Source organism: Plesiomonas shigelloides (assembly GCF_900087055.1).
GTDB classification, from domain to species: domain Bacteria; phylum Pseudomonadota; class Gammaproteobacteria; order Enterobacterales; family CAMTGL01; genus Plesiomonas; species Plesiomonas shigelloides.
In genome coordinates this window covers 1,326,447-1,384,117 of sequence record NZ_LT575468.1, presented here as the reverse complement: position 1 = coordinate 1,384,117, position 57,671 = coordinate 1,326,447, and the positions used below count along the sequence as shown (strand labels likewise).

General features: G+C 50.5%; 45 protein-coding genes, 4 tRNA genes and 1 riboswitch (2 of these 50 cut by a window edge). Of the genes, 16 read left to right on the top strand and 33 right to left on the bottom strand.

Annotated elements, in window-relative coordinates:
• Nucleotides 1-1,634, bottom strand: partial view of a DNA internalization-related competence protein ComEC/Rec2 gene (locus NCTC9997_RS06030; protein WP_167550125.1) — the 5' portion only. Its footprint begins 709 nt before the window's first position; only the first 1,634 of its 2,343 coding nucleotides appear in the window; its start codon is at nucleotides 1,632-1,634; its stop codon lies beyond the left edge, outside the window.
• Nucleotides 1,635-1,646: 12 nt separating this feature from the next.
• Between NCTC9997_RS06030 and NCTC9997_RS06025 the strand changes: the two genes are divergently transcribed.
• On the top strand, nucleotides 1,647-2,168 hold the full coding sequence (locus tag NCTC9997_RS06025; RefSeq protein ID WP_010861839.1) for a DUF2062 domain-containing protein: 522 nt from the start codon (nucleotides 1,647-1,649) through the stop codon (nucleotides 2,166-2,168).
• A gap of 202 nt (nucleotides 2,169-2,370) precedes the next feature.
• Here the strand turns inward: NCTC9997_RS06025 and rmf are convergent, their stop codons facing one another.
• From rmf to NCTC9997_RS06000, 5 genes are all read right to left on the bottom strand, one after another.
• Nucleotides 2,371-2,544, bottom strand: coding sequence for a ribosome modulation factor (gene rmf, locus NCTC9997_RS06020; protein WP_010861840.1), 174 nt, complete (start codon nucleotides 2,542-2,544; stop codon nucleotides 2,371-2,373).
• Nucleotides 2,545-2,786: 242 nt separating this feature from the next.
• Nucleotides 2,787-4,712 (bottom strand): ABC transporter ATP-binding protein, encoded by a 1,926-nt coding sequence (locus NCTC9997_RS06015; protein ID WP_064977566.1) that lies wholly within the window; start codon nucleotides 4,710-4,712, stop codon nucleotides 2,787-2,789.
• Entirely contained in the window at nucleotides 4,699-4,935 is a 237-nt protein-coding gene (locus NCTC9997_RS06010) for a glutaredoxin family protein (RefSeq protein ID WP_036768499.1), read from the bottom strand. The genes NCTC9997_RS06015 and NCTC9997_RS06010 overlap by 14 nt, the downstream gene beginning before the upstream one ends.
• A 65-nt stretch (nucleotides 4,936-5,000) precedes the next feature.
• The gene (rlmKL, locus tag NCTC9997_RS06005; protein WP_010861843.1) at nucleotides 5,001-7,130 is read right to left on the bottom strand and encodes a bifunctional 23S rRNA (guanine(2069)-N(7))-methyltransferase RlmK/23S rRNA (guanine(2445)-N(2))-methyltransferase RlmL; all 2,130 of its coding nucleotides are present in this window, start codon (nucleotides 7,128-7,130) and stop codon (nucleotides 5,001-5,003) included.
• Between the two features lie 232 nt (nucleotides 7,131-7,362).
• Complete coding sequence (locus NCTC9997_RS06000) at nucleotides 7,363-8,286, bottom strand: hypothetical protein (RefSeq protein WP_197665246.1); 924 nt, start codon at nucleotides 8,284-8,286, stop codon at nucleotides 7,363-7,365.
• A gap of 843 nt (nucleotides 8,287-9,129) precedes the next feature.
• Between NCTC9997_RS06000 and cadB the strand changes: the two genes are divergently transcribed.
• The 3 genes from cadB (at nucleotide 9,130) to NCTC9997_RS05985 (ending at nucleotide 13,322) form a co-directional block, all read left to right on the top strand.
• Nucleotides 9,130-10,452 carry a cadaverine/lysine antiporter gene (gene cadB, locus NCTC9997_RS05995; RefSeq protein WP_010861845.1) on the top strand — a complete coding sequence of 441 codons (1,323 nt, stop codon included), beginning with the start codon at nucleotides 9,130-9,132 and terminating at the stop codon, nucleotides 10,450-10,452.
• A gap of 70 nt (nucleotides 10,453-10,522) precedes the next feature.
• Entirely contained in the window at nucleotides 10,523-12,658 is a 2,136-nt protein-coding gene (gene cadA / locus NCTC9997_RS05990; RefSeq protein WP_039045352.1) for a lysine decarboxylase, read from the top strand.
• 169 nt (nucleotides 12,659-12,827) lie between these two features.
• Nucleotides 12,828-13,322, top strand: coding sequence for a metal-dependent hydrolase (locus NCTC9997_RS05985; protein ID WP_064977564.1), 495 nt, complete (start codon nucleotides 12,828-12,830; stop codon nucleotides 13,320-13,322).
• A gap of 141 nt (nucleotides 13,323-13,463) precedes the next feature.
• Here NCTC9997_RS05985 and metE read toward each other — a convergent pair whose 3' ends face one another.
• Nucleotides 13,464-15,755: a 5-methyltetrahydropteroyltriglutamate--homocysteine S-methyltransferase gene (metE, locus tag NCTC9997_RS05980; RefSeq protein ID WP_064977563.1), complete on the bottom strand. Its 2,292-nt coding sequence runs from the start codon at nucleotides 15,753-15,755 to the stop codon at nucleotides 13,464-13,466.
• Nucleotides 15,756-15,893: 138 nt separating this feature from the next.
• On the opposite strand from metE, the gene NCTC9997_RS05975 reads away from it, so the two are divergent.
• The gene (locus tag NCTC9997_RS05975; protein ID WP_064977562.1) at nucleotides 15,894-16,802 is read left to right on the top strand and encodes a LysR substrate-binding domain-containing protein; all 909 of its coding nucleotides are present in this window, start codon (nucleotides 15,894-15,896) and stop codon (nucleotides 16,800-16,802) included.
• Between the two features lie 210 nt (nucleotides 16,803-17,012).
• On the opposite strand, the gene NCTC9997_RS05970 is transcribed toward NCTC9997_RS05975, so the two are convergent.
• The 3 genes from NCTC9997_RS05970 to NCTC9997_RS15385 all read right to left on the bottom strand — a co-directional run bounded on the left by NCTC9997_RS05970 (nucleotide 17,013) and on the right by NCTC9997_RS15385 (nucleotide 19,681).
• Nucleotides 17,013-17,879 (bottom strand): carboxylate/amino acid/amine transporter, encoded by an 867-nt coding sequence (locus NCTC9997_RS05970; RefSeq protein WP_047707698.1) that lies wholly within the window; start codon nucleotides 17,877-17,879, stop codon nucleotides 17,013-17,015.
• A 252-nt stretch (nucleotides 17,880-18,131) separates the two neighbouring features.
• Nucleotides 18,132-19,190 carry a 3-deoxy-7-phosphoheptulonate synthase AroG gene (gene aroG / locus NCTC9997_RS05965; protein WP_064977561.1) on the bottom strand — a complete coding sequence of 353 codons (1,059 nt, stop codon included), beginning with the start codon at nucleotides 19,188-19,190 and terminating at the stop codon, nucleotides 18,132-18,134.
• 356 nt (nucleotides 19,191-19,546) lie between these two features.
• Nucleotides 19,547-19,681 carry a hypothetical protein gene (locus tag NCTC9997_RS15385; RefSeq protein WP_255698230.1) on the bottom strand — a complete coding sequence of 45 codons (135 nt, stop codon included), beginning with the start codon at nucleotides 19,679-19,681 and terminating at the stop codon, nucleotides 19,547-19,549.
• 390 nt (nucleotides 19,682-20,071) lie between these two features.
• Here NCTC9997_RS15385 and mtr point away from each other — a divergent pair, with 390 nt between their 5' ends.
• Nucleotides 20,072-21,331: a tryptophan permease gene (mtr, locus tag NCTC9997_RS05960; protein WP_064977560.1), complete on the top strand. Its 1,260-nt coding sequence runs from the start codon at nucleotides 20,072-20,074 to the stop codon at nucleotides 21,329-21,331.
• Between the two features lie 317 nt (nucleotides 21,332-21,648).
• Complete coding sequence (locus tag NCTC9997_RS05955; protein ID WP_064977559.1) at nucleotides 21,649-22,629, top strand: CobW family GTP-binding protein; 981 nt, start codon at nucleotides 21,649-21,651, stop codon at nucleotides 22,627-22,629.
• Between the two features lie 122 nt (nucleotides 22,630-22,751).
• Here the strand turns inward: NCTC9997_RS05955 and NCTC9997_RS05950 are convergent, their stop codons facing one another.
• Entirely contained in the window at nucleotides 22,752-23,327 is a 576-nt protein-coding gene (locus NCTC9997_RS05950) for a lipid-binding SYLF domain-containing protein (RefSeq protein WP_010861854.1), read from the bottom strand.
• Between the two features lie 237 nt (nucleotides 23,328-23,564).
• A complete protein-coding gene (gene gntU, locus NCTC9997_RS05945) occupies nucleotides 23,565-24,902 on the bottom strand; it encodes a gluconate transporter (protein WP_010861855.1) in 1,338 nt (445 codons plus the stop codon).
• Nucleotides 24,903-25,033: 131 nt separating this feature from the next.
• On the opposite strand from gntU, the gene NCTC9997_RS05940 reads away from it, so the two are divergent.
• From NCTC9997_RS05940 to NCTC9997_RS05930, 3 genes are all read left to right on the top strand, one after another.
• A complete protein-coding gene (locus tag NCTC9997_RS05940; RefSeq protein WP_010861856.1) occupies nucleotides 25,034-25,549 on the top strand; it encodes a gluconokinase in 516 nt (171 codons plus the stop codon).
• Nucleotides 25,549-27,342 (top strand): phosphogluconate dehydratase, encoded by a 1,794-nt coding sequence (gene edd, locus NCTC9997_RS05935; RefSeq protein ID WP_197665245.1) that lies wholly within the window; start codon nucleotides 25,549-25,551, stop codon nucleotides 27,340-27,342. Before NCTC9997_RS05940 ends, edd begins: the two co-directional genes overlap by 1 nt.
• Before the next feature lie 88 nt (nucleotides 27,343-27,430).
• Nucleotides 27,431-28,072 carry a bifunctional 4-hydroxy-2-oxoglutarate aldolase/2-dehydro-3-deoxy-phosphogluconate aldolase gene (locus NCTC9997_RS05930; protein WP_047707696.1) on the top strand — a complete coding sequence of 214 codons (642 nt, stop codon included), beginning with the start codon at nucleotides 27,431-27,433 and terminating at the stop codon, nucleotides 28,070-28,072.
• Nucleotides 28,073-28,236: 164 nt separating this feature from the next.
• On the opposite strand, the gene gntR is transcribed toward NCTC9997_RS05930, so the two are convergent.
• Complete coding sequence (gene gntR / locus NCTC9997_RS05925; RefSeq protein WP_064977557.1) at nucleotides 28,237-29,232, bottom strand: gluconate operon transcriptional repressor GntR; 996 nt, start codon at nucleotides 29,230-29,232, stop codon at nucleotides 28,237-28,239.
• 509 nt (nucleotides 29,233-29,741) lie between these two features.
• On the opposite strand from gntR, the gene NCTC9997_RS05920 reads away from it, so the two are divergent.
• Nucleotides 29,742-30,071 carry a hypothetical protein gene (locus NCTC9997_RS05920; RefSeq protein ID WP_010861860.1) on the top strand — a complete coding sequence of 110 codons (330 nt, stop codon included), beginning with the start codon at nucleotides 29,742-29,744 and terminating at the stop codon, nucleotides 30,069-30,071.
• Between the two features lie 403 nt (nucleotides 30,072-30,474).
• Here NCTC9997_RS05920 and thiD read toward each other — a convergent pair whose 3' ends face one another.
• Nucleotides 30,475-31,341 (bottom strand): bifunctional hydroxymethylpyrimidine kinase/phosphomethylpyrimidine kinase, encoded by an 867-nt coding sequence (thiD, locus tag NCTC9997_RS05915; RefSeq protein ID WP_064977556.1) that lies wholly within the window; start codon nucleotides 31,339-31,341, stop codon nucleotides 30,475-30,477.
• Between the two features lie 273 nt (nucleotides 31,342-31,614).
• Nucleotides 31,615-31,749, bottom strand: a riboswitch (TPP riboswitch).
• A gap of 280 nt (nucleotides 31,750-32,029) precedes the next feature.
• Between thiD and NCTC9997_RS05910 the strand changes: the two genes are divergently transcribed.
• Nucleotides 32,030-33,676 carry a methyl-accepting chemotaxis protein gene (locus tag NCTC9997_RS05910; RefSeq protein ID WP_036768509.1) on the top strand — a complete coding sequence of 549 codons (1,647 nt, stop codon included), beginning with the start codon at nucleotides 32,030-32,032 and terminating at the stop codon, nucleotides 33,674-33,676.
• Between the two features lie 207 nt (nucleotides 33,677-33,883).
• Here NCTC9997_RS05910 and NCTC9997_RS05905 read toward each other — a convergent pair whose 3' ends face one another.
• Nucleotides 33,884-35,500 (bottom strand): NAD(P)/FAD-dependent oxidoreductase, encoded by a 1,617-nt coding sequence (locus NCTC9997_RS05905; protein ID WP_064977555.1) that lies wholly within the window; start codon nucleotides 35,498-35,500, stop codon nucleotides 33,884-33,886.
• Between the two features lie 269 nt (nucleotides 35,501-35,769).
• On the opposite strand from NCTC9997_RS05905, the gene fdxA reads away from it, so the two are divergent.
• Nucleotides 35,770-36,093, top strand: coding sequence for a ferredoxin FdxA (fdxA, locus tag NCTC9997_RS05900; protein ID WP_064978447.1), 324 nt, complete (start codon nucleotides 35,770-35,772; stop codon nucleotides 36,091-36,093).
• Nucleotides 36,094-36,149: 56 nt separating this feature from the next.
• On the opposite strand, the gene NCTC9997_RS05895 is transcribed toward fdxA, so the two are convergent.
• Nucleotides 36,150-36,884 (bottom strand): RNA methyltransferase, encoded by a 735-nt coding sequence (locus NCTC9997_RS05895; RefSeq protein ID WP_064977554.1) that lies wholly within the window; start codon nucleotides 36,882-36,884, stop codon nucleotides 36,150-36,152.
• Nucleotides 36,885-37,114: 230 nt separating this feature from the next.
• Here NCTC9997_RS05895 and NCTC9997_RS05890 point away from each other — a divergent pair, with 230 nt between their 5' ends.
• The gene (locus NCTC9997_RS05890; protein WP_064977553.1) at nucleotides 37,115-37,315 is read left to right on the top strand and encodes a hypothetical protein; all 201 of its coding nucleotides are present in this window, start codon (nucleotides 37,115-37,117) and stop codon (nucleotides 37,313-37,315) included.
• A gap of 555 nt (nucleotides 37,316-37,870) precedes the next feature.
• Here NCTC9997_RS05890 and NCTC9997_RS05885 read toward each other — a convergent pair.
• The 7 genes from NCTC9997_RS05885 to NCTC9997_RS05855 all read right to left on the bottom strand — a co-directional run bounded on the left by NCTC9997_RS05885 (nucleotide 37,871) and on the right by NCTC9997_RS05855 (nucleotide 42,364).
• Nucleotides 37,871-37,956 (bottom strand) — tRNA-Leu (locus tag NCTC9997_RS05885).
• Between the two features lie 25 nt (nucleotides 37,957-37,981).
• Nucleotides 37,982-38,055 (bottom strand) — tRNA-Cys (locus NCTC9997_RS05880).
• Nucleotides 38,056-38,096: 41 nt separating this feature from the next.
• Nucleotides 38,097-38,172, bottom strand: a tRNA-Gly gene (locus tag NCTC9997_RS05875).
• Nucleotides 38,173-38,580: 408 nt separating this feature from the next.
• Complete coding sequence (gene pgsA / locus NCTC9997_RS05870; protein ID WP_010861868.1) at nucleotides 38,581-39,126, bottom strand: CDP-diacylglycerol--glycerol-3-phosphate 3-phosphatidyltransferase; 546 nt, start codon at nucleotides 39,124-39,126, stop codon at nucleotides 38,581-38,583.
• Between the two features lie 58 nt (nucleotides 39,127-39,184).
• Entirely contained in the window at nucleotides 39,185-41,011 is a 1,827-nt protein-coding gene (gene uvrC, locus NCTC9997_RS05865; protein WP_370586008.1) for an excinuclease ABC subunit UvrC, read from the bottom strand.
• A 19-nt stretch (nucleotides 41,012-41,030) separates the two neighbouring features.
• Nucleotides 41,031-41,675 (bottom strand): UvrY/SirA/GacA family response regulator transcription factor, encoded by a 645-nt coding sequence (gene uvrY / locus NCTC9997_RS05860; RefSeq protein ID WP_010861870.1) that lies wholly within the window; start codon nucleotides 41,673-41,675, stop codon nucleotides 41,031-41,033.
• 251 nt (nucleotides 41,676-41,926) lie between these two features.
• Nucleotides 41,927-42,364 (bottom strand): ribosomal maturation YjgA family protein, encoded by a 438-nt coding sequence (locus NCTC9997_RS05855; RefSeq protein ID WP_152135912.1) that lies wholly within the window; start codon nucleotides 42,362-42,364, stop codon nucleotides 41,927-41,929.
• Between the two features lie 814 nt (nucleotides 42,365-43,178).
• Between NCTC9997_RS05855 and NCTC9997_RS05850 the strand changes: the two genes are divergently transcribed.
• Complete coding sequence (locus tag NCTC9997_RS05850; RefSeq protein ID WP_064978446.1) at nucleotides 43,179-45,464, top strand: FdhF/YdeP family oxidoreductase; 2,286 nt, start codon at nucleotides 43,179-43,181, stop codon at nucleotides 45,462-45,464.
• A gap of 310 nt (nucleotides 45,465-45,774) precedes the next feature.
• On the opposite strand, the gene NCTC9997_RS05845 is transcribed toward NCTC9997_RS05850, so the two are convergent.
• The 5 genes from NCTC9997_RS05845 to NCTC9997_RS05825 form a co-directional block, all read right to left on the bottom strand.
• A tRNA-Ser gene (locus tag NCTC9997_RS05845) sits at nucleotides 45,775-45,862 on the bottom strand.
• 241 nt (nucleotides 45,863-46,103) lie between these two features.
• Nucleotides 46,104-47,162, bottom strand: a complete 1,059-nt coding sequence (locus NCTC9997_RS05840; protein ID WP_010861873.1) for a porin — start codon at nucleotides 47,160-47,162, stop codon at nucleotides 46,104-46,106.
• Nucleotides 47,163-47,322: 160 nt separating this feature from the next.
• Complete coding sequence (locus tag NCTC9997_RS05835; protein WP_081995615.1) at nucleotides 47,323-48,345, bottom strand: LysR family transcriptional regulator; 1,023 nt, start codon at nucleotides 48,343-48,345, stop codon at nucleotides 47,323-47,325.
• A 320-nt stretch (nucleotides 48,346-48,665) separates the two neighbouring features.
• Entirely contained in the window at nucleotides 48,666-50,672 is a 2,007-nt protein-coding gene (locus tag NCTC9997_RS05830; protein ID WP_064977550.1) for an FUSC family protein, read from the bottom strand.
• A 49-nt stretch (nucleotides 50,673-50,721) separates the two neighbouring features.
• Entirely contained in the window at nucleotides 50,722-50,991 is a 270-nt protein-coding gene (locus tag NCTC9997_RS05825) for a hypothetical protein (protein WP_156669241.1), read from the bottom strand.
• Nucleotides 50,992-51,562: 571 nt separating this feature from the next.
• Between NCTC9997_RS05825 and NCTC9997_RS05820 the strand changes: the two genes are divergently transcribed.
• Nucleotides 51,563-51,886, top strand: coding sequence for an HI1450 family dsDNA-mimic protein (locus tag NCTC9997_RS05820; RefSeq protein ID WP_036768839.1), 324 nt, complete (start codon nucleotides 51,563-51,565; stop codon nucleotides 51,884-51,886).
• Between the two features lie 121 nt (nucleotides 51,887-52,007).
• On the opposite strand, the gene NCTC9997_RS05815 is transcribed toward NCTC9997_RS05820, so the two are convergent.
• The 5 genes from NCTC9997_RS05815 to NCTC9997_RS05795 form a co-directional block, all read right to left on the bottom strand.
• The gene (locus NCTC9997_RS05815) at nucleotides 52,008-53,147 is read right to left on the bottom strand and encodes an MFS transporter (protein ID WP_010861878.1); all 1,140 of its coding nucleotides are present in this window, start codon (nucleotides 53,145-53,147) and stop codon (nucleotides 52,008-52,010) included.
• Nucleotides 53,148-53,500: 353 nt separating this feature from the next.
• On the bottom strand, nucleotides 53,501-55,069 hold the full coding sequence (tyrR, locus tag NCTC9997_RS05810) for a transcriptional regulator TyrR (protein WP_010861879.1): 1,569 nt from the start codon (nucleotides 55,067-55,069) through the stop codon (nucleotides 53,501-53,503).
• Between the two features lie 301 nt (nucleotides 55,070-55,370).
• Entirely contained in the window at nucleotides 55,371-55,856 is a 486-nt protein-coding gene (locus tag NCTC9997_RS05805) for a glutathione peroxidase (RefSeq protein WP_010861880.1), read from the bottom strand.
• Between the two features lie 240 nt (nucleotides 55,857-56,096).
• Nucleotides 56,097-57,158, bottom strand: a complete 1,062-nt coding sequence (locus NCTC9997_RS05800) for a YcjF family protein (RefSeq protein ID WP_036768841.1) — start codon at nucleotides 57,156-57,158, stop codon at nucleotides 56,097-56,099.
• A gap of 38 nt (nucleotides 57,159-57,196) precedes the next feature.
• A protein-coding gene (locus NCTC9997_RS05795; RefSeq protein ID WP_039046213.1) for a YcjX family GTP-binding protein crosses the window boundary here: on the bottom strand, nucleotides 57,197-57,671 show its 3' portion. It continues 938 nt past the right edge of the window; the window shows 475 of its 1,413 coding nt (coding positions 939-1,413); its start codon lies off the right edge, out of view; the stop codon is at nucleotides 57,197-57,199.

The window sequence follows — 57,671 nt, the reverse complement described above, 5'->3', positions numbered from 1 at the left end:
ACAATCGCATGCCCATTGCGGCTCAGCACCATCGCTAGCCCTTGGCCAATATCCAACATATCCACGCGCCATAAGGGTTCACGCCGAGCCAGCGGCAACAGCAGTAGCACCACCAGCAACACGCTGGCGACTGGCGCGCTGCGGTGTAATCCCAAACGCCAGAGCATTACGCCCGCTAACAACGCCAAACTTAACGGTACGCTGAGCGCCGGTAACCATTGCCACTGCTCGGCCAGTGGCGTAACGACCGGCCACAGCGCTCGAATACTGATATCCGCCAATAACCAGCAGACACTTGCCACCACCGGCAATGCACTGATGAGTAACGCCAGTAACAAAAGTGGAACCGTCACAAAGGTGATCAGGGGAATAGCCAGCACATTGGCTAACAAGCTTTGCAACGGTAGCCCATGAAACATCGCCAATTGCACCGGCGCCAATAACAGAGTCAACCCCAGTTGAATATGCAACCATTCGGCGGGTACGCGCAGCCAGCGATGGTGCTTAAGGGATGGCGGCAACGGAAAGAAATGCCCCAATACCAGCAACACGCTCACCGCCAAACAGGAAAGCCAAAAGCTATCCGATAACACAGTGAGTGGGTCAATCAGCAGCAAGAGAGCCATCACCACCAGCAGTAACGTCACTGGCCGCCATTGCCAACGTAAACAGCGCGCCGCTAATACGAGTATCAGGGCAAACAGAGTGCGCTGTGCCGGTAAATTACCACCGGCCAGCCACACGTAGATGCCTGCCGCCAGCGCTGAGCCAAGTAACGGAAACAAGGGCGTCATCCAACGCATCGGCAGACACCACTGCGCCAAACGACACAGAATAAAGCCGCACAAACCGGCAAACAGCACATGTAATCCGGAAATTGCCATCAAATGTGCAATGCCGCTGTACTGAAACACTTGCCAACGCACATCAGATATCATGCTGCGCTCACCGAAAGCCAGCGCCAGCAGTACATCCTGATTGGGTAAATCGGCCATCTGTTGCAGGCTAAGACTGATCAAGCGCTGGCGTAAATCGGGCTCACCACCGATACGTTTCCCCTGCTTGATTAAGCCGGTCGCTAAGATATGCTCGGAAATCATCCAACGCTGCGCATCAAACCCGCCTTCATTCTCTCGCCCAGAAAGCGGACGCAACTTAACCTGTAATTGCCAACGCTCACCGGCTTGCATCGGTAATGGCTGTAATACGCTCAATCGCGCCAAAAAAGGCTTTGCTAAACCTGTGCCCGAGAGGACTTCCACCAAAATCGGACGCTCTTTAGGCTCGGTTAACGACGCCGTACTCGGTGCGCGCGGTGGATTTTTTGCTCGACTGTCATTTCGTTTAAGGAGGGGACTTTTAATCTGTGCAATGATGGTAATATAACCGGCGTCAGATTTTAGCTGCTGACTCTCATTCAAGAATTGACGCGCCTCGGTTATTGCCCCTATAAAGGACACCCCCAGAATCAGCAGCGCACCACGCGCGGCCGGTGACGGGAACAACCTGAACAATAACAGGGGTAATAGCCCGAGCAGCAGTAACCACGAGGGTAAAGCATTGAGCCACACTAAAGGCAAAGTTCCGGCAATAACCGCAACGGCGGCAGTATCCAGTATAAGAAATCGTTTCAACGGTGTGTGACCATGCTTAAACAGTTTATTCAGAAATACCTGCCCTCACAGGAGGCGATGCAGAACCACAAAAGCCTGCGTATTCTTAACCGCTGGCTGCACCATGCCAACCTGTGGAATCTGAATCGTCGATCTGCTTCCGGCGCTTTTGCAGTCGGACTGTTTGTTGCATTCATTCCGTTGCCATGCCAAATGCTGTTGGCGGCGGCGGGCGCTATTTTGCTGCGGGTCAATTTGCCGTTATCGGTCGCACTGGTGTGGCTGACCAACCCCGTGACCATGCCGCCTATTTTCTATTGTGCGTATAAAGTCGGCTCTTGGATCTTAGGTACACCGCCGTTCACCGGTGAAGTACATTTCACGACTGAGTGGATGATGCGACACTTCTCGCACCTGTTTACTCCATTCTTGTTGGGCAGCTTTGTCTGTGGGATTGTGGCCGCCATCGTGGGGTATTTTGCTATTCGCGGGATCTGGCGTTACTCGGTCACGCGCAACTGGCAAAAACGTCGCCAGCGCAATCTCAATTCTTAAGCGACCAATCTTAAGCAACCAATAGCTTAATCAACAAAACCCAAGCAACAAAAAGGGCACTCCCTGAGTGCCCGTGGTATGTCTGATTAACTGATTCCGGCTGCGGACTACTGTCACTGCTCTGTCACGACTGTCCTAAGAGCATGTTCTGAGGGCAGCCGGGGTGATATCCGGTGTAAATTATTCTCCGATACCGGCAGCCCTATTTAATACCATTTGACGTTCTGTCTTCCATTGCTTCGCGCCAACCGCCTAACCAATGTGATCGCGCATCAAGAGTTTGATACGGGCAAAGCTCTTTCGAACGCCCTTCTAATCCAGCAAAGTAACCACGTGAATGAGCACGTTCCAAACGATCCCGTTTTTGTCTCTTCATTCAGGTTTCCCTCATGTTGGTACGGAAGACTCAGAAGAGGAGTAACTCCTCCCCTCTAAGAATTGAACAATCATGGGATGAATTCAACGCGCAAAATTCAGGCCAATTCAGCTTTTGTGAGGCCTGACACGGGGAAGCGAAAAAGAAAAAGGCCATCATACCGTTCAGCATGATTGCTGAGTATGATGGCCTGATGACAGATTAGCGAAAGAACCGTTACAGATTCAGTCAGTTATTCTGTACTAGCTGTTGTTTTTGACATTTTCCAGCTCTTCCCAACGCTCAAAAGCCGTTTCGAGCTTTTGCTCTACTTCAGCCAATTCATTCAGCACGCGGGATGTTTCCTGATGCGGTTTTTGGAAAAATTCTGGATTTTCCACCTCAGCCTGCAATTCGGCGATACGGGTTTCGTACTGCTCCAGTAACGCTGGCAACTCATCAAGCTCGCGTTGTTGCTTATAGCTCAAACGCACCGTCGCGCTTGTACGACGCGGCTTTTCGGCCACAGGCTTGGCTTCTTCTGCTGGCTTGGCTGCCGCTTTCGGCTGCTGCGCCGCGCGGGTGGCGAACACCGCTTCTTGCTGCTGACGCGAGTCATGGTAGCCACCGACATACTCGGAAACCTGACCATCCCCTTCAAACATCCAGCACGTTGTCACGGTGTTATCAACAAACTGACGATCGTGGCTCACCAGCAGCAGCGTGCCTTGGTATTCAGCCAACAACTCTTCCAACAGCTCCAGCGTTTCAATGTCCAGATCGTTGGTTGGTTCATCGAGGATCAGCAGATTGTTCGGTTTGAGCAGCAACTTCGCCAACAACAGACGGTTACGCTCACCACCGGACAACGCTTTGACTGGCGTCATGGCACGACGTGGATGGAACAGAAAATCTTGCAGATAGCCCAGAATATGACGCGGTTTGCCCGCTACCATCACTTCTTGCTTGCCCTCTGCCACGTTGTCCATCACGGTTTTTTCTGGGTCTAACTCAGCGCGATACTGGTCAAAATACGCCACATCGAGCTTAGTCCCGCAACGCACGGTGCCAGTGGTGGGCTGCAACTCACCCAGCAGCAATTTGATCAGCGTGGTTTTCCCGCAACCGTTAGGCCCTACCAGTGCAATCTTATCGCCACGCATGATGGTGGTGGTGAAGTTCTTCAGCAGAACTTTGCCATCCACTTCGTAGCCCGCATTTTCCAGCTCGAAGACAATTTTGCCGGAGCGAGAAACGTCATCCACTTGGATGCGCGAGGTGCCCATCACTTCACGACGCTCCGCACGCTCGCGACGTAAGGCTTTCAGTGCCCGCACCCGACCTTCGTTACGGGTACGACGCGCTTTGATCCCCTGACGAATCCACACCTCTTCCTGCGCCAGACGTTTATCGAACTCGGCGTTTTGCTGCTCTTCTACCCGCAAGGCTTCTTCTTTGCCTTCCAGATATTTGTCGTAATCGCCCGGCCATGACACCAGAATGCCACGATCCAGATCGACAATGCGCGTTGCCATGTTACGAATGAACGCACGGTCGTGGGAGATAAAGACAATGCTGCCCTTATACTCTTTGAGGAAGGATTCTAACCAGCGAATAGTATCCACATCCAAGTGGTTGGTCGGTTCATCCAGCAGCAGTACATCAGGATCAGAAACCAGCGCACGCGCCAGCGCCGCTTTACGCAGCCAACCGCCAGAGAGCTCTGACAGCGCCATATCCTCTTTCAGATTGAGCTGTTCCATCACCTGATGAATGCGGCTTTCAAAACGCCAGCCATCGCAGTGATCCAGCGCTTCTTGCAAACGAGCCATTTTCGCCAGATTCTGCTCTGACGGATCAGTAGCAATCTTCAGCGAAATGTCGTGGTAATCTTTGAGTTGCTGAGCAACTTTTTCTACGCCTTCGGCGACATAGTCAAACACGCTGCCTTGCGCATCACGCGGTGGATCTTGCTCCAAACGCGCAACCACAACATCTTGCTGCACCTGCAGGCGGCCATCATCAAGCTTTTGCTCGCCAGCCAGCACTTTCATCAGGGTCGACTTACCGGCTCCGTTACGGCCAACTAAACAAACCCGCTCGTTCGGCTCAATATGCAGTTCGGTATGATCCAGCAGCGGCGCATCGCTGTAAGAAAGGTATGCGCCGGTGAGGTTAATCAGCGCCATGGGCTAACCACTCCTGTAATCGTTGTAAATCAAACGGCCAGCCCAATTCCCGGCCAGCCGGATCGCGTAATACCGGGATGCGGATGCCATAGTCAGCTTCCAGCGCCTCGTCTCCCGCGATATCAATCTGTTCACAGTCTGGCGCAAGGCCAGCCTGAACAATCAGTGCCCACGCCATCTCACAAAGATGGCAAAACTCCGTGTGGTAAAGCCGATATGGCATGAATACATCCTTGAATTGGCACGATGCCGGAATCCTACGAGTCCGGCATCGTCAGTGTTGCTGTGTTACGCTTTGTGGCGGATCAGCCAGCAGTTGTGGATATGCTTGTTACGGGAGAAATCCGGTGACTGAGAGCGAGCGGTAATGTTTTCCGCTTCCAAGCCCAGCTCCGCCATGCCTTCCATATCCATCTTGAAACCGCGTTTGTTGTTGGAGAACACCAAGGTTCCACCCGCCGCCAACAGACGCTTAAGATGCTCCATCAGTTTTAGGTGATCGCGCTGCACATCAAACGAATCTTCCATACGCTTGGAGTTCGAGAAGGTTGGCGGATCGATAAAGATCAGATCAAACTGCTCATCCGCATTTTCCAACCAGCGCAAGCAATCGGCCTGAATCAGGCGGTGATTACCGCGAATATCGTTCAGGATCAGGTTCTGCTCAGCCCAGTTCAGATAGGTGTTGGACAGATCCACGGTGGTGGTACTGCGCGCGCCGCCTAATGCCGCATGCACAGTGGCACTGCCGGTGTAGGAGAACAGGTTCAGGAAACGCTTGCCCTGCGCCATTTCGCCCAACATGCGACGAGTCAGACGGTGGTCAAGGAACAGACCGGTATCCAGATAATCGGTCAGGTTGACCCACAGGCTGGCATTGTATTCGTGCACCACGAAGTACTCGCCTTTTTCCGCCATCTTCTCGTACTGGCTGCTGCCTTTTTTACGCTCACGGACTTTCAGGATAATTTTGTCCGCTTCCACACCGGTGACATCCAGTACTGCCACCACCAGATCAAACAGGCGATGACGGGCTTTTTGCTCATCGATGTCTTTTGGCGCGGCGTATTCGTTGATCACGATATGATCAAGGTAGCGGTCAATCGCCACGTTGTAATCGGGCAAGTCGGCGTCATACAGACGGTAGGCTTCCAGACCTTCTTTCTCCGCCCACTTGTCGAGTTTTTTGATGTTCTTGCGCAGACGGTTAGCGAAATCTTCCGCCCCTTTGAACGACGTCGGCGCGCTATCTTGTGTTTGTTCAGCGATTTGGTAGTTCTTCTGCACACAGTCCAACGGGCCGTTTTTAGCCTTGAACTGACGCTCAGCACGCATCTGCAGACAGCTCAGCAACTCAGGCGCGCCACTGAACAAGGATAAACGCCAGCCAGGGAATTGCTGCTTCAAACGACGACCAAACACGGTATGCAGGGCAATCAGCGCTGGCACCGAGCCCAAACGCTCACCGTACGGCGGGTTAGACAATACCGTACCGCGTACGCCCGCGGCTTTTTGCTCTGCGGTCAGTGGATTTTCCAACGCAACCGCATCGGCACGTCCAACGCTAATCAGACGATTCAGGCCGGCATTACGGATGTTGGTTTTCGCACGGTCAATCACGCGCTGATCGTTATCGATACCGAAGAACAGCGGCTCGGTACGGCTGATCCCTGCATGTGCACGCGCCTGCGCTTCATCACGAATTGATTTCCAAATATCGCGGTCGTGGCCTTTCCACGCTAAAAAGCCCCACTGCTCACGCCACAATGCTGGCGCGACATCCGCCGCCATCATCGCCGCTTCAATCAGCAATGTCCCCGAGCCGCACATAGGATCCACCAGCGGTGTACCAATCTGCCAGCCAGAGCGCAGCACCAGCGCCGCCGCCAAGTTTTCTTTCAATGGCGCCGCACCGGTACGGTCACGGTAGCCACGCTGGTGCAGACTGTCGCCGCACAAATCCAGTGACATCACCGCTTCATCACGGTTTAAGTACACGTTGATACGGATATCCGCATCCTGACGCTCAACATTCGGGCGCTGGCCGGTTTTACGGCTGAAGTGGTCAACAATCGCATCTTTAACCCGTACCGCACCAAATTGGCTATTACGGATTTCATTGTTGGTACCGGTAAAATCAACGGCGAAGGTATCGTTCACATCGAACATATCCTGCCAGCTCACACTGCCTGCCCCGAGGTAAAGATCCAGCTCGCTGAACACCTTGAAGGTCGCCAGAGGCAGCAAAATACGGGATGCCAGACGGCTCCACATCATGCTGCGGTACATGGTTGCCATGTCCCCTTTGAAATGTACGCCGCCTTGTGTCAGCTTACACTCTTGTGCTCCGAGGCTCTCCAGCTCCGTTTTCAGCAGTTCTTCCAATCCCCGGGCTGTTGTTGCAAACAATGCTTTCATCGTGTCTCTGATTTCAAGAAAAATTGTGGTCTATTATACGCATTCTCGGCTTTAAAGTCCGTGAATAATCGTGTTGTCATCGTGGCCATTCTTGCTCGGCCTATACGGCTCTAGACGCCGGCAGCAAAAAGCCGGAAACAGCATGGCTGCGTCCGGCTCCAAGTTCCGCGCTGCCATACGGCAGACGTGTATTCAGCGCATCATACCTTCAGTGCGCTAAGCGGCGTTTACATCATGTCAGTGACATATCGTTGACATAATAGTGCCGATTTGGCCGCTGGCCTAAAATCCCCTGCTCCATCAGCTGGTGGAAAATGCTGTCCACATGCTCGGGCGGCAATTGCAGCTCTTGCGCCACCTGCTTTTTACTGCAGCGCAAATGACCATTGAGCAGTGCATCGCGCACCCGCTCAAACGGCGTTAACACCGGCTCCGGCGGTAATTCAGGCTCCGGCTGAGGTAATTCGGCGGTGTTTGCGGCATCTCGCTCAGCTTGCCGCGTTTTTTCTTGTTGTTCTGCCAGCCAGCGGCGACGGAAGCGATTTTCCTCACCAATCAAGCCGACAAAAAAGGCTGCAAACACATCCAGCAGCAGCGACAAAAAACACACCAGCGCAAATTGCACTTGCGCCACAGACCAATGCAGGCCATCCGCCAGACTGCTCATCAGCCCCAGCATTGACGATTGCTCACTCACCGGACGCGCATCACGCTCCAATCGCAGTTTATCTTGCTGCAAACGCAAGGCGGTATTCGCCTCTTGCATTCGCTTCACGCCGCTAGAAATTCGATCCAGCTCGATATACTTCATCGCCGCGGTTTCGTTGAGTTTGATCTGTCGCTCAATCGCGGCAATCTGCTCATCATAACGTGCGGTTTCGCGTTGGTGCTGCGCCTGAATGTTCAGTGCCGTATTGGTGGCGCTGTTAATACCGCCGATACTGCCGCCAATAGAAATTGCCGCGAGGATGGAATAGAACACCAGCGCCGAAAGCGCGCCGCTGACATCCCGACGCGCGCGCCGTTCGCCAAACTCATACCAGACATAAAACTTACCCAGCTCGAAAATAACAGCCAGCGCCCCGAACAGCCATTTCATCAACGGATTATTGTCGATGGATAAAAACAGCAGCAGGGAAAAAATTATCGAAGCCAAGATCGCGGCACCGGTAAAACTGTAAACAATTGTTAGCGCGAACCATTCTTTCGGGAATCGCACCGGCGCAGATGTGTGTGTGGTCATGAGGGTTACAGCAGAAAATCACGTATGGACAAAGTTGGCTGACGATTATAACCACCTGCCATCACGTTTAAAGGGAAACACTGTAAATTTACCCAGATATACAGTCTTTTGTATATTTTCTGACTCATTGGCTATCGATTACCGCCAATGCCCCTGCTTTAGATGAGCCTATTGGAGGTTAAATCGCCCTTGCACAACGTTGCACTTCTCAGCACGCCATCATCGAACCCGCGGTCTGACTCGATTTGGCACGAGTTGTCACCGCTTTTGCTGGGTAATCCCCTAACATCGCAATACCGTTTTACACCCCGCTCAAGCGCCACGTACAACACAGGTAGGAAGAACAAAATCAGCAAGCCTCACGTGACAATACACACCACCAGCAATATATAAGACATTTAAGCAAATAAAGTCACATATTGGATAAATGATAATAAAAACAAGGCTGGGCATTTTACCGAAACACCATTTAATTAAATAACGCAACACTTGGTATCACTTTAAAACCTGACACTCATAATTATTTATTTGCATTCCGCTTTGCAAAAAACAGGTTCATCGTACACGCTTTTGATAGCGCCAAATAAAAGCACGCTAATTTTTCTGACAAGAGTCTGGTTAACATACCGGATTTTAAAACAAAGCCTACTTACGGAGTCATTCGCGCTCCGTATATATGACGTAATGTATTTATTTCGGCGATCACAAACGCAGGACGATTCATGTATTAACGAAAAATGAAACCGGAGCGCATATATGTCATCTGATAGCACCAAAAGAATAGGCTTAATTGCCTGTACCGGCCTTGTCGCCGGTAATATGATGGGCAGTGGTATCGCATTATTGCCCTCCAGTCTGGCTGCATACGGTTCAATTACCATTTTCAGCTGGATGATTTCACTGGTGGGTGCACTGGCCCTGGCTTATGTTTATGCACGGATGGCCACCACCAACCCGCAAGCCGGTGGTCCGGTAGCGTATGCCGGTGAAGTCGCCCCGATTTTCGGTTTCCAAACCGGGGTTCTTTACTACCATGCGAACTGGATCGGTAACTTGGCGATCGCCATCACGGCGGTATCCTACCTGTCCACCTTCTTCCCTATTCTGAACGAACACATCCCTGCCGCTATCGCGTCGATCGCGATTGTTTGGTTCTTTACTTTCGTCAACCTGTTAGGCGGTGGCTTCGTCAGCCGACTGACTACCATGGGCGTCGTACTGGTGTTGATCCCAGTTGTGGGTACCGCGCTGTTTGGCTGGTTCTGGTTCGATCCACACACCTATGCCGCCAGCTGGAACGTCTCGGCGAAACCTGATTCAACCGCAATTACTCAGGCCGTTATTCTGTGTCTGTGGGCCTTTATCGGGGTGGAATCAGCCTCTGTAAGTACCGGGTTGGTGGATAATCCGAAGCGTACTGTGCCCCTGGCAACCATGCTGGGTACGGCCTTAGCCGGTATCGTGTACATCGCGGCAACGCAAGCGATTAGCGGCATGTTCCCAGCTGAAGAGTTGGCTAAATCCGGTGCACCGTTTGGTATGGCGGCCTCTTTGATGGTCGGTAACTGGGCTAACGGAGTGGTATCTCTGTTTACCGCTCTGGCCTGCTTAACGTCCCTGGGTTCGTGGATGATGCTGGTAGGTCAAGCCGGTGCGCGTGCGGCGAAAGACGGTAACTTCCCAGCCGTGTACGGTGAAATGTCTGAATCAGGCATTCCACGTAAAGGGCTGATTCTGGCCTCAATCAAAATGACTGTACTGATGATTCTGGTGGCCTTCTTAGGCGCCCAAGGCGGCAGCGCAGCCAACCTGTTTACTCAAATCACCAGCATCGCGGTACTGCTGACCATGCTGCCGTACTTCTACTCCTGTATCAACCTGATCCGGATGGAAGGCGCAAACGTGAAGAACATGCTCAGTCTGGCTGCCGGTGTGCTGGGTAGTGCCTTCTGTTTCATCGCGCTGGCCGGTGGTGAACAAGGCCCTCTGGCCGGCACCTTTATCGTTTCCCTGATTATCTTAATGTTTTATGTCCGCAAAGTGGCAAAACGCGAAGCCGCTAAACAGCCACAAGCGTAAATGTAAATCCGGAAATTACGTTTATACCGGCGGCCTGATTCAGGCCGCCATAAACATGCGAGGGATTTAGATGAACATCGTTGCCATTTTAAGTAATGTGGATGCCTACTTTAAAGAAGCGCCATTACAAGAGCTCGACATTGAACTCCAAAAACGCGGATTCCATGTTATTTATCCTTCCGATGCGGCTGACTTATTAAAAGTTATCGAAAATAACCCGCGGATTTGTGGTGTTATTTTCGACTGGGATAAATATGGCTTGGATCTGTGCAAAGATATCAGTGCCATAAACGAGAATTTACCGCTGCATGCCTTTGCCAATAATAATTCCGTACTGGATATTAAACTTGGCCACTTGCGGTTGAATTTAAGTTTCTTCGAATATCATCTGGATATCGCAGATGATATCGCATTGAAAATCGGACAAAAACGCGACGAATACGTTGACCGCATTCTGCCGCCATTAACCAAGGCGCTGTTTAAATATGTACATGACGGTAAGTACACCTTCTGTACACCCGGACACATGGGCGGCACCGCCTACCTGAAAAGCCCCGTCGGCAGCATTTTCTACGACTTCTACGGTGCAAATACCCTGAAAGCGGATATCTCGATCTCCGTCGCCGAATTGGGTTCACTCTTGGATCACTCCGGTCCGCACAAAGAAGCAGAAGAGTACATCGCGCGGGTCTTTAACGCCGATGCCAGCTACATCGTCACCAACGGTACCTCAACCGCCAACAAAATTGTCGGCATGTTCTCTGCCCCATCAGGCAGTACCGTACTGATTGACCGTAACTGCCATAAGTCGCTGACCCACCTCATGATGATGAGCAACGTCACGCCGATTTATTTCCGCCCGACCCGTAATGCCTACGGCATTCTCGGTGGGATCCCGCAAAGCGAGTTCAAGCGCGAAACCATCGAAGCCAAGATCAAAACCACGCCAAATGCGCAGTGGCCTATCTATGCGGTTGTGACCAACAGTACCTATGACGGTCTGCTGTATAACACCGGCTTTATCAAAGATACACTCGATACCAAGTTCATCCACTTTGACAGTGCTTGGGTGCCTTACACCAACTTCCACCCGATCTATCAGGGCAAGTACGGCATGAGCGGCGGCGGTATTCCGGGTAAAGTGGTGTATGAAACCCAGTCAACCCACAAATTGCTGGCAGCATTCTCACAAGCCTCGATGATCCACATTAAAGGTGACGTGGATAAAGAGATCTTCAACGAAGCCTTTATGATGCACACCTCAACCTCGCCACATTACGGGATCGTGGCCTCCACCGAAACCGCCGCTGCGATGATGAAAGGCAATACCGGACGCGCCTTGATTGACGCCTCGGTACAGCGTGCGGTGCGCTTTCGTAAAGAGATCAAAAAGCTGCGGGCGGAATCCGACACTTGGTTCTTTGATGTGTGGCAGCCGGATGAAATTCAAGATGCCGAGTGCTGGAACCTCAGTCCAAACGATAAGTGGCACGGCTTCAAAGATATCGATGCCGACCACATGTACCTCGACCCGATTAAAGTCACTATCCTGACCCCTGGGTTAGATAAAGACGGCAATCTGGAAGAAACCGGTATTCCAGCCGCGCTGGTGTCTAAATTCCTGGATGAACAAGGCATTATCGTTGAAAAAACCGGCCCGTATAACATTCTGTTCTTGTTCAGTATCGGTATCGATAAGCCTAAAGCGATGCAGCTGCTGCGCGGCCTGACCGACTTTAAACGCGGTTACGATCTGAACCTGAAAGTGAAAACCATGCTGCCTTCCCTGCATGCGGATTCACCGCACTTTTACAAAGATATGCGGATCCAAGAGCTGGCACAGGGCATTCACAAACTGACCATTAAACATGATCTGCCGAAGATTATGTTCCATGCGTTTGAAGTGCTGCCGCAGATGGTGATCCCGCCTTATCAGGCGTTCCAAGAAGTGCTGCAAGGCAACACGGTGGAAGTGCCATTGGAGGATATGGTGGGAAAAATCAACGCCAACATGATCCTGCCTTATCCACCGGGCGTACCGTTGATTATGCCGGGGGAAATGGTGACCGAGGAAAGTAAACCGGTATTGGAATTCTTGAAAATGCTGGTGGAAATCGGACGCCACTATCCGGGCTTTGAAACCGATATCCACGGTTGTCACCCGCACGACGACGGCCGTTACATGGTGAGCGTGCTCAAACGCTAACCTAAAACATCGGCGTCATTTAACCTCTCGTCATAACCGGTTGCGCTGCGACCGGTTATTTTTTCAGCTGTCGCACATATTTTTCACCCATAGCACATCCGGCACCTATACATCTGCAAAACCACTGATAATATATCCAGTCATTTTCCTGCATACTGTTGTTATCATCATGACGGCTCAAGGGCATCTGCTGTTTTCTGTTGCTTGTATCGTTCTGGCCAAAAAAGCTGGGATCCCCCCCGAACTGGTGCACCTCGATTGGTGGCATGCCATTCCGGCGACCTTGCTGGGCTCCTTGCTGCCGGACATTGATCATCCACGCTCTTTTTTAGGCCAACATCTACGCTGGATTTCTGTGCCTATTGCGAAGGTTTTCGGCCATCGCGGTTTTACGCACAGTCTGTTGGCCGTTGCGTTGGCGTTATGGTGTCTGCTGTATAAACTGCCCGCCAGCGTTCCCGTGCCGGTTGGCATGGTCGATGCGTTTATTGTCGGTTATCTGAGTCATTTGCTGGGCGACGCCCTCACCCCCGCTGGTGTCCCGCTATTCTGGCCGGTCAAACAGCGCTTTCGTTTGCCGCTACTTAACTTTCGCACCGGCAGTCATGCGGAAACCATTATCTGCGTACTGATGGTGGCAGGATCTTTGTGGTGGCGACATTAAGCCCCTTCAGAAGCTCTGAACACAACAGCCAATTCAGCCTAGCGCAAGCGCATAAAACAATGACCCCGTGATGTCGCCATTGACACCACGGGGTCAGTTATCAGCAATAATCCCTTTTTATAACTTTGATAACAACAGCGATTATGACGGGTACTCTGCGCGCAACTCACGTGCCGCTTGCACCATGTTGGCCAGCGCCAAGCGCGTCTCTTCCCAGCCCCGCGTCTTCAAGCCACAATCAGGGTTAACCCACAGCCGCGCTGGTGGAATTTTCTCGGCCGCTTTGCGCAGCAAATCCTGAATCCACTCCACGGGTGGGACATTTGGTGAATGGATATCATACACCCCAGGGCCAATCTCATTCGGGTAAGAAAAGTGCTCAAATGCATCCAGCAAATCCATATCAGAGCGCGAGGTTTCGATGGTGATCACATCCGCATCAAGCGCGGCGATCGATGCCATCACATCGTTAAATTCGCAATAACACATGTGGGTGTGAATTTGTGTATCGTCGGCCACACCGGCTGCGGTGATACGAAATGCATCGACAGCCCATTGCAGATACTCAGCATGTGCCGATTCTCGCAACGGCAATCCTTCACGCAGCGCCGGTTCATCTATCTGGATAATGCCGATTCCGGCTTTTTCCAAATCAATCACCTCATCGCGTAATGCTAAGGCCAATTGCAACGCAATCGTTTTGCGATCCACATCTTCGCGCGGAAATGACCAGCACAAAATCGTCACCGGACCTGTCAGCATGCCCTTCACCGGTTTGTCGGTCAGCGACTGCGCATATTCACTCCACGCGACCGTCATCGGTGCCGGACGGGAAATGTCGCCTACCACAATCGGCGGTTTCACGCAGCGCGAGCCGTAACTTTGCACCCAGCCATTGCGAGTAAAAGCAAAACCTTCCAGCAACTCGCCAAAATACTCCACCATGTCATTACGCTCAGCCTCGCCATGCACCAGCACATCCAACCCAAGCGCTTCTTGCTCTGCAATCGCACGGGCAATTTCGGCTTGTAAGCCTTCACGGTAGGCTTGCGCAGACAAGCTGCCTTTTTTGTAGTCACGCCGCAACGCTCGGATCTCACCGGTTTGTGGGAATGAGCCGATCGTCGTGGTTGGCCATAGCGGCAAAGGGAAACGTTGCTTTTGTGCCTGTGCGCGAACCGGATAGGCGGAGTTTCGCTCAGCGTCATGCGGTTGTAAGGCCGCGACCCGCGCTTGAACCTGCGCATTATTCACCCGAACCGACGTGCGTCGCGCCTGCACCGGCGCGCTGTACTCAAGTAACAAAGTCTGCAGCTGAACATCCGCCGGTTGGTTTAAGGCTTGAGTCAATAATCCCAACTCTTGGCACTTTTGCCGAGCGAATGCCAACCAGCTATACACTTCGGCATCCAGCACCGTTTCGGCCAGTAAATCGACCGGTGAATGCAGCAGTGAGCAAGATGTGCCAAGCCACAAACGACCCGTTAACTGTGGCAGCAAGAGTTGCAAATGTTGCCAACACTGCGCCAAATCGGCACGCCACACGTTACGCCCGTTAATCACGCCCAGAGAAATCACACGATCAGCAGGTAATGCGGCGATCACTTGCGCTAAATCGGCACTTCCCGCCACCGCATCTAAATGCCAACCGGCGACCGGCAGATCGGTCAGTGCATCCAACTGATGCGCAATGCTGCCAAAATAGGTCGTGAGCAGCAGTTTTGGCGTTTTACCGGCCAGCTGACGATAAGCCTGCTGATAGGCAGCCAACCACTGCACCGGTAAATCCAGCACCAATGCAGGTTCATCGATTTGCACCCATTCAACGCCTTTAGCTGCTAATTGCGCTAAGACCTGCTGATAAACCGCCAGCAATGAAGGCAACAAACTCAAGCGATCAAACGGCTCGCCTTTAGTTTTCCCCAGCCATAAATACGTCAGCGGCCCCAGTAATACCGGTTTTACCGAGTGTCCTGCCTGCAACGCTTCATCGGTTTCATCCAACAGCTGCGTCCATGCAGGGTAGAATTTCTGCCCTTGATAGAATTCCGGCACGATGTAGTGATAGTTAGTATTAAACCACTTAGTCATCTCACCCGCTGCCGCTTGGTGGCCTGACGGCGCACGGCCACGCGCGACACGAAATAGCGTATCCAAATCGATGCGACCATCAGGGCGCAAATGTCGCTGTGGCACATTGCCCACCATCAAACTGGTACCCAATACATGGTCATACCAAGCAAAATCACCCACCGGCAGTAAATCGACACCCGCCTCTTTTTGCAATGCCCAGTGACGCGCTCGTAATTGTTGACCACATGCCAATAATGCAGCCTGCTCAATCTCACCGGCCCAATACTGCTCTAATGCTTTTTTCAGCTCGCGATGCAATCCAATACGCGGAAATCCGAGGGTATGACTATGAATACTCATGCTTAACTCCATTTAGCCGTCCAGATGTTTACACATCTATAATTCACGGTTATGGTAAAACCAACAAACGGAAGTTATTCATGTGCATCATGAGCGAAATTCATGATGAGCCTTATTTGGTCAGGGAGACGCAACACCATGATCGAGCTGCGCCATCTCAGAACGCTGCAAACCCTGCGCGATAGCGGAAGCCTCACCGCCGCCGCGCAGCAGCTGCATCAGACTCAATCGGCCCTATCTCACCAACTCAATGAGCTAGAACAACGGCTCGGCCATCCTCTGTTTATCCGAAAAACAAGGCCGGTAAAATTTACGCCGCAAGGAGAGCAACTGCTGACACTGGCGAGCTCAATCTTGCCGCAAGTCAGTCTGGTTGAAGAGGCGCTACGTCAGCACAACACCGCGCCGCGCCCAGCGCTGGCATTGGCGATTGAGTGCCATAGCTGCATTCAATGGCTCATGCCGACGCTTACTCGTTTCGGGCAAGAAGCCCCGCAAACCGAGGTGCGTTTTACGGCTGCCACCGCTTTTGATCCGCAGCCACGATTGCTGCAAGGTGAGCTCGATATGGTGATCTCCAGCGATGTGCAAGCGCGCGCGCGGATCTACTATGCCCCACTGTTTGATTTCGAGATCCGCTGGGTCATGGCGCCACATCATCGTTTAGCCACTCACGCCACTGTTGATGCGGCAGAACTGCAAGATGAGCGTCTGCTGGTCTATCCCGTACCCAAACAGCGTTTGGATATCTGGCGCTACGTGTTGCAACCAGCGCAAATTACGCCAACACTCAAACCGGTCGAGAATACGCTGCTGCAATTGCAAATGGTGGCGGCAGGTATGGGGATCGCCGCACTGCCGCATTGGGCAGCCTTCGATGCCGAACAGCAAGGGCTGCTCTGTAGCCGCCAGATTGGTGATAAAGGGTTGTGGCGGCGCTTATATCTGGCAGTCAGGGAAAATGAACGCAGCGATCCGGCGATCAGCCATTTCCTGCACTGTGCGCGTGAGCAAACCGCCTTTTTGCCACATTGCCGCGCGGTGTAAGGCTCTATGTTGATGGAAAAACAACGCACTCCATAAAGATACCGATAACTAAATAGATCGAGAAATCACTAGAGAAAGAGATAAAGAGATAGAAAAAAGCAGTCTTTTTAGAAAGGGAAAACCGGCGTCTAACGCCGGTTTTCTTCTGTCATGTATCAGCTCGTACACCGCTTACCGAGCATCTCCTCGCCAAGCAGGCCTAGAGAGTGATCAGGTCACTGGCGCTGAACGTAAGCGAAAATAGCGGCTTACTTGCAGCGAAAGCAGGATCAAAATACCTCCAGCGGCTAAACGTAACCAATCAGGATGCTGATTCCAGAGCGCAAAATTCACCAGCAATCCGGCGGGGACCAACGCATTATTCATCACCGCCAACGTACCGGTATCCACTTGGGTCGCGCCTTTATTCCACATAAAGTATCCCAAACCTGAAGCCACCAGCCCTAACCACATGAGAACACCCCACTGCACTGGCGTATGCGGCAAGCGGCTGAGATCGCCAAATAGTGCAAATGCGATCACCCCCACTACCGACGCACCGGCATAAAACCAAGCAAATACCGCATGTTGGGAAATTGGCTGCGGCTGCCGTTCAACCCAGTATTTATAGCCCACTTGGCCGATGGCAAAACAAATATTGGCGGCCTGCACCACCAAAAAACCCAAAACAAACTGGCTGCTGACCGCGCCATAGCGGATCACCAAAGCACCGGCGACTGCCAATGCTGCACTCACAAAATAACCGCGACTAAAACGGCGTTGCAGCAAATCGTAGATCAGCGTGACATACAGCGGCGTGAGGATGGTAAACAGCACCACTTCCGGCACCGTCAACAATAAAAAGGCATGGTAGTAAAACAGATACATGATCCCAAGCTGGCAAGCCCCTAACGCCATGAGCGTCAGCCGATCGCGCATCGGCACCAAACGTGGGCGCAAAAACGGCAGCATCACCAGCAGCGCCAACAGCACGCGCATCAATACCGAGAACCACGTATCCACCTGACCGGCCAGATAAACGCCAATCAGACTAAATGAGAAAGCCCACAACACGGTGGTCAAAATGAGAAGTAGCACGTTTGCCTACGCTCCAAGGATAAATTCGCGCGGATTGTAACAGGCCGTACCGGTGATTGTCGTCGGATCTGTTTTAAGTTCAGTCTCAAGTTCAGTTTTCAGCGCAGCCATCGCGCAGACAGACCGCTTTGCCCAACAAACAATGCAAAACAAGAAGAACAACGGAGTGTGTCTATGTCAGATTGAATCGATCACTGACGCCCGACACACTCCGCGAGTTACATGCGGGAAAAATCCCTGTGGGAGGAAAAATTATTTACTCGCACGACGAGCGCGTACCGAGGCCGCCAGATGACGCAGGACATTCTCGGTATCATCCCAGCCAATACAGGCATCGGTGATACTCTGACCAAACGTTAACGGCTGACCCGGCACCAGCTCCTGACGACCTTCCACCAGATGACTTTCAGTCATCACCCCGAAAATCGCCTGCTGACCAGCCGCGATCTGCGCCCCTACGTCCTCAGCCACCGCATTTTGACGTTGATACTGTTTAGCACTGTTGGCATGGCTAAAATCAATCATCACTTTCGGTGGTAGACCGTTTTTCTCCAGTTCACGCAGCACCACGCTGACATGAGCGGCACTGTAATTCGGTTCTTTACCGCCACGCAGAATAATGTGGCAATCTTGATTACCCGCCGTCGACACAATCGCTGAATGACCAAACTTGGTCACCGACAAGAAATGGTGCGAAGAGCCTGCCGCGGCGATCGCATCAATCGCCACTTTGATGGTGCCATCGGTGCCATTTTTAAAGCCAACCGGACACGATAGGCCAGAGGCCAGCTCACGATGAACTTGTGATTCTGTTGTTCGTGCCCCGATCGCGCCCCAACTCATCAAGTCCGCCATATATTGCGGCGTGATCATATCCAAAAACTCGCCCGCGGTTGGCATACCTAAATCATTGATGTCCAACAACAGCTTACGGGCAATGCGCAGGCCGTCATTAATCTGGTAACTGTCGTCCAGATACGGATCGTTAATCAGCCCTTTCCAACCCACCGTGGTACGCGGCTTTTCAAAATACACCCGCATCACCACTTCCAAATCATCAGACAGCTCTTCGCGCAGCTCTAACAGCCGTTTGCTGTATTCCAGCGCAGCAGCCGTATCATGAATGGAACAAGGGCCAATCACCACCAGCAGGCGGTCGTCTTCACTTTGCAAAATCTGATGAATCGCCTGACGCGCATTAAACACCGTTTCCGCAGCCTTATCAGTAACAGCAAACTTCTCCAGCAACGCAACCGGTGGAAGTAACTCTTTGATTTCCTTTATTCTTATATCATCATTCTGATAAGTCATTATCTTTACATCCTGTCCCTAAATACTGCGATTTACACCCAACCGGCAAAGTGCCTTCCTTTCAATCTGCCTGATCTCTGCGCGGCTGTAAATCTCTTTGCCACCTGAGCAGTCCTCCGAGCACACAGGTGCAAGTACAGCGCTAACTGCATCAAAGCACACAGAAAACAGCCTGTCGTAACCGCAACCTGACCATACAGAGATAAACAACAAAGTGGGATAACCAAAGGAGGAATAAGATAAAAATCAAAACAGGAAAGAAATTGAGATGGAAGGTAAGGCTTGGTGAGCTAAGGGGGTACATCCCGGTACCCGTACTGAATCAGAGATTCAATGACATCCGAAAAGTCGCATCCTCAATCGGCAAATTGGCGGAAGCAGGAGTGACACACAAACACATCACACCACAGCTCATCCAACTTTTTCAACGGTGATACTGTTCCGTTCTTCATGCAATACTGGCACAGACGCTGACATTTTCTAACTTTCATTGCAACCTGACTCCTCAGTTTTGCCATCACACAGCGAAACACATAAAAATACCGATTACAAACAACCGGAAGGTTAACTTGAGTGATCAACTTCATAGTGACTCTAATTCAGCTTAACGCCAAAAATAAAACACAACGTTTCTTTTTGGTGACGTGAGATTTCAAAATATAAACGGCTTATATTCTGAATAAGTCTCTGGCGGACTTATTTCGCAAAGCGAATCTAGCACGACATTGCACTATTTTTTTGACATAAAGTGGCGCGCGAAGTTGCATAACGTGCGGATTAATTAAAATATCTGTTTACATCCCTCGCCACCGCGCACTATTATGCTAGTACACAAAGACGGACACTCAGTATCCAGTCGTATTTTCATAAGGAATGTGTCTATGAGTCAGCAAGAGGTCATCACACCAACCATGGCAAAACGTCCCTCCGTATTAGGCGGCGCCATGATCATTGCCGGAACCGCTGTAGGTGCCGGGATGTTCTCCCTCCCAGTCGTAACTGCCGGTGTCTGGTTTACCGGCTCCGTGGTGATCTTGTTGTTTACCTGGCTGTGCATGTATCTGTCAGGCCTGATGATCTTAGAAGCCAACCTGAACTACAAAGTCGGCGCGAGCTTTGACACTATGGTCAAAGGGCTGCTGGGAAAAGGCTGGAATGTGGTTAACGGTCTGACCGTTGCGTTCGTGCTCTATATTCTGACCTACGCCTACATCTCGGGCGGTGGCTCGATTATCAGCCATACCCTGAATGCCGCGTTTGGGATCAGCATGAACCAAACCGCCGCCGGTTTGCTGTTTGCATTGGGATTGGCCTTCTTCGTCTGGATCTCCACCAAAGCGGTAGACCGCCTGACCACCGTCTTGATCGGCGGCATGGTGATCACCTTTTTGCTATCCACCTTTGATCTGATCCAACACGTACAACCGGCGATTTTGTTTAATACTGGCGATGCTGATGCAAGCTACCTGCCATTTGCTCTGGCGGCACTGCCTTACTGTCTGGCCTCCTTCGGTTACCACGGTAACGTACCGAGCTTGGTCAAATACTATGGCAAAGACTCCGGCTCGGTGGTGAAAAGCTTGCTGTTCGGTACGCTGATTGCGCTGGTCATTTATGTGTTGTGGCAGCTGTCTATCCTCGGCAACATTTCGCGCGAGGAGTTTAAGGGCATTATTGGTCAGGGCGGCAACATAGGTAACTTGCTGAGTGCGTTAAGTGGCGTGGTATCGACCCAGACTATCGACAAACTGCTGACTGCGTTCTCTTACATGGCCGTTGCCAGCTCGTTTCTTGGGGTGACGCTGGGTCTGTTCGACTATATTGCTGACCTGCTGAAGTTTGACGACAGCTTATTAGGCCGCACCAAGACCGCGGTGGTGACCTTCCTGCCGCCAACCATTGGTGGCCTGATGTTCCCAGACGGCTTTATCTACGCGATTGGCTTTGCCGGACTGGCTGCCGCTATCTGGGCTGCAATTATTCCAGCGATGATGGCGCGTGCTAGCCGCAAACAATTTGGCAGCCCGGATTACCGTGCGCCGGGTGGCAATGCTGGCATCATTTTGGTCTTGCTGTTCGGTCTGACCAACCTGATTGTGCAAATTCTGGCGATGTTTAATCTGTTACCGGTCTACAAATAACCAGACGCTAATACTGATACACATCAACGTATCAACGCATCGTTAATGTACTCCCGACAGGCCGGTTTTACCGGCCTGTTTTATTCGCAGGATGTATCCGCTCTAACTGCAATGGCGCCCTTCTCATTCTCCGCCATCCCATTCTTTGCTATCTCATTGTTTGTCATCTGAAGCTCAGCCAATCCAATCACAGAAATCACGGGGCGACTGTCATTCATGCAGACTTTCCGTTAAGGTGGATGTACACATGGAAACAATACCCGTTATCATTTCCTCACCGCATTTTTCTGTTTTAGCGATACGGACCGGATACCACAGTGATTAAGACAAACCTGATTACCGGCTTTCTTGGCAGTGGCAAAACCACCACGTTGCGTCACCTGCTGGCACACAAACCGGCGGATGAAAAATGGGCCATTTTGGTCAACGAATTTGGCGAAATCGGCATCGATGGAGCTTTGCTTGCTGGGCAAGGTGCCGCGATTAAAGAGATCCCCGGTGGTTGCTTGTGCTGCGTAGCCGGATTACCGATGCAAATCGGTTTGAATATGCTGATTAGCCGCGAAAAACCGGATCGGTTGCTGATTGAACCAACGGGCCTTGGCCATCCGAAACAGGTCTTGAGCATGCTCAGCGGCGAACACTACGAAACTGTGCTCGACCTGCGTGCGACGCTGTGTGTACTGGATGCTCGCCAACTTGCTGAGCCGCGTTATCGTGATAACGAAAATTTCCGCGATCAACTTGCCGCGGCCGATGTGCTGATTGCCAATAAAGCTGACGTTTATCAACCCGCCGACCATGCCGCGTTCGCGGCTTTACTGGCTGAACGGCATGATTTAAGCGCCCATCAGGTAGTAGCTCAAGGTGCCATTAACCCTGAATTGCTTGATTTACCTTGTCATCAGCATCAACTCACAGACTCGGCTACCCATAACGCCGCGCGCCAGCATGCCGCAGCCAAACCGCTCTCCGCAGTGATGAGCTTACAAAGCCACGAACGTTGGCGACGGGCAGAGAATCAAGGGCAAGGCTATTACAGTTGTGGCTGGATTTTTGATCACGATACCGTGTTTGATATGACGCAAATTCTCGAATGGGCACGTACCGCGCCGGTGCAACGGGCCAAAGGGATGGTGCGAATTGCCGGCGGCACGTTGCGTTTTAATCGCCAACAGCATGAATTTGAAATTGAAACTGCAGACAGCGCGCCGGCAGACAGTCGAGTGGAGTTGATTGATACCGAACGCGGCCCGTGGAACAGCCTACAAACCGCACTGTTGGCGGCGCGCCAATAAGCGCGGAGAGAAATGCTGTCTTAACTGCAGCCTTATTTACAAGAGCACTGCACAAACCAAAACGGCGACAGAATCTATCGGTCGCCGTTTTTCTTGTCTAACCCGAACTATTTTTCAGTCTTTTAGTTCAGTTCGTCGTCTGGCCAGTATTTGTAGCCTTGCACCATCGCTTGTAAGGCTAAACCGTGCTCCGTGAGCTGGTAGATGGTGACGCCATTAAAGTCAGCGGCAACGGTCTGATTACCAGCATCGCCCTTTTCTTTCCATTTAGCCGCCGCATCAGCACCAGCAGACGCATCCCAGCCATGCTGGATAAAGTTTTGCATCGTCTTACGATCATGGAAGATCGCCACAAAGCGAATGTCTTGGATGCCTAACCCAACACCAGCACCCACGCTCATCATCCGCATATAGGTATTTTTGCCCGTGCGGTTATCACGCACAACGCCAAAGCCATGGCCAATACCGATAAGGCCCAGTTTGTTACTCTTGTTGGAAAACACAGCATAGCCTTGCGCTTTGCGGATCGCGGTACGCGCTTTGGGCTGCTCACGATATAATTTTTGCAGCGTATCTTGTCGCATCTGATGAATAGCATTGCGCTTTTGTGCCGGCGTATCACCACGCGCACCACAACCGACTAATGCCAACGCCAAGACCACTCCGGCGACCATTTTAACTGCTTGATTTAACCGCATGCTGAATCTGTTTCCCTGATAAAAAACGCAGACTATAAAGCAAGTAAGCCTGTTTGTTTTGCCTCTCTGTGCCACCGCGCTCATATCAGGCCGCTACAAAGCATCTAAACCCTCTGACCATTCTCACCGAACCGAATCCTCCCAAACAAAAAGCCGCCCCAAGGGACGGCTTTTTTCGGTTATAGCAATCAGTTACCGCAATCAATGCGTAGCCTTATAACAGGCTCACACCGTGGATTACAGGAACATCATGATAATCATGGCAACCACACCACCTGTCGCACCGATGATGGTTTCCATCACAGTCCAGGTTTGCAGGGTTTGCTTCTCAGTCAGACCTAAGTAGCGGTTAGCCAGCCAGAAACCAGAATCGTTCACGTGAGACAGAACAATCGCACCACCACCGATAGCAATGGTGATTGCTGCCAGCTGAGCACCGTTCATACCCAGACCTTCCAGCATTGGCAGGATCAGGCCACACGAGGTCAGCATCGCCACGGTTGCCGAACCTTGAATCACACGTACCGCAGCCGCCAGAATGAACGCCAGCGCCACGATTGGCAGACCAGAGCCAGCCAGAATGTTACCCAGTGCCGCACCTACGCCGGAATCAACCAGTACTTGCTTGAACACACCGCCGGCACCAGTTACCAGAATGATGATACCGGCAGGCTGCAACGCAGAACCACACACACTCATCACTTCATCACGGCTCATACCGCGGCGAATACCCAGCAGATAGAACGCAGCCAGACACGCAACCATGATAGCGGTGAACGGGTGACCAATGAACTCCAGCCAGTTGTACAGATCAGAGCCTTTCTCAACAAAACGCGCCGCAATGGTTTTCAGACCAATCATCAGCAGTGGCAGACCAATCAGGCCCATCGCCAGGCCGAAAGATGGCAGTTCACCACGGTTGGTATCATCGTTCTGCGCGTGATCTGGCAACGGCACGTCAACCACTTTCGAGATCATTGAGCCGAACAGTGGACCAGCCAGGATCATCGCAGGGATAGACGCCAGCAGACCGAACAGGATCATATAACCGAAGTCAGCGCCCAGCTGTGAAGCCACCAGGATTGGGCCCGGCGCTGGGATCAGGAATGCCTGACAAGTCGCGATACCGGCCAGCAGCGCGATACCAATTTTCACGACACTACCACCACCACGGCGGACAATCGCGAATGCAACACCAATCAGCAGTACCACGGCAACGTCAAAGAACAGTGGCAGTGCACAGATAAAGCCGGTGATGGTGATCGCCCAGTTAGCACGGTCTTTACCGAACTTACCCAGCAGGGTTTGTGCGATACGGTCCAGTGCACCGGTGGTTTCCATCACTTTACCGAACATGGCCCCCAACGCTACCACCACGGCAACGAAACCTAAGGTACCGCCCATCCCTTTTTGGATAGTTGCGGCGATATCGGCGGGGTTCATTCCAGAGAATAAACCGGCAATCATCGATACCAGAATCAGCGCCACCACGGCATGCAGCCGCACCTTCATTACCAAGAACAGCAGCAGAATGATCGATCCCGCGGCGGTCATAATCAATGACATATCAGACATAGTGTTCATCCCAAGTTAGCTGTGTTTTACATCACAGTTTTTGTAGTTACCGGTAACATGTTACCCGTAACGTGCTATCGTAGATACAGCTAAACACAAGCAACTTTCAAAATTGAGATTGAGGTCAAACTATGGCAGGTCGCAGCATTATCGTGATGGGTGTTTCCGCGTGTGGTAAGTCAAGTGTGGGTGCCGCACTGGCAAATGCACTGAATGCCAAGTTCATTGATGGTGATGATTTGCACCCAAAAGCAAACATCCTAAAAATGAGCGGTGGCAATCCACTGAATGATGATGATCGTGCTCCGTGGTTAGAACGCATCCGTGATGCGGTTTTCAGCATTGAGATGAAAAATGAAACCGGAATCATCGTCTGTTCAGCACTCAAGCGTAAGTATCGTGATATGATTCGTGAAGGGAATCAAAATGTGACTTTCGTCTACTTGGACGGTACTTACGATGTCATCCTGGAGCGTATCCGTCAGCGCAGCGGTCATTTCCAGAAGGAAAACATGCTGCAAAGCCAGTTCGAGACGCTGGAATGTCCAGTTGCCACCGGCGAGTCCGGCATTCTGCGTATTGATGTAAACGCACCGTTTGATGAGGTTGTTGAGCGTGCCGTCGCAGCTGTTAAAGGGGCCAATTGATGCATCCAGTTATTAACCAGGTTACCGCACGCATCGCGGAGCGCAGCGCGGAGTCCCGCGCGCGTTATCTGGCGCAGATCCAATCTCAGGCAGCACAAGGCAAAAACCGCGCGGCACTGGCCTGCGGTAACTTGGCGCATGCCGTCGCGGCCTGTTCCAGCCAGCAAAAGCACAACATTCTGGATATGACCCGTGCCAACATCGGCATCGTGACTGCATACAACGATATGCTGTCTGCGCATCAGCCATACCAGCACTATCCAGATCAAATTAAAGCCGTACTGGCAGAGCTGGGTCACAGTGCCCAAGTTGCCGGTGGCGTACCTGCTATGTGTGATGGTGTAACGCAAGGCCAGCCGGGCATGGATATGTCTCTGTTCTCGCGCGATCTGATTGCACAAGCAACCGCAGTCTCACTCAGCCACAATACCTTCGACGGTACTTTGCTGCTCGGCATCTGCGATAAAATCGCACCGGGCCAACTGATGGGCGCACTGACCTTTGGTCACCTGCCTACTGCATTTGTTCCTGCCGGCCCAATGCCGACCGGTATCAGCAATGACGAGAAAGTTAAAATTCGTCAAGAATATGCTGCCGGTAAATTAGGCCGTGAAGCACTGCTAGACATGGAGTGTGGTGCCTACCACGCCCCGGGCACCTGTACATTCTATGGCACCGCCAACACCAACCAATTGGTGTTTGAAGCCATGGGTCTGATGCTGCCTGGTTCCGCCTTTATCGCCCCGAACACCGAACTGCGCGCGGCGCTGACTGATGATGCCGCACGCAAGATTGCCGGTATGGTTCAAGGCAGCAGCACCTACCGCCCACTGGCGGACGTGGTTGACGCACGTGCTATGGTCAACGGTCTGGTCGCCCTGCTGGCTTCCGGCGGTAGCACCAACCACACACTGCACATGATTGCTGTCGCTCGCGCTGCGGGTCTGATTGTGACTTGGGATGACTTCAGCGATCTGTCTGATGTGGTGCCATTGATGACTCGTGTGTACCCGAACGGCCCAGCCGACATCAACGCCTTCCACGAAGCCGGTGGTGTACCACTGCTGCTGCGTAAGCTGGCAGATCGCGGTCTGCTGCACATGGATGCCACGCCGGTATTCGGTAGCATGGAAGACTATCTGTCTGAGCCTGTACTGGAAAACGGTCAGCTGAACTGGGTACCAGTAACTGAAACCCGTAATCCCGATGTCATTGCCGCAGGCGATGGTGTATTCAACGCAACGGGCGGCCTGAAAGTGCTGTCTGGTAATTTGGGCCGTGGCGTGATTAAAGTCAGCGCCGTAGCGCCAGAGCACCATATCATCAGCGCACCGGTTGAGATTTTCGAATCTCAGCACGATGTTGAAGCCGCGTACAAAGCCGGTCTTCTGAACCGCGATGTGATTGTGGTGGTTCGCCATAACGGTCCGGGTGCCAACGGCATGCCTGAACTGCATAAGCTGATGCCAATTCTGGGGAATATCCAGAAAGCCGGCTTCAAAGTGGCGCTGGTGACCGATGGTCGTCTGTCCGGTGCCTCCGGTAAAATTCCAGCCGCTATCCACGTCACACCGGAAGCGAGCAAAAATGGTCCGCTGGCCTTCTTACAAAATGGCGATATCATTACGCTGAATGCCAAAGAAGGCACGCTCAGCACAGAAGCCGATTTGAGTCAGCGTACCGCGTATCATCCTGACCTGAGCGCAGAGCAGACCGGTTTTGGCCGTAATCTGTTCCATGTATTCCGTCAGGCGGTCTCCAGTGCCGAAACCGGCGCGACCGTTATCGAGTGATACTGAACGACCTGAACGCACGTCTTAGACGTGCGTTTTTACTGCTTTTTAGACTGCCGTGTGGCAGCGATTGATTAAAGGAATCCCCATGAACTGGACTGTATCCCCTGCTGAGGTTTTTGCCGCATCACCGGTTGTTCCTGTAATGGTTATCAACAAGGTGGAAGACGCTGTTCCTATGGCCAAAGCACTGGCTGATGGCGGGATCACCGTATTCGAAGTTACCCTGCGTACTGATGCTGCTCTGGAAGCTATCCGCGCGATTGCCGATGCAATGCCAGAAGCGATGATCGGTGCCGGTACCGTAATCAATCCAGAACAATATGATGCTGCGGTTGCCGCGGGTGCCAAGTTTGTTATCAGCCCAGGGTTCACCCACGAGCTGCTGGCGCACGCGAAAAAGCACAGCACGGCGCTGATCCCTGGTGTTGCAACGCCTTCTGAAGTGATGCAAGCGCTGGCTCAAGGCTATACTCACCTGAAATTCTTCCCAGCTGAAGCCAATGGCGGCGCAGCCGCGCTGAAATCTATCGCAGCGCCGCTGCCACAGATTCGTTTCTGCCCTACTGGCGGTATCAGCCCGAAAAACGTGCATGAGTACCTGTCTGCCAAGTGCGTAGCTACTGTGGGTGGCTCTTGGATGCTGCCAGCAGATCTGATTGCTGCCGGTGATTGGGCGGGCATTACGCGTCTGGCTGCTGACGCTGTAGCACTGGTGTCTAAAGCGTAATTGCTTTCACTCTTAATTTGAGAGCACTAGAAGCCTTAAAATCTAGCGTTCTAGCAAACAAGCATAAAAAATCCGGTCTAACGCTTTAGCGTGACCGGATTTTTTTATTTAGATGGCATAACAAGCATTACATGACTTGCGTCTCACCTGTGCGCACCAAACCATTACAGGCTTTCACCGGTTTCGAGGGTATAGCCTAAATCCAACACCGGCTCCGCAATGGCCACACGCTGCAATCGCGCTAACAGCATCTCTGCTGCGCGCTTGCCCATCTCTTTACGTGGCGTATGCACACTGGCCAAGCGCGGGACAATCGTCTGTCCGATATCGTGGCCGTGAAAACCGGCAATGGCGATATCTTGCGGAATACGAATGCCTAAACGTTGGCAGGCAAAGATAGCCCCAACCGCCAAGTCATCGTTGGTACAAAAAATGCCATCGGTTTCAGGATAACGCCGACGCGTTTCTTCCAACAATTCAGCCCCCAGCGAGTAAGACGAAGCGGCCTCCGTCATCACCTGACGCGGTGTCAGCCCATACGCTTGCATGGCTTGGCTGTAGCCTTCCAGACGCTGCTGGGTACGCACGTCCATCCGCGCGCCAAGGTAAACAATGTTGCGGTAACCTTTTTCCAACATCAAAGTGGTCATAGCACAACCAGCTGCCACATTATCCAGCCCGACCGCCAATTCAATGCACGGCGAACGGGTATCCATGATTTCCACCACCGGCACTCCAGCCGTTTCAATCATCTTCAACGTGCGCGGCGTGTGGTAGCTTTCGGAGAGGATCAGCCCATCTACGTTATAAGACAGTAACGATGCAATACGTTGCTCCTCCATTTGAGGGCTATACCCGTAGTGCGCCAACATGGTTTGGTAACCGCGATCTTCCGTGACCGACTCGATGCCACGCAATACCTCAGCAAATACTTGGTTGGTCAAGGAGGGTAATAAGATCCCTATCGCCTGACTTTTTGCGTTAGATAAAATATCCGGAGCTCGGTTAGGAATATAGCCGAGCGTATCCAACGCACGGGCTATTTTGCTCTGCACCGAAGCAGAAACTTGCGACGGATCTCGCATATAACGGCTGACCGTCATTTTAGTTACGCCGACGATGTCAGCTACGTCCTGTAATGTTGGGCGTTTTTTCTTCATTTTACCGCGAAAATAGCTGTAATGTTACCTGTAACATAGCACATTTTATCGTATTTACCCAGCGCTTCAGATGTGACTCATCACGTAAAAAATGGAGAATAAACACCATCTTAATAACCATAAGAAGTGTGTTGGTATAAATCTGATAACAGCTGAATATAAGATTCTTCTGCTATTTACAAATCGGCTGCGTAATTGTTATTTACATTTGCAATTTACTTTAAGTATAAAAATAAGTTGCTCATAACATTTGTCTCTGACTATTATTAACAGCTCAACAAACAGCCTTTTAGCGCACATTACGATAACTTCACTGTTTATCGTTTACATTTTTCACAGAGGCATTTATATAACGCATCGTCATTATATAAAACTACGCTCAACCAATTGTTTTTATCCATTGGCAAATAAGTTAAATCTATTGAATGGATCGCAAAATTCAAATATGCAACTGGCACCACCGATAAGCAGGTGAAATACTATCCTCATTATTTTCATGGATAAGCCCTATGTTTTTTACTCTGATAGATAAAGCGACCGACGAGCGGGACGATGATATGCAGGAAAGAAGTTTCTATATCCCAGGCCGTGAAGTCCCTTTTTTTGATTCGAGAATCGATGACACGGTGCTGCTGGTCGAAGAGCCAGAAAAGGAACTGGAGATGATCATTGGAATCGAAAACATGCAGGGTAAAGTGTACCGTGAAATCACAGTGTACTCGTTCGATAATTTTTCTGACCTGATTGACCAGCTGGCCGGCATCAATTTGGTGGATGTGTTTCCCGCCACCTACTACACCCACAGCGGCTACGACAGCCGATTACGGCTGGCTCACTGAGCCGCCATTGGCAAGTATCGTGAATACTGGTGAATAGCAGCAAACAAATACAAGTATTGTTGCATAACAGTTTTGATATCCTGCCACATGACGAGTTCTGAATTTACCACAACCTATTAAGATGCAATTTTGAAATACGATTGTTAAGCAGCCTGTATTTCGAATCAAAAAATAAGACCCGCAATTCCCCGCATATTCTTACCACATCAATATTACATTAATGTGAATACACGTCTATTTCAGGTTATTCTCTGCCTCTTTTTATGAATAACAAAATAACCCCTCCATCCATCTATATCTCTATTTTCACGCTCATGTAGCAGCACTCTTTCTGTTCAGAAATTGCAGAGTGCTACTCATATGTTCTTTTTTCAGCCAAGATTTACGCTACGCGGAAAACCCTTTAAGCGCGATGCAACTGCCAATGGCCGGGAAAAAAGTGATGCACCGGACCATGCCCTCGACCGACTCGCAACAGATCAGCATGGGCTAACGCAGCACTGATATAGTCTTTTGCCTGCGCAACTGCTTGTGCTAACGGATAACCCTGCGCCAAATAGGACGCTATCGCTGCCGACAATGTACAACCCGTTCCGTGGGTATTACGGGTTAGGATGCGCGGTGCATGAAAATACGCAGACTCTGCAGCAGTGATCAGCACATCATCACTGTGGTTTTCATCGGTCAGATGGCCGCCTTTAAGCAATACCGCGGCAGTACCTAATGTGGTACTTAGCGCGCGTAATTCTTCAATCATAGCGGCCATATCAGACTCAGACGCCTGCGATACGCGTGGATGATGCCCAACCGCGTGGCCAATCAATACTGCCGCCTCGGGTAAGTTAGGAGTAATAATATCCGCCAGTGGCAACAATTTTTCTTTCAATGCGCTAATCGCTTGCGGCTCTAACAACACATCTCCGCTGGTCGCCACCATCACTGGATCCAACACGATATGCGCCGGTCGATAACGTTGCAGACCTTGTGCCACAGCGTCAATGATCTCGGCGTTTCCCAACATACCGATTTTTACCGCCACAATGTTTAAATCAGAAAACACGGCATCGAGCTGCGCCGTAATACCTTTCGCTGATACGGGAAAGACACCGCTGACGCCTAAGGTATTTTGGGCTGTAATTGCCGTAATAACCGAGCAAGCATAACTGCCAGTAGCAGAAATCGCTTTGATGTCGGCTTGGATCCCCGCCCCGCCGCTGCTGTCAGAGCCGGCAATAGTTAGCACAATCGGAACATCCGCCGCGGAGGGCATCGTCTGTTCTGCCGATTTAGGTCGTGCCTTGGCTGATGGCGTATCCAGTACGGCATCTGAGGAGGAAAAGTGGTGTGTCGAACAAGGCATATTGGCTCCTGTAATTCGACGGCAGGAACCTTATCTTGCAGACTTGCGTGTGATAGTGGGAATGTCATGACTGGCAGCCAGTATTAGCTGCCGATGCCAGACTCCACTTCTGCCTAATGAGTTGCCGAAATGGGTTCACCTATACGGCATTGAACCTGCGACATGGAGCCTCAGAGGCAGAGATGCAAGATGCGGATAGTTCCCTACGTCAGTACAAACTGAATCAGGTTCTACGGGTCTCGCATACGCGATCTCAGCCTCGCGATGACGTCATAGCTTGCAGCCTTGCGTCACACCGAGGTTCCCCGACTATTCTCAGATGACAGCATAGCAATAGTGAGACAGACAACACCAGCGGAATATTCAGACGATTAAAGTAATCGCTGACGCACAACAGAGCAAAAAACAAACAATTAAGACATGCCAAACTCATATTTGTATTATAATTGAGCATTCAACACCTATATTGACGATATCTTCTTAATATTACGCCCCCTTTGTCGCCATACAAATGGACATAGTAATCGTGACAGCATCACGATTATCATTTTGCGCTCGCTGCTGCGCAAATAACGAACAAAGGAAAACCTGAACTGATATGCTTAAAAAAATGTCCATCATACAAAAAGTTGTAGCAGCTTTTTCTCTCCTGTTTGTTGTCATGCTCATCATGAGATTTTCCTCTGCTCATGAATTGCGCTATATGTACAATCAAACACAAAACATGACTAAAAACTCAATCCCTGCGCTAAATGATACATCGCATATTCAAATTTCAATTGGCGAAGCACGGCGTTTACAGTTAAGTATGCTTTTAGCCGCGCTGGATAGTAATACCGAACGCTTAAACGACAACATTCGTGAGTTTGAAATAGAAAAAAACGAATTCTATAAAGCCATGGATGAGTACAAATCTTTAGGTAATCATTCTGCACAAGCGCTTAGCTTGTATAACAAGATCAATGAATCAGCGACTATCTTTTTTAAGCTTCATGATCAACTACAGCAAGCTTTGTTGAGCAACAACATTCCCTTAGCAAATCAGCTAAGAAACATGCCGGCGCGTCGACAGGCAATCAGTGATGTATCGAACTACTCTGAGCAGCTTAAACAAAGGAATGAAAACTTTACGCATCGCCTAAGTGCTGAATTTACTAACACATATGATTACTCAATCAACTTAAGTATTATCGTTACCTTAATCGTCTTTTTCATTTTCGCCGCAATCACCTTGATGATCACTAAAAGTATCAAAAATCCACTGAGTATTTTAATGGAGCAAATTGATAAAGTATCTAAAGGGGATCTGATCGAAAAAATAGATCTGACTAAGTTTAATAAAGACGAGTTTGGTCTTTTAGCTAAAGGTGTGGCAAGCATGCAGAATAACTTGCACAATTTAGTGAACAACATTTCTAACTCTATCTCTCAGCTCACATCAGCCTCAGAGGAGCTTAGCCAAGTTGCGACTCTTTCAGCAGAGAACATGACTCGCCAAAAAGATGAGTTAAACCAACTGTCGACGGCAATGACGGAGATGCAATCCACGGTTCAAGAAGTTGCTCGTAACACCAATGACGCAGCAAATTCGGCCAATCAAGCCAATGAGCAGACATCTGCGGGTACAGATACCGTTCGCACGTCTATCGAGAGCATCAATAAAGTTGCCACATCCATTGAAGAAACCGCGGAATCTATCCACCAGCTAGATAATGATAGCCGTAGCATTGAAGTGGTTATTGAAGTAATTCGCGATATCGCCGAACAAACTAACTTATTGGCATTAAATGCGGCCATTGAAGCGGCTCGAGCGGGTGAACAAGGTCGTGGATTTGCCGTTGTAGCGGATGAAGTCAGAACCTTGGCTAAACGGACCCAAGATTCAACCAGCCAAATTAATGAGATTATTTTAAAGCTCCAACATCGCGCTAAAAAATCATCCGAGACCATGAAGCAAAGCCAAGAGATGATGCAATATACTGTCAACATCTCCAATAATGTGGGCACACTCATTGATGATGTTAGCAAAGCCATTGCCGAAATCTCGCAAACAAGCATTCAAATAGCTACGGCTACTGAGCAGCAAGGTTCAGTTACCGAGGATTTAAACAAAAATATTCTTAATATTAATGCTGCATCGGAAGAGGTTTCCAACGGCGCAAATCAGATGGCAAGCTCTAGCCGAATACTGATGGATTTGTCTTATCAGTTACAAACGCTGATTCAAAATTTTCGGTTAAATTAACTTTTATTCAATAGCCATTAATTTAGCTATCACATTCAAGATCGTCACCAATAAACGATAGTGCGCTAAGTATAAAGAATGAATGTTATGTCATAACTTTACTATGCATCGCTCATAATATGGCAGGATCAAAAAAGGGCTCATACGAGCCCTTTTCTCTGTCACATTAACCGCAACAATATCTGCGAATTATGCTTTAGCGCACTATTACGCTTTATCACACTGCTCGACGATATCACGCGCAACGGCTTCGGCCACTTTGATGCCATCAATACCCGCCGACAAAATACCCCCCGCGTAGCCCGCGCCTTCCCCTGCTGGGTAAAAGCCTTTGAGGTTGATACTTTGGTAATCTTTACCGCGCTTGATGCACACCGGAGAGGAGGTACGCGTTTCTACGCCTGTCAGCAGACCATCTTCAGAGGCAAAGCCTTTGATTTGACGATCGAAGGCCGGAATGGCTTCGCGGATGGCATCAATCGCAAATGCTGGCAGCGCCTTAGAGAGATCGGTCAGCTTAATACCTGGGGTGAACGATGGCTGCACATCGCCCAGTTCGCTTGGTTCTCGCCCTTTCAGGAAATCACCAATTTTCTGCGCTGGCGCATCATAGTTTTCACCGCCCAGCTTATAGGCATTCGCTTCCAGCTCACGTTGCAGACGAATACCGGCCAACGGATCGCCCGGATAATCTTGCTCAGGAGAAATCCCGACCACGATTGCACTGTTGGCATTACGCTCAGCACGCGAGTATTGGCTCATACCGTTGGTCACCACGCGGCCTTCTTCTGAGGTCGCCGCCACCACGGTGCCACCTGGGCACATACAGAAGCTGTATACGGTGCGGCCATTTTTACAGTGATGCACCAATTTATAATCTGCCGCGCCTAACAGTGGATGGCCGGCATTTTTACCAAAACGCGCTTCATCAATCATGGATTGCTTGTGCTCAATACGGAAACCGACCGAGAACGGTTTAGCTTCCATATACACGCCGCGCTCGTGCAGCATCTCAAAGGTATCGCGTGCACTGTGGCCAACCGCCAGCACCACATGGCGCGATTTGATCTCTTCGCCATTGGACAGAGTCACACCAGTGATTTGTCCATCTTCAATATGGATGTCATCCACACGGGTGCTAAAGCGAATTTCGCCGCCCAATTCGATAATTTTGGCGCGCATTTTTTCAATCATGGTCACCAGTTTAAAGGTACCGATATGCGGCTTGCTCACATAGAGAATTTCTTCTGGTGCGCCAGCTTCCACAAATTCAGTGACCACTTTACGGCCATAGAAATTAGGGTCTTTAACTTGGCTATACAGCTTGCCATCAGAGAACGTACCTGCGCCACCCTCACCAAACTGCACGTTGGACTCAGGGTTGAGGGTACGTTTACGCCAAAAACCGAAGGTATCTTTGGTACGTTCACGCACTTCTTTACCGCGCTCTACGATAATCGGCTTAAAGCCCATTTGAGCCAGCACTAACGCGGCAAACAGACCACAAGGCCCAAAACCAATCACCAACGGACGCTCTTGCAAATTTGCAGGCGCCTGCGCCACAAATTTATAAGACATATCAGGGGTTGGCCGCACGTGCTGATCTTTTACGAATTTAGCCAGCAGTTTTTCGGCATTGGCAACCTCAACATCCACGGTATAAATCAGTTGGATATCGTTTTTCTTACGAGCATCATAGCCACGTTTAAACACGTTGAAAGAGATCACTTGCTGGGCTGGGATTTTCAGCTTTGCCGCAATAGCGTCAAGTAGCGCACCGTCCTCATGATTGAGAGGCAGCTTAATTTCAGTTAAACGTATCATGGAATGTCTCGTGGATAAGAGGTGTCTTAGCCGGAACACGGCGTGTGGCGGCTCACAATGGCGCGCATTTTACGAGAATTCGCATTCACTGTCATACTAAAACTGGGATTGCTACGCAAATCCGCGCTAACACGGCGTACACAAGCAATAACAAGGCCTTTGTTGAATTTTGGCGACAGCGCAGTATCATCCCCATTCTTGATTTTTCGCACACGCCACTCAACGCCAGAGCGTGTGTGAAACCGCAAACTAGATTAGAGCGAACTGTCATGGCTTTTGTCGTCACCGATAACTGTATCCAATGTAAATACACCGACTGTGTAGCGGTATGCCCTGCCGATGCGTTTCATGAAGGGCCAAATTTTATGGTGATTAACCCTATCGAGTGCATCGACTGCGGGTTATGCGTATCAGAATGTACGGCACAAGCGATTTATCAGGAAGACGAACTGGTAGGCGACCAACGGATCTTTATTGAGCTGAATGCCGAGTTGGCTGAACATTGGCCTAATCTGACGGAAGTCAAAGCGCCAATGGACGACGCCGCTAAGTGGGATGGCGTACCCAACAAGCTGGATATGTTAGAAAGATAAAACAAAAAACGTCGGATTATCCGACGCTTTTTTGTTATGACGACACGCAATCTCTATTAGCCGTGCAGGCGGCGAATATTGTCCAAAATAATTCCGGTGGCCATCGCGACATTCAGTGATTCTGCGCCGCCAAAGGCGGGAATGGTCACTTTATCCGTCACATACTGCGCCGCTTGTTCACGAATGCCGTGTGACTCACTGCCCATCAACAAAATCCCTTCGGCTTTAAATGCGGTTTTATGTACGCTCTCGCCTTCTAAGAACGCCCCATACACCGGCAAGTTCGCCTTGGCTAGATAGTCAGGTAAATCCACCAGAGTCACTTGAACGCGACCAAAGCTCCCCATTGTCGCGCTGATGGTTTTCGGGTTATACGGATCAGCACAGTCATGGCTAGCCACAATATGTTGGATGCCATACCAGTCAGCAACACGGATAATAGTTCCCAAGTTACCGGGATCGGAGACACCATCTAAGGCAACCATCAGGCCTTGCGCTTGCGGGACGTTGGTTTGCGGGATCTCAACCACCGCGATAGCGGCATTGTTACTTACCAGCGTGCTGGCTTTGGTAAGGTCATCTTGCGACGTGGGAATGCATTCATACTGCACTAAGGTCGCCGCATGCTGCTCTAAAAACTCAGGGGTAGCAAAGATCTGCTTGACGGTGAGCGAGCTATTAACCAACTCCAAGACGTTTTTCTCACCTTGAACCAGGAATAAGCCGTGTACCTTGCGCTGTTTCTTCTGCCCTAAAGCACGAAGCAATTTGAGTTGGTTTTTCGAAATCATTCTGTTATCCCAGATAAAAGCGGGGAAATTATAGTGCAAAGCCCCTACTAATACCATGCACGCAACGCTGCTTTGGTGGGTCTTACTTGGTCTTGGCCAACATAAAACGCCGGTCTAGCCTTGCACTGTTATCGCTCTCAATCGGCACACCTTCTTTGATTGGGTTGACGATTGATATTTGGGTGTACTTTTGCCATGCTCCTGCCATCAACCTTTAGGGGAAAAGTAGTATGACAACGAAAACCTTAACACCACAAGAACAAGCAATAGCCGATGAACTCGCATTAGAGCGCGTACAAGCCTTAAACAGTGATGAATATCTGGTACAGGTTGTCGATGCTAAGATTCATCGTCTGGAAAGCCATGTGAAAGCCTATTTTGAACAGCGTTTTGCATTTCACAGCAAGCAAAGCGATAACGATCAGGCTTGAAGATGATGCGAGTGTCCACCTGCAACAATGCAGGTGGATTTATCTCTTGCTCATCGGATACCCAAGCTCAGCGACTAAAGGTTATTTCCTGCCTATCCTCTTTCATCCTACGCTCATTATTCCCACTGGGCTGACAGCACATACACTACGTAAGTAAGAAAACTTTACCGACCGGATCGCGATTTTAGCTTTAATGCTCATCCACTCATCACTGGGCTGCGTGCCTCTTGTATTCGCAGAGACTTTCTTGCCCCTTACAACTACAACACAAAAGGATTACGCAAAATACGCTCAGCATATGCATTCAGTAGTTGGTGACGGGAAAGATATTCAGAAAAGTGAATAAAGCAAAAATCATTTTAGGAAAAATTTTCGGAAAATAATCGGAGTGGTTAATTTAGCGCGGCACTATGATTGATTGAAATATGGTTAATTTTGCGGCGTTAGATGGGATGCTTTGGCGTGACGCGCGTAACTTACTGATTTTTAGATACAAAAAAACCACCTCTCGGTGGTTGATTTGTTGTTCAGCGTTCGGAGCTGAACTGCTTTGCATGGTACCCGGAGCGGGACTTGAACCCGCACAGCCAGAAGCCGAGGGATTTTAAATCCCTTGTGTCTACCGATTCCACCATCCGGGCCTTGCAAAGGCACCCGTTAGGGTTTTGGAGGCGCGTTCCGGAGTCGAACCGGACTAGGCGGATTTGCAATCCGCTACATAACCGCTTTGTTAACGCGCCAATTTGTTATTACCACGCATTCATGCCTGATAATGTTGTTCTGGAGCGGGAAACGAGACTCGAACTCGCGACCCCGACCTTGGCAAGGTCGTGCTCTACCAACTGAGCTATTCCCGCAATCTGATTTCTGATGAAGCGTTAACTCACAACCTAAAAGGTTTCTCGTTAATTCGTCTTCGTCGTCATCCGATGCGTTGCATTCTACTGATTCAGGCAGGTGAGTCAACAGATTTTCTTTTAATTCAACTCGTTCGGTGATTTTTTGATCCGATTGCTCTGTAAAGCGCCATTGGTCATATTTTCTGGATAACCAAAGGTCTACGCCAATACCGGGCCAATACCGGCTCAAAGCGCTGCTCGACAGAAAAAACGATGGGCTCCGTAAACCACTCGCCATGAAAACATGGGTGTCTAGAAACATGCGCTCATAAAAACAGAAAAGGCGCTGAGTACAGCGCCTTTTACACAAGATCAAATACACAATCTCGCTCGAACTTATCTGGTCGTCTCTCGTTACCAGTCGGCTTAGGCCATCAAATCAGACCACGCTGCCTTCAGATACTGGAACATAGACCAGAAGGTCAGTACCGCGGCCACATACAGCGCAATCATACCGACAATCACCGCCACTTCGGTTGGACGCCACAGCAAAGCCACCAGCGCAAACATCTGAGCCGCGGTTTTGAACTTCCCCCACCACGACACCGCCACACTGTTACGCTTACCCAGTTCGGCCATCCACTCACGTAAAGCACTGATGATGATCTCACGAGCAATCATAGTTGCCGCCGGTAACGTCACCCAAACTGTGTGGTAATGCTCAACCACCAACGCCAACGCCACAGCAACCATCACTTTATCAGCCACCGGATCAAGGAAAGCACCGAAACGGGTAGTTTGCTTGAGCTGGCGGGCCAAGAAGCCATCAAACCAGTCTGTCACTGCGGCGATCACGAAGATCAGTGCACACACCGCCGGCGCCCACTGAAAAGGCAAGTAGAAAGCAACAACAAAGAAAGGGATTAGAACTACGCGAAACAGTGTCAGCCAAGTCGGAATATTAAATTGCATAATTTTATGGGCTTTTGTCATGTGGTAAGCGGCTGACTGATATGGTGCTACAAGCCGCTCAGTGTTTCAACGCAAGAAAGATCTTTTCTGCTAAATTTGCTGAAATTCCCGGAACCTGGGCAATTTCTTCCATGCTCGCATTCTTCAGTGCCTGCAAACCGCCCATGTATTTGAGCAGTGCTTGGCGCCGTTTCGGCCCAATGCCTTCAATGTCCTCGAGCGAGCTGCTGGTGCGCACTTTCGCACGTTTTTTGCGATGGCCAGTAATAGCATGGTTATGGGATTCATCACGAATATGCTGAATAACATGCAATGCGGGAGAATCAGGCGGCAATGACAGCTCGCGATTCCCTTCATCGGCTAGAATTAACGTCTCCAGCCCGGCTTTGCGATCTGCGCCTTTCGCCACCCCAATGAGACGCGGATGGTGTTTATCCCACTCCACGTTCAGCTCGGCAAAAATCTGTACCGCCTTTCCCAGTTGGCCTTTACCACCATCAATAAAGATGATGTCCGGCACTTTATCTGGCATCAGCGCTTTGCTGTAGCGGCGACGCAGCACTTGCTCCATCGCAGCATAATCATCGCCGGGCGTGATGCCGGTAATGTTGTAACGTCGATAATCGGCTTTCAGCGGGCCATTACTATCAAACACTACGCAGGAAGCTACGGTCTGCTCTCCCATCGTGTGGCTAATGTCAAAGCACTCCATGCGCCGAATCGGCGGCAACCCCAGCTGTTCGGCCAGTAAACGCAAACGATGATGGATGGTGCTTTGCTGAGATAATTTGGTCATCAGCGCCGTATGTGCGTTCGTGCGCGCCAATTTTAGGTAACGGGCGCGTTCGCCGCGCGGCCGATCTTGAATTTGAATGCGCCGTCCAGCCAGTTCACTGATGGAATCACTGAGCACCGTTTTATCTGCCAAACGGTAATCCAGCAGAATTTCATTCGGTAAGGTACGCGACTCGTGGGCCTGCAGATAAAACTGGCCTAAGAAGGTTTCTACCACCTCAGCCAATTCGGTATCGGCCGGCACTTTCGGGAAGTAACTGCGGCTGCCCTGCACTTTTCCCTGTCGTAAAAACAGCGTGTACACGCAGGCCATCCCCGCATCATAGGCAACACTGACCACATCCAGATCTTCACTGTCACCGGAGATAAACTGCTTTTCGGTGACTTTACGTACCGCTTGGATTTGATCGCGCAAACGAGCGGCAGTTTCAAACTCCAAGGCACGACTGGCCGCTTCCATTCGATTCACCAGTCCTTCAATCACTTGCTGATCTTTGCCCTGCAAAAACAGACGAACATCATCCACACATTGCTGATATTCCGCATCACTCACCAAGCCCTTCACACACGGGCCTAAACAGCGGCCAATCTGGTACTGCAGACAAGGTCTAGAGCGATTGTTGTAAAAGCTGTCTTCGCACTGACGTAACGGGAAAATGCGCTGCATCAGCGCCAAAGTTTCGCGTACTGAGGATGAGCTCGGGAATGGGCCAAAATACTCGCCTTTGGCGTGCTTAGCTCCACGGTACATGCTCACGCGGGGATGGATATGCGCGCTCAGCAAAATGTACGGGTAGGATTTGTCATCACGCAGCAGCACGTTGTAGCGCGGCTGGTAACGTTGGATGTAGTTGTGCTCTAGCAGTAACGCTTCGGTTTCTGTGTGGGTAACCGTCACATCAATAGAGGCAATCGCACTGACCAGCGCTTCGGTTTTCTTGCTGGGAAGATTGGCACGAAAGTAGCTGGACAGCCGTTTTTTCAGATCTTTGGCTTTACCGACATAAATGACAGTACCGGATGCATCATACATCCGGTATACGCCGGGCTGCGTACTGACGGTTTTCAGAAAACTCTTGGCATCAAACACACAACGACTAGACACACCACTACAACTTTTCTGATTTCAACATGCCATGTCGAATAGCTAGGTGCGTTAACTCCACGTCACCATTGATATTCAGCTTGCTGAACATCCGGTAGCGGTAGCTGTTAACCGTTTTCGGACTCAGGCTAAGCTGTTCTGAAATTTCGTTAACTTTCTGCCCTTTGGTGATCATCATCATGATCTGCAGTTCACGCTCTGATAGCGATGCGAACGGATTATCAGAATCCGGCATCACCTGACTCAGGGCCATCTGCTGGGCAATGTCTAATGCAATATAGCGCTGTCCGGCACAGACAGTACGTATTGCATTAACCATCTCTTGAGGTGCAGTACCTTTACTGAGATAACCAGCCGCGCCCGCCTGCATTACCTTGGCAGGTAGCGGGTTCTCAGTATGCACGGTCAGGACAATGATTTTAATGTCCGGATTGTAACGCAACATTTTGCGGGTTGCTTCCAGACCGCCAATCCCCGGCATGTTCATGTCCATCAGCACCACATCCGCGTTATTGGTACGGCACCATTTTACGGCATCTTCGCCACAATGAGCCTCTCCGACAACTTTGATGCCTTTTACATCATCCAAAATGCGACGGATCCCTGCGCGCACCAGTTCGTGATCATCAACCAGAAAAACACTAATCAAGCGACCATCTCCAAAAGGTGAGGTGACTCTGCGACGTTTTATGCAGAATAAATTGGCATATTACTTGGTTTGAGATGAATAGAGAATAGCTAGCGGAATAAATACGTGACAATCATTATTGTTTTGAATTTTTTGTGATAAATCACACTGTAAAACCGTGCGACACGCCGTAATCAGGACTGTATAAAACAGTGTGTATCACTATTATGCATCACCTGTCACAGTAAAAATATTATGATTATGCTGCATCATTATTGGTAATAATTCCCTGTTTCAACACCTGCATGCTTCATGCTGCGTTGGCGATAATGATAAACCAGACAGATAATCACGAAACCGGTGCTGTATGCCACTAAATCCCACCAGTCAAAATGACTGCCAATAACAATTCTTGCCAGACGATATTGCCCCAGCCCGAGCAGATCAACCAAGCCAAACCTCTGTCCTAATTCGATGAGATACGCAAACAGTAATACTAAAACAGCTAATGGTATTACGGGCATTCGTAGCACCGAACGTACAGCGCAAAATAGGAGCAAAACAACCAGCACATCCCCCGCAAAGCCGCGGATAAAGCCACTGTGGCTGTAACGAGTAATCAGCACTTCGATAATAAACAGCGCCGCGGTCAGTAAAAGAAACAGCCAATTTACGCCCAATACACGCGGGGATTCCTTATTCACTAACATAGGTAACATCCTGTTTAAAATCTCTAAGCGAAAACAACGTTGCGTTATATGCTGAGCAATAACTCAGATCATGCAGATGTCTAATACTCCGTACAAATTCTCATCAGAGAACATGTTCACCATAGCAAAGTGACCCGCGCAACATGCCACTAAAATAACATAGTGCTTAAATAACATAGCACTTAAATAATATGGTCCTCAAATAGGGAGTTTAAATATCACCACTAAATAACCACTAAACAAGAATGATTAAGCTACATTTAGCGTTAGTAGTCATATGAAGGGCTGATGAAACCCATCACGCTGTAATTACTGCTTACTGAGTTCAAACTGAGAACGGGTTTATTAGGAAATACTTATCATCCCTATATATCATTACGCATTAACAATGATGCGCTGTGCAAATAACAAACAGTTGATTGTTTGTTTTGGCTTATCTACGTTAACAACGTATTTGTACGGTGAGACTGATTTTTCCAGTATCTGAGACAAATTTGAGTATTCAATCCTCTAACTCGCCCAACCCCACCACAGCACGGTGGGGTTTTCTTTTGGCTTTTGGCTTTTGGGCAAGTCATCGCGAAAACGCCCTCAATAAATCGCCTTCAATCACACATGCTAATACGCACTACGCGCACGCTGTCTTGTTGTCGCGTAATATCAATATGACATTACTTTCATCTGCTATTGGTGTTTCCCCGATAGTTACACTCAGCCAATGCATACATGTTCGTAAACAATTAAGGCATAGCCTAGCAACGGGGCGGTGACTATAACCGTCAGTAAAGTGTTAAAAGGAAAAGGTGGGATGAGCATGAAGGAAAAAATCGAAGCCTACGAAGGGCCTGCCGGTGGTTGGGGGGCGGTCAAAGCGGTGGCCGAAACACTGCGCAGCCAAATGAACATACACCACGATATCATCGCGCTGTTTGATATGAACAAACCAGAGGGATTTGATTGCCCTGGTTGCGCATGGCCCGATCCGAAGCACAGCGCCTCATTCGATGTCTGTGAAAACGGCGCCAAAGCCATGGCGTGGGAATCCACCAGCAAACGAGTCACGCCAGACTTTTTCGCGGCTCATCCGGTCACAGATCTCCTGAGTTGGTCTGACTTTGATCTGGAGAACAGTGGCCGGTTGACCCACCCGCTGAAATACAATCCCGCCAATGACTGCTATGAAGCCATTGACTGGCCACTGGCCTTTGCCGAAATCGGCGCCCTGATGCAACGCTATACCGATCCTAACGTGGTTGAGTTTTACACCTCAGGTCGCACCTCCAACGAAGCTGCCTTTTTGTATCAACTGTTTGTACGGGAATACGGCACAAACAACTTCCCTGACTGCTCCAACATGTGCCATGAGCCAACCAGCGTCGGCTTAGCCGCCAGCATTGGCGTTGGGAAAGGCACCGTATTATTGGATGACTTTGATGTCTGTGACCTCATTATTTGCGTCGGCCACAACCCTGGCACAAACCACCCCCGGATGCTGACCTCGCTGCGAGCAGCTTCCCTGCGCGGCGCCAAAATCATCGCTATCAACCCACTACATGAACGCGGGTTAGAGCGCTTTACCGCACCACAAGAGCCGGTTGAAATGCTGACCGGCAAAGAAACCCAGCTGGCCAGCTCTTATTACAACGTGCGCATTGGCGGTGACATCGCCCTGCTAAAAGGTGTGATGCGTTTGCTGATTGAACGCCACGAAACAGCCATTGCTGACGGCCAAGCCGGTATTCTGGATACCAATTTTATTCACGCCCACACACAAAACTACGACGCCCTACGCCAAGACGTACTGGCTACCGATTGGAAGGATATCGAGCGGATCTCAGGCCTAGATTTGGCCAAAATTAGCGATATTGCCGATTGCTACGCCCAAGCAGAGCGCACCATCATTTGCTATGGCATGGGGATCACCCAGCATCAGCACGGTACCCAAAACGTGCAGCAACTGGTGAACTTGCTACTGCTAAAAGGCAATATCGGCAAGCCAGGCGCTGGGATTTGCCCATTACGTGGCCACTCCAATGTACAGGGTGACCGTACTGTCGGGATCACCGAAAAGCCCTCAGCGGCATTTCTCAGCCGTTTACAGGCGCGTTTTGGTTTTACCCCGCCAAGCCAATTTGGTCATGCGGCGGTTGCCAGTATGCAAGCTATTTGCCGCGGTGAAGCCAAAGGGATCATTTGCATGGGTGGCAACTTTGCCATCGCTATGCCGGGGCGCGCACAAACCGAGCATCCGATGCAGCAATTGGATTTCGCCGTGCACATTGCAACCAAACTCAACCGCTCGCACCTGCTCACCGCCAAAGCCAGTTATATTCTGCCGACACTCGGCCGCACCGAAATTGATATGCAAACCAGCGGCGCGCAGTCGGTTACCGTTGAGGATTCGATGTCGATGGTGCATGCCTCACGCGGCATGTTAAAACCCGCCTCCGCCGATTTAAAATCCGAGTGTGCCATTGTCGCCGGTTTAGCCAAAGCGGCGCTGCCGCACAGCGTGGTGAATTGGGATACGTTAATCAGTGACTACGATCATATCCGTGATGCCATGGAGATCGTGCTGCCCGATTTTCAGGATTTCAACCGACGCATCCGCCATCCGGGCGGTTTCCACCTGCCAAATGCCGCCGCCGCGCGGCGCTGGCTTACCGCATCGGGCAAAGCCAACTTTGTGCCTTGTGATGGCCTAATTGAAGATCCCGAATCCGCCTTTAACAGCGAACTGGTTCTGGCTACCGTGCGCAGCCACGATCAATACAACACCACCCTATATGGGATGGATGATCGCTATCGTGGCGTTTTTGGACAACGTGATGTGGTGTTTATCAGCCAAAATCAGGCAGATCGCAGCGGCGTGAAAGGCGGTGATCGGGTAAATCTGATCGCGCTCGCCCCTGATGGCAGCCAAACCGAGCGCCGGATGGATGGGCTGAAAGTGGTGATCTACCCAATGGCAGATAATTCACTGGCGACCTACTTCCCTGAGTCGAACCATATGTTGACGCTAGAAAGCTATGATAAAGCCAGCGGTATTCCGGCCTACAAGAGTATTCCTGTGGTATTAGAACTCAGTCAGGCGCAATAACGGCGCTCGCCGCAAAGCGCCATGGCAACCTCGTCGGCGGATAGGGCTCCCCTATCCGGCCTCTTCCCCTAGATGCGCAGCGCCAGCACGGTGCGCGCATCTTGTCTTTATTCTCTCATCATGGCACGTGATATTCCCTGTCGCGCGACTGTATACAGGATGCGTTCAGTGGAGGTGCGTCTCGTTCCGAAAGTTGCGCGAGTTACGATAGATAGCCGCAATCAATAACTGGATAACTGCAGGTAATTAAAAGGCGGGAAAGAATAAAGCAAAAAACCCCGTTGCTTTTCAGCAACGGGGCTTCGAAATTTGGCGGAAGAGTAGAGATTCGAACTCTAGAACGCTTTCGCGTCGCCGGTTTTCAAGACCGGTGCCTTCAACCACTCGGCCACTCTTCCATTGGTTATTGTTGTCCTGCAATCACTTGGCTGCCTGAACGGGGCTTAATGTAAAAGATAGTCCGTACTGCGTCAATGGTTTTTACCGCATATTGCGTTCAATCGCCCTCTTTTTGAACACTTGCTAAAAAGAGCAGCAAACCCTGCACAAAAACTCGACAACGATATGATAAATAACAAAAAAACCAACCAGAATAAACTGGTTGGTTTCACGCAAAGAAAAGCGTAACAGTGGACTAAATTAGAAGTCGTAACGCAGACCCACTGCAAACACGTCATCAGTTGTCAGCTCGTTAGCTTTGGTGAACTGATTTTCGTCCAGCAGGTTGATTTTGTAATCTGCGTATACGCGGAAATTGTCGTTCATGTAGTAGGTCGCGCCGATATCAACGTACTCGTTGTAAGTATCGTTGATATTCATGCCGTTGTCCTTCACATCGGTACGAATATATGCGATGGATGGTTCAATTTTGCCTTGATACTGGACAACAGCTTCGTAGCCGCGCATTTTGTTGAAGTAGCCAGTGTTACCCGCCAGGTTGTTACCCTTGAAGTTGTCACGGCCTTCAGAATAGGTCATCGCTGCGTAGATGTTGCCATACTTGTACTTCAGACCCAGCGCAGTGATTTGTGCATCGTTGTCGCCACCGAAAGCAGCGCGAGTTTGCAGGTCAGTTTTCTTAGCGCTGGTGTAAGTTACCGCACCACCGAAGCTACCGAAACCAGTGTCAGCGAACTCATAACCCAGCGCAGCTGCGTAGCCGTCACCAGTTTGATCTTCGCCGTTGATCATGTCTTGATCGTTAGCAGTGGTGTACTGCAAACCACCGATAAAGCCGTTGCTCTGGATCATGTACTTCAGCAAACCGTCAGTACGGCCAGTACCAAAGCTGTCATTTTGCTTGCCCAGACCATCACCACCAAACTCTGGCAGGATATCGGTGTAATCGTTAACGATAGTCATCAGACCATCTTGACGACCGTAGGAGATACCACCGTAAACGTCGTGCTGCAGACCAGCGTAAGCATAACGAACTTCGTTATCGCCGCTTGCTGGCAGGTTGTATTCGAACAGACCGATACCCTTCAGGGAATCGTTGATTTGAGTTTCACCGCGAATACCAAAACGCGCATAACTCTGATCACCACGTACCGCTTTGTCTGAAGACATGTAGTTCAGACCTACAGCACGGCCGTAGAAATCAATCTTGTTATTGTCCTTGTTGTAAATCTCAGCGGCTTGAGAGGCAGCTGAAACCAAAAGTGCCGGGATTACGATAGCAAGTACATTACGTTTCATGTTAGTTATCCTCACTGCTTTTCCATTTCTTATTGGCGTTATGCCTTGTGAAACTCACGGGACCTGACAGCAAAAATTAACGAGAACGAACGGTCAGACCGGTAACTATTCGTAATTTTTGATGTCAAACTCCCACTGGAGTACAGCAAATGTAAACTAGCTATTGTCTAGCACCTATGCCATCAGGTGTATAGGGGTATGCAAATTTTGAATAAGTATCACTGGTTATTGTCTCAAAACGTTCTCGCAACATGTCAATAAAACAGCGAATTTTGGAAGGTTGATTCCGTCTTGAGCGGTAAACTGCATAAAACGGTAATTCGAGACCATATTGGCCATCGAACAAATTAACCAGATTTCCCTCTTGAACATCCCGTAAAGCAAGCACATACGGCGACCAAATAATGCCGTGTCCTTGCAAGGCCATCCCATAGGCATGTTCAATATGAGAAAATGTCAGTGAGCCCTGTATTTTTTTCTCAATTATCTGCCCATCAGGCAGGGAATAGCGCACCACATCCGGTGGCAGCAGACCATCATCGAGCATCACAAACTGGTGCTGATCGAAATCCTCTGGGCTTTGCGGTATGCCGAATTTCTCCAGATAACTTGGCGCGGCGTAAAACGAACGGCGACCGGTGGTCAGGCGCTGGGCAATCAGATTGCCGTTATTCGGCTTGTGCTGACACAGCAGGATATCGCCGTCAAAATCACTGTATCCATCCTGCACCTGCACGTTTTTCAGTACGATGCGAATGCCCGGATAACGGGCCAAGAAGTCGGACAGAAAGAAATTGGCCAATTGGGTGCCTACCCGTGCCGACGACGCAATCACCAGCTCACCAGAGACTTCCTGTTGGCTGTGATCGATAAAATTCTCCAGTTCCTTAATCTCATTCAGCACGGCATAGCAATGCTGCAGTACTCCGGCCCCAATCTCGGTTAACTGTATCTGGCGCGTGGTTCGCTCAAACAAACGCTGGCGCAGTTGGTCTTCAAACTGGCGTATCCGGCGGCTGACCGTGGGCTGGGGAATATCCATTTCTTCTGCCACCCGGCTGAAACTGAGCTTTTCCGCAACCCGAACAAATAAGATCATGTCATCAAGCTTAAATCGCATGGATTGGATTCCTCTTTCAGCATTAATCCAGCTAGAAAATCTGCCGCATAATACAGGATTCATCAGCTTTAAAAAGTCTGTCACCCCGTTGTAAAAAAGACACTAAGTCTGCTCTATACCGCCAAAATGGGGCTTTTTTTAGGGAAACGTGCGGTCATGGCATGAAAACGGAAAATTCATGGGATAAAAGCAAAATACAACCGGCGAAGGAACACCTTCATGCACTACCACAAAAATCAATCATCATAAATATCATATGGTTATAAGATAAAGTTTGGTTATCTCGTTCAGCGCTGAACTGTTCAATGTATAAACAGCCAACTATTGTGTGATGATTGTATTTTTCCGATAAAAAACAGCCCAGCAGAATGCTGGGCTGAGGCTTAAACCAGAAACGGTTGTTGATGTTTTAACCAGTTAGTGAGCTGAGTGATGTCGCGATCCACCATCGCTAAACGCCAACACGGGGTATAAGGCCCAACTAGCAGCCCTGTAATATCCCCTTCCATGTTGTCAATTTCGTGATCATGGTGATGACGATATGGAAAACGCTCGGCCCACTGCTGCAACTGCGCAATACGCACCGCAATATCGGCCTCGCTCCATTGCGCCGTTTGGCTTTGTTGTTGCTCATACAAGCTTTGCACCGCATCGTGTAACCGCACCAGCAGCAATAATAAAGAGCGCCAATCTTGCAAGTTACGAGGGCTGGCATTGGGCTCAAGGTGCAGGTAGTTCACTTCTTCATGCAACTTGCGATAAGCCCGATTCGCACTCCACAGATACACGTGCACGTTGTCAGCTTGTGCACTGATCGCTGACAGCAAACGGATCTCTTGCTCGATCACCCGCACCACATGAGCGTCAATCCATAGCCGAGTCCAGCTAGGCATAATCAGATGGATAGACAAAAATGCCAGCACCGTACCCAGCAAGGTATCGAATACACGGTAGAGCGCAATCACCGGCTCAGTCGGGTTCATCTGCGCAATGGCGAACACAATCAACATGGTCAGCCAAAACACATGCACCTCATAACGCGCCTTGTAATAGGTAGCGAACGCCATGAAGGTCACAACACACGTCAGGAATAAGATGGTCAGGCTGTTATGCAACACCGCCAAAATCGCCAGTGCCAGCAGGCCACCTAAGAACGAGCCATAAAAACGGTTGCGGATCCGGTTTTGTGCCGCACCCAGCGGTGCAGTCAGTAGCACAATAAAAGCGGTGAGCGTGATCCAGTAACCCTGCTGGACATGGAAATAGAGCGCCAAACTCTGAGCACACGTCATCACCACCATCATGCGCAGACCGTGCTGGATCTCACGTGAGCCACGCTGACAAGCCGCTTTCAGGCTATCAACAAAGCTGACGCTATCGCTTGGCCAAACCCGTTCTATTTCTTCACGATTCCACGTGGTGCTGGCGTTTTCTGGTGTCATCCCTTCAGCCGTGGATGGATTGCGTTGCTGCCACGCCTGTTGAATGCGGCTCGCCGATAACGCAACCGAATACGCCGCATCATTCACCGGCTCAGGCGCAAACGGGGGTAATTCCGCCGCCTGCTCCCGCACCGCGGCCGACACGGCCATTAACCACTTACGGGTGTCCCACGCCAACTCTTCATGCTGATTGAGCTCATACAGGGTTCGCGCCAAACTGCCTAAGCCGCCGGAAAAAGCCAGCAGCGTTTTAAACTCGCGATAGTAACGGCGATTACGGCGCGTACGCGGTACCGAGCGCAACCAGTTGGCCAGCACGCCCAGTGCGACATCGAAACGCTCACGCTGTACCAAGGTTTGGCGCGGATCGGTAAACGCGTGCGAAGCCAGACTTTGTAGGTAATCCGCCAAATTGGCGGTAGTCACTTTGAGTAACTGCTCACCTTGGCGACCAGAATCCCACAGCCATCCCACCAGCGAAAACAGCAGTGCCAGCGCCACGGCGCAGGTGTTAGCGGCCAGCACAACCTGCCAAGAAACATGCTCTTGCGCAAAATGCAGCGCCATGATCAAGGTGAAACCGAAGTTATACGCAATCAGCTGAATGTATTTGCGCTGATTGCCCATCAGGCCATACACCATACCGAAGAGGGATAATCCCAGCATGCCAAACCATGGCGACAGCAAATACAGCTGCGCCATCAAGGTCGCCAGAATACAGATAAGACCGGATAACGAGAGGATCTTAGCACGCTTTGGGTAGGAAAGATCGCGCCCCAATACGCCCACCAACCAGGCGGTGATTAAGCCCCCCACTCCAGCGGACGGCTGACCCAACCAAACAAAGAGTAACAGCACCAACATCATCGGGATCGAGATACGCACCCCGTCTGGCAAATCGGCTTTACTCGGGAACCACTCAAGCAAACGTAAACAAATTTTTTTCATACAGCACGCGGCATACGCAGGATATTTTTATTGTTGTGATTCAGATGTATTAATTCAGGCAGCGGATCGCGCGTTGCTTGCCGTAATGTTTGACACCAAGAGTGATAAACAGCAAAGAGAGCATCTGATACACCACCATCATGGATGGAGCCAGATGGGCATCAATGTCATCCGACAGGTAGATCCCGCCGGAGATGATCAAGAACAGCACCAAACACGCAGCACCAATATTGATCACGGAAGAGGCCAAAAATGCCGTAATGATAGAGGAATGGAAGAACTCGACCCCTTTGGGAATACAACGAATAGCGTATTTCATGGAAAAGAAACAGCCTGAAAAACCAACGCCGATGGCAACCTCACTTTCATGCACAAAGCATGAAAACAACCCATCCAGACACAGAAATAACAGGTACACGGCACCGTAAGTCAGCGCAAAAGGGATAATCCATTTGTTGTTCATAATTGTGATAACAGCTAGCGGACGATAGAGGACTGAGTAAGTAAGAATACATGCAGCTTGTTGACTGCTTATTAAGTGGACGTAAGCCTACTCCCAATGTAATACGTTGTGAAGTCTTTTGTGATACAAATCGCATTAATTATATTATATTACTCAGGTTGCATATCGCGCCGTTTTCTTCGCTCTAACACCGCTTTAGCGCTCACTTTTCAGCCACAGACAACATCATGCTTGCCATTTATTTTGTCTAACTACGTCCTGCGTATACCCAGAACATCGCCATACGGCTAACAGTGGGATCTCGCTCGCTTTAATGGTTTAATGGGCTACCTACTCCGTTACAGTCTGCTGTCGGAGTGCCTGCACCTTGAGCGCAGGTCTACGAATCGTTGCCTTAAAAAGTGAAGAGAATATGTCTGAAGATGTAATGCTGAACGCAGAAAACGACTGGAATGATGACGAGCTGATCGACAACGCCTACGATATTTTCCTTGAGCTGGCGTCTGATAACCTCGATCCGGCCGATATCATCCTGTTCAACCTGCAATTTGAAGATCGCGGTGCAGCGGAGCTGGTTGATGTCGCCACCGACTGGGGCAGCGAAATGGGTATTCCAGCCAGCAACGATCTGTATGCAGAAGTTGTGATCGGTCTGGTTAACGAGCAAGATGAAATCGACGATGTTTTCGCTCGGATCCTGCTCAATCGCAGTAAAGACATGAAAGAATGCCACATTCAGTGGAAGCAGTAAGCACACGCCAAGAAATGAATAACGGGCGGGTAATTGATACCCGCCCGTTTTATATTTGGTTTTAACTCTAATTCTGATCCTAGTTTTAACGCCGATTTTAGCTAGCTAAGACCAGAGACTATTAATCCCGCGCAGCGACTGGTTGTCGCATCAATACCCACATGAAAAGCACGTTAACCACGGCAGTTAGCACGAACAAACCACCGTATCCCATCCATTCAATCATTAACGAGCCAACCACTGGGCCCGACAAGCTGCCGACGGTATAGCTGATGAGGAGCGTCTGGTTCATTGCCACCAGCTCATGCTTGGCCACTTTCTCACTGGCCAGCGCCATGGCGATCGGGTACAGCGTGAAAGCCGCAAAGCCCACGCCCACTAGCGCAATCGACAATATCCAACGCGCATGACCAAACAGCAACCACACCGAACACGCGATGATCAGCCCCGTTTGCAGCAGCAAAATTCGATGCCGACCGTATTTATCCGCCATCTTGCCCACCGGCAACTGACCAACAATCGCCGCCGAAATCAACAGCGCCATCCAGCGTCCGACTTCCGCATCATCCATCCGAATATGTTCAAGGAATAGCGGCAACAAGCCATACAAGCTACCGAGCACAATACCGGAGAGCAGACAGCCCAAAATCCCGATCCGCGCAGCCGGTAATTTCAAAATCGGCAACAGCCGCACATCATCGGCTTTGTGCCCCATTTTCTCATTGGGCACCGCAAACATCGGGATAATCGCCAGCAGCATCAAGCCACTCATCCAGAACATAGAAGTAGTGAAATGAGAGCCAGTCCAGCTCAGCATCAGCTGCCCACCGACAGAACCCAGATAGAACACCACCATGTAAACGGCCAGTAAACCGCCCCGCTCTTCCGGCTCACCGAGCGTCAGCAACCAGCTTTCAATCGACACCCAAATCCCCGCACAGGCAAACCCGACCAGAAAACGGGTGATCCCCCAGGTCAGCACATGTTCGGGTAACCACAAGCCACTGGCGCACACCACAAACAGCGCACAAAACAGCTGATAGCTACGCGCATAGCCCAAACGCAGCACCGTGCGGCCACACAGCAACGTCCCAATCAGGGTGCCGGCGTAGTATGCCGATGTCACTATCCCTATTTGCCACGTTGAAATATCGGCTTTACTCAGCCACAGCGGGATCAGGGTATTTTGCTCCGACAGGGCCACCGTATTTAAAAAGACGCCCAACAACAACGGAACAAGAATGCGGACCAACGACAACATGAAAAACCACTCAAATAAATCAGGAAGAGAATAGACGCAACGGCGACATCACACAGGCGCACCGGGGAAAGCCGGATCACTTTCCGGAGAGAACAGGCCTACTATTAGCAAAAACTGTGTTAGCAAAAACTACGCTCCGTTATACGCGAAAAAAGATGTTCAGGGCGCTTCAGGGTGTAAACAAGCGTTAACATGATTTGTACACTCAGCCAGATTTATACCAAGCAGTAGCGCATAAAAAAACAGGCCAGTCTCCTCTAAGAGATTGGCCTGTATACAGTTGCGCCACGAAACAGCGAAGCCTCGAACTTCCCGCTATCACGCTATCACGCTGTCAACGAGCGCAGCGAAAATTACTGTTCGCTATGCTGCTTACCCAAACCGTACTCACGCAGTTTGTTGGCAATCGCGGTATGCGATACACCTAAACGGCGAGCCAACTTACGGGTACTTGGGTAGCTGCGATACAAGCGAGTTAATACCGAACGCTCGAAACGCTTGGTAATTTCATCCAACGAGCCATCAAGCTGATCGTCGCCCAAGCTAATTTCGGTTTCAAACTCCGGCAGTTCGATATCCTGCGGCGTCAGCACATTGCCTTCTAACTGACTCAAGGCGCGATAAATCGCATTACGCAGCTGGCGCACGTTACCTGGCCAGCCATAATGGCAGAGAAATGGCATTAACTCCGGCACTAACATTGGCCGTTCAATGCCCATCTCATCGGCGATCCGAGTAATGAACAGGTTCGCCAGCTCAGGAATATCCTGCTGCCGTTCACGCAGCGGTGGCACAGTTAAGGTTAATACGTTCAGACGGTAATAGAGGTCTTCACGGAAAATGCCTTTGTGTACGAGCTCCAGCAGATTCTTTTGCGTCGAGCAGATCACGCGGACATCCACTTTCACTTCATGATCTTCGCCGACACGGCGGAAGGTGCCGTCATTCAAGAAGCGCAGCAACTTGGTTTGCATCTGCGAGGACATCTCGCCAATTTCATCCAAGAACACTGTGCCGCCATTGGCTTGCTCAAAAAATCCTTTCTTGCTTTCGGTAACGCCTGGATAAGCCCCTGGCGCATGGCCAAACAGCTCACTTTCCGCCACATTATCAGGCAGCGCGGCACAGTTTAGTCCCAAAAACGGCAATGCACCGCGATGGCTACGTAAATGACACGCGCGCGCCAGCATCTCTTTACCAGTACCGGTTTCCCCTTCAATCAGCAATGGGGCATCCAGCATGGCCAATTTTTTTGCCTGCGCGACCACCTGCTTCATCTTCGGACTTTCGGCCAGAATATGGCCAAATACGCTGTCGTCATGCACATTATGCATCTGCAGCTGACGCCCCAACTTGGCAGCAGAACGCAACATCACCACGGCACCCGCCAGCAATGGCTTGCCTTCATCCGCAGTATGGGTGATGTAAACGGGGGTCAAATCCATCAGGTAGTCTTGGCCACGCACCACAATGCGCTGCGACACCGCTTCGGCGTGCTGCTCATCTTCCAGCCAGCGGTGGAAATTAAATCCACTGAGCAGGTTCTGGATAGTTTCTTCCAGCAATTGCTCTTCGCTCATGGAAAACAGCGCCAAAGCCGCTTGGTTGACCAAATCAATCTTGCCGCGCAAATCCACAGAAAAGACCGGATCTGGCAGCGCCTGTACCAGCGCCTTAAGTTCAGTATGCTCGCGCTCTACCGGCATAAAACGCACTTTGCGTACATCCGTAATGCCGGGAATACGCCGGATCTCCGTCATCAGACTACGGAAACTTTCAAAATCAATCTCAGGAAAGCTCAGGTAAATCCGGCCTCCGGTATCAATCTCAATGCCCCGTAAATCAATATCTCGTCCGACAAGCAGATCGAGCAGTTCCCGCGTCAACCCGACGCGATCTTCACAAAACACTTCCAGTCGCATACATTACCGACCTTCGCGATGATTAATCCAGATGTGGGACGATGATACCCCGCTCTGTGCAACAGATGAAGGCACGTGTCATTATTTCTTGACAGAGACAGCGAAATTATGTGACTGAGAAAATTATCATCTTTACTCAACTCATTTTAAATCAATGAGTTATTAAAAACCGCCCTGCTATACTTTTTACAATTTGACACGGCAAAAACAGAATATCTCCCCTCTATTTACACCTTAATCTGCTGTTTTATCCGGATTTTCTGCATGCAATCGATACGTTTAGCAAAACTGAGGCAGTCTGTCAGACTGCCAGTAAGCGGATGATGTCGGCGCGTAAAGTTTCTGGTGCGGTCTGTGGCGCGTAACGTTCCACCACCTGACCTCGAGTATCAATCAGGAACTTGGTGAAGTTCCATTTAATGGCCTCAGATCCCAGCAAGCCAGACTTTTGTTTTTTCAACCAACGGTACAGCGGATCGGCGTGGGTGCCATTGACCTCGATTTTTTGCATCACCGGGAATGTCACGCCATAGGTCAGTGAGCAAAAACGGGCAATTTCCTCGGCCGAACCGGGCTCTTGTGCACCAAACTGGTTGCACGGGAAAGCCAAAATCACAAAACCCTGCGCTTCTAACTCGCGATACAGTTTTTCCAACTCAGCGTACTGCGGGGTAAAACCACAACGGCTGGCAACATTCACCACCAACACCACTTGTCCACGCAAAGATTGCGTATCAAAAGGCGTACCGTCTAACAACGTCAGGGGGAAATCATAAATTTCGGACATAACAGGCCCTCCATGGTCCGGTTTGCTTCACGTGCTACGAACACGCATCATGTTGAAATGGCATGCATGCCATGCGCGTAGCCAACATGCACATATGGAATGAGTGTAGCGGGAAAGCGGCAAAATGTATGGCAGGGAAAATAGTGCTTACAGAAAGAGTATAGAAAACAGTCAAAAGCGTGAGCGCCGTTATATAATCGGCGCTCACCTGGGGGTTAGATGTCTTGCGGATGTGATCAGTTACTGCGCCGGATTTTGCGGCTTACTGAGCAGCTGTTTAACCTGCGTCAATAATTCCTGACGGATCATGCCCAAACGCGGTTTGTCATCGTTGATCCACGGCAGCGGACGGCACAGCTCCATCGCCTTGATCCCCAAACGCGCGGTCAGGAGCCCAACGCCAATCCCTTGCGCCGCACGGGCCGATAAGCGTGCGGTGATGTCTTGCGACAGCAAATCGACGCCCACGTCACGTACCACATCGGTCACGCCGGCAAATGCGATGTTAAACAGCACCATCTTCAGCAGCCGGACACGACTGAAATACCCCAGCTCAATGCCATACAGATTGGCGATTCGATTCACTAAGCGCAAATTACGCCAAGCGATAAATGCCATATCCACCAGCGCCAACGGGCTACAGGCCACCATCACCGCCGATTCTGCAGCATAGCGACTGATCTCAGCCCGTGCCTGCTTATCCAGCACCGGTTGCACCATGCTGGCGTACAGCCGGATCACTTCCTGATCATTATGCGTATCTTGTAACTCGGCGCGCCAACGCTGCAAAACCGGATGCTGCGCATCCAGCAACGATTGATGTGCTAACTTCTCACAAAACGGCCGTGCTTGTCCGATCCCTTGGCTGTGCAACAGGTCCGTGGCGACCTCACGCTCACGCTCGCGACGGCGTAAAGTCAGCAAGCGTCGCCATTCACTGGCCAGTGAGCCAATTCCCGCGGCTAACACCAAACCACCCGCGCCAGCGGCAGTGAGCAGAACCCAATCCCCCCCTTGCCACGCATTAATGACGCTATTAATCGTCTGGCCCACCGCCGCGACGCCAAAGCCGAGTAAGCCTACGCCCAGCAAACGACGCCACAGACTGCGCCGAGGCTGTAAGGCTTGTGTGACTTGCTGATCCAGCGCTGCTTCGGTTTCCACTACGTCAGTTTGCACAAATGCCGCATCCTGATTAAAGGTCTGCTGTGGACGCAATATCTCTTCGCTGCTGACCGCTTGCGGCTCGGCAAAAGTGATCTTCGGACTTAGCGTTTCGGTATGACGCTCATTCGCTGCCATGCGCTCGCTGTCCGGCTTGATCGTCGATTCACGGGTATTCATCGCAGCTTATCTCCCAGTAAAAACTCCATCGCGGCATCCATACGGATATGCGGTAATGGCTCGTCCGGCGCACTGACACGCGGACGGAAAGATTCAAAATCAAAGTGTTGCTGCTGCCAAAAGGCTGCTGACGGCAGGCGCGCCGGAACATCGCCCGGATACACCAGCAGCGGCGCGCCATCACTGAGGCGATGACCGCGCAGTGCGCTCATTGTGCGCCCTTGATGCTGCACTTGGCCCACTTCGGTGGCCTGTACCGAGGCCAGACTGATGCAGTCCATCGCAATGCCCTCAAACGCCGCGCTTTGCCACGCTTCTTGCACCAGTTGTTGCAGCAGTGAGACCTGATTGGCGTGCTGATCGGGCGTCACATGATCTGACTTGGTGGCGGCGAACATCAGTTTATCGATGCACGGCGAGAACAACCGGCGCAGCAGTGTGCGTTTACCGTAATGGAAACTTTGCATCAAC

What these genes read in the sequence shown, in the direction of transcription:
- NCTC9997_RS06025 (WP_010861839.1), top strand. Translation starts at nt 1,647, where the DNA reads ATGCTTAAACAGTTTATTCAGAAATACCTGCCCTCACAGGAGGCGATG.
- rmf (WP_010861840.1), bottom strand. Translation starts at nt 2,544, where the DNA reads ATGAAGAGACAAAAACGGGATCGTTTGGAACGTGCTCATTCACGTGGT.
- NCTC9997_RS06015 (WP_064977566.1), bottom strand. Translation starts at nt 4,712, where the DNA reads ATGGCGCTGATTAACCTCACCGGCGCATACCTTTCTTACAGCGATGCG.
- NCTC9997_RS06010 (WP_036768499.1), bottom strand. Translation starts at nt 4,935, where the DNA reads ATGCCATATCGGCTTTACCACACGGAGTTTTGCCATCTTTGTGAGATG.
- rlmKL (WP_010861843.1), bottom strand. Translation starts at nt 7,130, where the DNA reads ATGAAAGCATTGTTTGCAACAACAGCCCGGGGATTGGAAGAACTGCTG.
- cadB (WP_010861845.1), top strand. Translation starts at nt 9,130, where the DNA reads ATGTCATCTGATAGCACCAAAAGAATAGGCTTAATTGCCTGTACCGGC.
- cadA (WP_039045352.1), top strand. Translation starts at nt 10,523, where the DNA reads ATGAACATCGTTGCCATTTTAAGTAATGTGGATGCCTACTTTAAAGAA.
- NCTC9997_RS05985 (WP_064977564.1), top strand. Translation starts at nt 12,828, where the DNA reads ATGACGGCTCAAGGGCATCTGCTGTTTTCTGTTGCTTGTATCGTTCTG.
- metE (WP_064977563.1), bottom strand. Translation starts at nt 15,755, where the DNA reads ATGAGTATTCATAGTCATACCCTCGGATTTCCGCGTATTGGATTGCAT.
- NCTC9997_RS05975 (WP_064977562.1), top strand. Translation starts at nt 15,894, where the DNA reads ATGATCGAGCTGCGCCATCTCAGAACGCTGCAAACCCTGCGCGATAGC.
- aroG (WP_064977561.1), bottom strand. Translation starts at nt 19,190, where the DNA reads ATGACTTATCAGAATGATGATATAAGAATAAAGGAAATCAAAGAGTTA.
- NCTC9997_RS15385 (WP_255698230.1), bottom strand. Translation starts at nt 19,681, where the DNA reads ATGAAAGTTAGAAAATGTCAGCGTCTGTGCCAGTATTGCATGAAGAAC.
- mtr (WP_064977560.1), top strand. Translation starts at nt 20,072, where the DNA reads ATGAGTCAGCAAGAGGTCATCACACCAACCATGGCAAAACGTCCCTCC.
- NCTC9997_RS05950 (WP_010861854.1), bottom strand. Translation starts at nt 23,327, where the DNA reads ATGCGGTTAAATCAAGCAGTTAAAATGGTCGCCGGAGTGGTCTTGGCG.
- gntU (WP_010861855.1), bottom strand. Translation starts at nt 24,902, where the DNA reads ATGTCTGATATGTCATTGATTATGACCGCCGCGGGATCGATCATTCTG.
- NCTC9997_RS05940 (WP_010861856.1), top strand. Translation starts at nt 25,034, where the DNA reads ATGGCAGGTCGCAGCATTATCGTGATGGGTGTTTCCGCGTGTGGTAAG.
- edd (WP_197665245.1), top strand. Translation starts at nt 25,549, where the DNA reads ATGCATCCAGTTATTAACCAGGTTACCGCACGCATCGCGGAGCGCAGC.
- NCTC9997_RS05930 (WP_047707696.1), top strand. Translation starts at nt 27,431, where the DNA reads ATGAACTGGACTGTATCCCCTGCTGAGGTTTTTGCCGCATCACCGGTT.
- gntR (WP_064977557.1), bottom strand. Translation starts at nt 29,232, where the DNA reads ATGAAGAAAAAACGCCCAACATTACAGGACGTAGCTGACATCGTCGGC.
- NCTC9997_RS05920 (WP_010861860.1), top strand. Translation starts at nt 29,742, where the DNA reads ATGTTTTTTACTCTGATAGATAAAGCGACCGACGAGCGGGACGATGAT.
- thiD (WP_064977556.1), bottom strand. Translation starts at nt 31,341, where the DNA reads ATGCCCTCCGCGGCGGATGTTCCGATTGTGCTAACTATTGCCGGCTCT.
- NCTC9997_RS05910 (WP_036768509.1), top strand. Translation starts at nt 32,030, where the DNA reads ATGCTTAAAAAAATGTCCATCATACAAAAAGTTGTAGCAGCTTTTTCT.
- NCTC9997_RS05905 (WP_064977555.1), bottom strand. Translation starts at nt 35,500, where the DNA reads ATGATACGTTTAACTGAAATTAAGCTGCCTCTCAATCATGAGGACGGT.
- fdxA (WP_064978447.1), top strand. Translation starts at nt 35,770, where the DNA reads ATGGCTTTTGTCGTCACCGATAACTGTATCCAATGTAAATACACCGAC.
- NCTC9997_RS05895 (WP_064977554.1), bottom strand. Translation starts at nt 36,884, where the DNA reads ATGATTTCGAAAAACCAACTCAAATTGCTTCGTGCTTTAGGGCAGAAG.
- NCTC9997_RS05890 (WP_064977553.1), top strand. Translation starts at nt 37,115, where the DNA reads ATGACAACGAAAACCTTAACACCACAAGAACAAGCAATAGCCGATGAA.
- pgsA (WP_010861868.1), bottom strand. Translation starts at nt 39,126, where the DNA reads ATGCAATTTAATATTCCGACTTGGCTGACACTGTTTCGCGTAGTTCTA.
- NCTC9997_RS05855 (WP_152135912.1), bottom strand. Translation starts at nt 42,364, where the DNA reads ATGTTAGTGAATAAGGAATCCCCGCGTGTATTGGGCGTAAATTGGCTG.
- NCTC9997_RS05850 (WP_064978446.1), top strand. Translation starts at nt 43,179, where the DNA reads ATGAAGGAAAAAATCGAAGCCTACGAAGGGCCTGCCGGTGGTTGGGGG.
- NCTC9997_RS05840 (WP_010861873.1), bottom strand. Translation starts at nt 47,162, where the DNA reads ATGAAACGTAATGTACTTGCTATCGTAATCCCGGCACTTTTGGTTTCA.
- NCTC9997_RS05835 (WP_081995615.1), bottom strand. Translation starts at nt 48,345, where the DNA reads ATGAATCCTGTATTATGCGGCAGATTTTCTAGCTGGATTAATGCTGAA.
- NCTC9997_RS05830 (WP_064977550.1), bottom strand. Translation starts at nt 50,672, where the DNA reads ATGAAAAAAATTTGTTTACGTTTGCTTGAGTGGTTCCCGAGTAAAGCC.
- NCTC9997_RS05825 (WP_156669241.1), bottom strand. Translation starts at nt 50,991, where the DNA reads ATGAAATACGCTATTCGTTGTATTCCCAAAGGGGTCGAGTTCTTCCAT.
- NCTC9997_RS05820 (WP_036768839.1), top strand. Translation starts at nt 51,563, where the DNA reads ATGCTGAACGCAGAAAACGACTGGAATGATGACGAGCTGATCGACAAC.
- NCTC9997_RS05815 (WP_010861878.1), bottom strand. Translation starts at nt 53,147, where the DNA reads ATGTTGTCGTTGGTCCGCATTCTTGTTCCGTTGTTGTTGGGCGTCTTT.
- tyrR (WP_010861879.1), bottom strand. Translation starts at nt 55,069, where the DNA reads ATGCGACTGGAAGTGTTTTGTGAAGATCGCGTCGGGTTGACGCGGGAA.
- NCTC9997_RS05805 (WP_010861880.1), bottom strand. Translation starts at nt 55,856, where the DNA reads ATGTCCGAAATTTATGATTTCCCCCTGACGTTGTTAGACGGTACGCCT.
- NCTC9997_RS05800 (WP_036768841.1), bottom strand. Translation starts at nt 57,158, where the DNA reads ATGGCAGCGAATGAGCGTCATACCGAAACGCTAAGTCCGAAGATCACT.